We start from the raw sequence: 57671 nt of genomic DNA, 5'->3' as shown, positions 1-57671 counted from the left end.
ACGCAGTACGGCCGTGCGCTCGACCACATCGGCCAGCTCGGCATCGGTCATGGCGTCGCGCTTGGCAGCCAGCTCGGCAGCTTCGGCGCCCTCCGCACCCTCGGCAGCGTCCACCGGCACCAGCTCGACCAGCGCCATGTGGTCGTTTTCCAGCACCAGCTCGCGCAGCAGGTCCTCAAAATAGCTGCTGTCCAGCTCGTCGCGTAGCTCCTCGTACACCGGGCCATACTTGAGCGCCAGCGTCGCGGCGTCGTCATCGTAGAGCCACGTGCTCAGCGCGTCGCACGCAATGGCTACGCCGTCGGCGATGCCATAGTCGCGCTGGCGCAGGTCGTACTCGTTGCTGCTGATGATGGCTTCCAGGCGCTCGCGCGGAACGCCGTGCTCGCACAGGTCGCGGCAGGCGTCCTGGAACACGCGGCGCAGCTCGCGCGCCACGCCTGGCTGCGCGTTTTGCAGCATGATGAGCTCGTAGGGCTGCAGGCTCTCGGCCGCTGTGTAGCTCACCACGTTGCCGCCCAGGCCGGCGGCCAGGATGGCCTTCTTAACCGGCGCCTCGTTGGAGCCAAGCAGCGCCTCGAACAGGATGTCCGCCGCGATCGTGCGCTTGCGGTCGAGCGCGCTGCCCAGCACAAGGCCCAAGCCTACCAGGGCGTTCTCGGGCGTGGTGGCCATCTCGACGCGCTTATACTCGCAGGTCACGGGCGTCTGCACGCCCAGCGGATTGGGCGCCAGCGCGGACGGGTCCTCGCCGGCGGCAACGGCGGCGTCCATGCGGCGGCTCGCGGCACTCGACTGCGACAGATAGCGCTCGTCCAAAAACGCCAGTGCGCGGTCCACATCCAGGTCGCCATAGAGCGTTATATAAGAGTTGGAAGGATTGTAGTGGCGCGCGTGCGTGTCCAGGAACTGCTCGTAGGTGAGCGCGGGAATCGCGCGCGGGTCGCCGCCGCTCTCGTGCGCATAGGCGGTGTCGGGATAGAGCGCGGCGTTGACGGCGTCGTCCAGCACGCTCATGGGGTCGGACAGTGCGCCCTTCATCTCGTTAAACACTACACCGTTATAGCGCAGCGTGCCCTCGCGTAGATTTTTGGGACATGCCTCAAAATCTACCTCACCGGCGTCGCCCTCGCCCTCGGCGCCCTCCGGCAGGTCCAGCTCGTAGTGCCATCCTTCCTGCTCAAAAATGGTGGGCTTGGTATAGATGGCCGGGTTGAACACCGCGTCCAGGTACACGTCCATCAGGTTGTACAGGTCCTGCTCGTTGGTGGTGGCAACGGGGTAGATAGTCTTGTCGGGGTAGGTCATGGCGTTGAGGAACGTCTGCATGGAGCTCTTGATCAGGTCGACAAACGGCTCCTTGACGGGGAACCTGGCCGATCCGCACAGCACCGAGTGCTCAAGAATATGGAACACGCCGGTGGAATCGGCCGGCGGCGTCTTAAAGCCAATGGCAAAGGCCTTGTTCTCGTCGTCGCACGCCAGGTACAGCAGGCGCGCGCCCGAGGCGGCGTGGCGCAGCACGTAAGCGTCTGCGTCGAGCTCGGGCACGGTCTCGCAGCGCTCGACGGTAAAGCCGTGGCAGGTGGTTCCGGGCACCAGAAGTGCAGCAGCAGCGGCGCGCGGGTCGGTTGAGGTGGTGGGCATATGCAGTCTCCTTTGACGCCCCAGCGGGGGCGAATCGAGTCGAATCCCCGAGAGTATACCCATATGGGGCCTTCGACCAATCTGCCGGATGAGCGTGGATTTTCTGGCACACGAGCGTGGAAATTCGGACGTCTGCCGCATGAGCGTGGATTTTCGGACGAAATCGGCCGCCAAAAGCCCAAAAACCGTCCAAATATCCACGCTCGCGCGTCAAGTACGTATCTCTCACCTCACATTCATCTCTACGACGTGGGATGAATGTGAGACAGGTAGAAGATAAAAATCAATCGGCTTATCGGATGCATATACCGCCATCAGATTGAAGCTGTATGCGGAAATGGATGGACTCTACACCGCTTACGCAAAATAACCCCTCGTTTGCTAAAACATTATAGGAAATGGCGTGGAGTGCTAAAAAGTTCTAATACAATATAAGTCATTTATCTATAGGCTGCTGATTCCTTGTAAAGGTATGGTTGATATGGTTGAGGCAAATAGCGTTATCCCCCTGTACAAACAGATTGTCCGTGCGCTTTCTGATTCGATCGCCAACGGCACGTACCGCCCGGGAGATAAGCTTCCGACCGAGGCGGAGCTTATCGAGCAATTTGGCGTGAGCCGAATAACGGTTCGCTCCGCAATTAAAGAAATGGAAGATGCTGGGCTTGTTGAGAGGGCCCGCGGCAAGGGCACGTTCGTTTCGTCGGACACGCAGATGTATGCCGCGGACGACCGTGAGAGTTTTACCCATTCGTGCCAGCTTGCGGGCAAACAGGCGTCTACCAGGGTTCTCGAAATGGGCTGGGACTTCCCAAGTCTGCGAGACGCGAAGTTCCTGGGCGTAGACGATACCCAAAAGGTATTGCGTAGCCGTCGTCTGCGCCTTGTGGATGGCAAGCCCACGATGCTGGAAACCAATAGCTATTCCGCTGCGCTTTCTTTTTTGGAGCATGAGTCTCTCGATGATTCGCTGATGGCGGTACTCGATCGCCAGGGGATCAAGATGGGTCCCAACACGCGTACGCTCGAGGTCTGCTATGCGAGCGAGCTCGAGGCGGCATACCTTAACGTGGAGCTGGACTCTTCGCTGCTTCTGTTTGTCGATAGACGTTATGCCCCAAGTGGCGAGCCGCTTTTCATCTCCCGTCAGGTGTACTGCACCGAGCGACTGAAGTTCTATTTGTAAATTAGCGATAGATTGGTCGATTTACCGACCAATTGTTACCGTTCGCGGATTTGGAAAATAGACACACCACGTAGGGTAGATTGCTAATATACTTTGTTATGACAATATAGTACGTCCTATTGGTATTGGAGAACTATGAATAAGATATTGCTAGCGAGTCATGGTTATCTCGCCCAAGGCATGAAAAGCTCTCTGGAGATTCTGATGGGCACCAACGACCGAATCGAGTGCCTGTGCGCCTATGTCGATGACGATTCAAGGGACGTCGCGGCGTTGATTGATGCATGGATGGAGACGAGGGACCCTGCCGACTCTTGGTTTGTCGTGACTGACATCTTTGGCGGCTCTGTAAACAACGAATTCATTCAGAGGCAGACCGACGGATCGTTTACGTTAATCGCTGGAATGAACTTGCCGCTGCTGGTGGAAATGGTTACACAGCTGGACTCCCTGGATGCGGACAAGGCCAAAGCCGCGGTCGAGGGATCGCGTTCGTTTATTCAGCTTTGCGAGGCGGCGGACATGCTTGCCGGCGCCGAGGAAGAAGAGTTCTAGTTAGTTCTGGTTCGAGCCCTAGCTGGGGGCCACACCTGTCATTCCCTTTATCACGTGCGGAGATGATAACGATGATTAAGCTTACGAGAGTTGATTACCGACTGATTCACGGCCAAGTTGCCATGTCCTGGACTCACGCTTTGGATGTAGATTGCATCTTGCTTGCCAGCGATGCTGTGGCAAAAGACGACATGAGGAAGGCGGCCTTGAGGCTCGCCCGCCCCAACGGCGTTAAACTCGTCATCAAGGATGTTGACGCTGCTATCGAGGCGCTCAACAGCGGCGTTACCGACAAGTATTCGCTGTTTATCATCACTGAGACGATTGAAGATGTCTATCGTCTCGCTAAGGGTTGCAAAGACATCAAAGAGATCAATCTGGGCGGAACCCGAAAGACCCCTGAGACCACGCTTCATCCGACCCCTGCGATCTTTGCGACCGAGAAAGATGCCGAACATATCCAAGAGCTCCTGGGTGATGGCGTGGCCATCGAAATCCGTCAGGTCCCCAATGACGCTAAGGTGTTTGCCAAGGACGTTTTCTAGCCGGAGACGCGTTGATGCTCGGCATTTATTGAACCAATGCTCTATGCCTATGCCCGTCGATCATTTGATCGGCGGGCTTTTTATTAAAGAAAAATCAAAAAAATCTGAAATAGTTCTTGCATAGTTAGATATATAAAGTATTATAACGTCATGGGATGAATGAAGGGTTCATCCAAGTGAGTTAGGAGTAAGGGATGTTCAATTTCGATGAGCCTCGTTACGAGAAGGTTGTGAGCGATGCCCTCGCTCTCCGTCCTCAGATTGAGGCTGCCGTGGACAAGGTCTGCGAGCAGGGTTATTCCAACATCTTCTTCATCGGCTGCGGCGGCACCTGGGCCCACACGCTCCCGATGAAGTATTGGGTCGAGACCACCACGGCCGACGTCGACGTCCACTGCGAGATCGCCGCTGAGTTCCTCGCATGCCCGCCCAAGACCTTCAACAAGGACTCGGTCTGCGTCTTCTCCACCCGTACCGGCACCACCCCCGAGATCATCGAGGCTGCCAAGTTCTGCCAGGAGCAGGGCGCCCGCACGCTGATGTATGTCTCCAACGACAACACCCCGGCCACCGAGTACGCCGATTACAAGTTCTTCAGCTTCGCCGAGGACGACGTTCTGTGCGAGGCCATCTACACCTACCAGATCACGCTGGTCGCCCGCTTCCTCAAGAACGCCGGCGCCTTCCCCAAGTACGACACCTTCATGGAAGAGTTCGGCAACATTGCTCCGTACCTCATCAAGGCCAAGGACGCTCAGGACGAGCGCTGCGCCGCCATGGCCGAGGACTTCAAGGACACCGATTACCACATGGTGATTGGCTCCGGCATGCTCTGGGGTGAAGCCTACGACTACGCCATGTGCATCCTCGAGGAGATGCAGTGGATCAAGACCAAGTCCATCCACGCCGCCGAGTTCTTCCACGGCACCATCGAGCTGTGCGAGGAGGGCACGAGCCTCATCATGCTCTACGGCGAGGACGACACCCGTAAGCTCATGGACCGCGTGGACAACTTCACTCACATGCTCGCCGACGAGAAGGGCGTCAACGTCCGCGTGAACAAGTTTGACACCGCCGAGGTCGAGCTGCCGTTCAGCGACCCCGAGTTCCGCAAGATCGTCTCCCCGATGGTCACCTACACCATCACCGAGCGTCTGAGCTGCCATCTCGAGCACGTCCGTAACCACCCGCTCACCACGCGTCGTTACTATCACCAGATGAACTACTAATCCTCTCAAATTGCTGCGGTTGTCTGCAGGCGAGCTGCGCAGAATGCCTCGCCTGCAGACCTGTTTCTGGGGTTGATCGAAATGGTTGTCCAGTATCTTCTAGTTGCACTGGTCGCATTTATTGCGTCCATGGACGAGCAATTATTTGGCATTACGATGCTTGGTCGTCCGCTGTTTACGAGCCTGTTTGTCGGCTTGATCCTTGGCGATGTCCAGCAGGGCGTTATCGTCGGCGCTGCTTTGGAGTCCATGTTCATGGGCGCCATCATGGTCGGCGCGGCGGTTCCTCCCGAGGTCTATGCCTCCGGCGTGCTTGGCTGCGCGTTTGCTGTCATTACGGGTACAGGCACGGCAACTGCCGTCGCGCTCGCCCTTCCCGTCTCCGTCTTCCTTCAGGTGTGGCGCAACTTCTGCTACGCCGTTCCGGGTGCCTTTGCCTGCAAGAAGATTGAGACCGCTCTGGCAAATCGCGATCTTGCCAAGGCAAATCTGTACCATCTGACCATCGTGCCGCTGTCGATTGGCATTCCGTCTGCACTGCTGGTGTTTGGCTCGCTGTTCTTTGGTGCCGACCTTATCAACAATGCGCTCAACGCGATTCCGCAGTTTGTGATGGACGGCCTCAACGTTGCGTCCGGCGTCATGGTCTGCATCGGCTTCGCTCTTCTTATCAGGACCATGGGCGATAACAAGCTCCTTCCCTGGCTGTTCCTGGGCTTCATTATGGTCATCTACCTCAAGATGGACGTGGTCGGCGTCGCCGCAGCTGCCATTTGCGTCGCGCTGCTCCTGGCCTTCCGCGAGGGCTCGTCCGGTCCGCAGACGGTTGCTGCAGATGAAGAGGAGGACTTCTAATGGCTATCCAGAACACCGACCTCAAAGAGGCCAAGAAGGACGCGATTATGACTCCCGATATGTATCGGAGCATGTTCCTTCGCCAGTTTACGAGCCAGTGCTCGCAGTCGTACGACAAGATGATGGCAATGGGCTTCATGTACACCATTCAGAAGCCCCTGCGAAAGATCTATCCCAACGACGACGATTACTATGCGGCGCTCGATCGCCATACCGAGTTCTTTAACATCACGCCTCATGTGCTTCCGTTTGTAGCCGGCCTAACGGTTTCGATGGAAGAGCAGGCGGCTGCCGATAAGAACTTCGACACGTCCTCGATTAACGCCATGAAGGTCGGCCTTATGGGACCGCTTTCCGGCATCGGCGATTCGTTCTACTGGGGTACGTTCCGCGTGGTTGCCGCCGGCATTGGTATTGGCATCGCTTCGACGGGCAACCCGCTCGGCCCCATCGTGTACGCGCTTATCTACTCCGTGATTAACTTTGCAACGCGTATCGTCGCCGCCCATCTGGGTTACGACTTGGGAACCAAGTTTTTGCAGCAGTCCGAAGAGAGCAACCTTATGTCTCGCATGACGCATGCTGCCGGTGTTCTCGGAATGACCGTTATCGGCGCCATGATTGCGGCACAGGTCTCGCTGTCCACGGCTTTGACCTTTGACGTGGGTGGTTCGGAGATTGTCCTGCAGGATCTGTTCGATTCGATCTTCCCCGGTCTGCTGCCCTTGCTGGCAACGTTCGCTTGCGTTGCCCTCTATAAAAAGGGCGTCAAGACCATTTGGATCATCTTGGGCATCTTCGCAATCTGCATCATCGGAACGGGCTTGGGAGTGTTCGCGGCGGCGTAATGTTGACTGCTATGCTCGCGCGTTGGATAACTAACTGACCGTTTGAAAACGGGGCTCGGCGTAAGGCCGGCCCCGTTTTTTATTTGAGGGATTTTCCGACCGTCCAAAAAATCACACTCGTCCATCACTCACGCATCTCTCATCTCTCATTCGTCACTAACACGAGAGATAGCTGAAAGACGAGAGATAAATATGAGAGATAACTGAGCAGCAAAGAGACAGGCAATCATGGTATTATCTCAATACCGATTGTTCTACCGGCAAAAACATGTTTAAATGGAACAGATGACAGACATCTTATCTTTCATCTCTCACTCATCTCTAATATGAGAGATAACAGAAAGATGAGAGATAATTACGAGAGATAACTGAGAGACGAGGGAAATCTATCCGCGGCATTCTTCGCAGAACCGAGCGAAAGGACGTGCAGATGAACGAAAACGAACTGACCGGTCTGCTCGAGTCTTTAAGGCGCATGGGCTCGGACGATCTTAACGTCGAGGTCAAGGAGAGCGCCACGACACTTTCCCGCGACGTATGGGAAACGGTCAGCGCTTTCGCAAACACCGCCGGCGGCATCATCGTACTCGGAGTGAGCGAGCACGCGGGTTTTGTCCCAGTTACAAACTTTGAGACCGAGAAAGTGCTCAACCAATTCGTGGCGGGCATGGGCGATGCCGGCGGTCGTGGAAAGCTGGCCAATCCGCCCAAATACACCATTGAGCGCGTGGAGCTCCAGGGCACCGTGGTTCTGGTCATCACGATTGAGGAGCTCGACCCGTCGAGCAAGCCTTGCTATGTCATAGAGCGGGGCGCTCAAGGTGGCAGCTACAAACGCATCGATGACAAAGATGTCCCGCTTTCGTCGACCGAGGTTTTGGCACTGTCGTCATATGAACGGACGAGTCCTAGCGATCGCGATGCGGTGCCCGGTACGAGTGTGGGCGATCTCGACGAGTCGATGGTCGACCGCACGATAGAGCGTGCCTATTCGCTGACGCCTCGAGCGATGCGCGGTGCGGCGGACAAGAAGACAAAGATGGAGCGTCTGAATTTCCTCGACTTCCAGGGCAATGTTACCAAGGCCGGCCTCCTTGCCGCGGGCGTTTACCCTCAGCAGTTCTATCCCAAGCTCTTCATTGATGTGGCTGTCCACGTGGGAACTCAAAAGGGAGCTGCGGGGCCACTAAGGTTTATGGACCGCACAGTCTGCGAGGGCACCCTAGGCGAGATGATTTCGGATGCCGTCGCAGCTGTCGCCAAAAACCTGCGCCGCATCTCGACCGTCCAAGGCGTCTCGCGTATCGACTCGCTGGAGATCCCCGAGGAGGTCCTGCGCGAGGCAGTCGCCAACGCGGTTATCCACAGGGAATACGGGGATCGGTTCTGTGGGCAATCGATCGCCGTCGACGTCTTTGACGATCGTGTCGAGGTGACGAATCCTGGCGGCCTTTACGGGGGAAAGACTCGAGAGAACTTGTTTGACGGCAGCTCCCGATGCCGTAACGCGACGCTCGTGAAACTCATGTCGATTGTCCCGCTTCCGGATGGCGCAGGTTCGCCGGCTGAGGGCAATGGCTCGGGCATCCCGATGATGATCGATGCCATGCGCGCGCATGGTCTGGCCGAGCCCCTGTTCTGCCCGGGGTTCGATCGGTTCAAGGTCGTACTTTACCGTTCAAAGATCGAGCCGGTCGATCATGGCGGAGGCTTAATTGTGACGGCACTCAAACACTACGGCGAGCTGGGGACGCGTGAGCTGGCAAAACGCACGGGGCTTACAATTTCCCAGGTTAGGTCGCGCGTCAACGCGCTCATTGCTCAAGGCGAGCTTGAGCCCACGGCGCCGTCGACAAGCCGCAACCGCAAATATCGACTGTCAGAGCGCGTGGAATAAATGCGTTAGTGGACGAGGCGACCCAATAATCGACCCTCGATTGGCGCCCACTAAGGTAAAGCGGTTGTTGCCCAGTCGACGGTGATGCTAAAGACTCGGCTTACGCCGGCATGGCCCCGAACCCGTCCATCAGGAACAGCCTGAGAACCAGCTTGATGACATTTCCCGGTTTGACTTCAGCCGTGCCAAAGACGTGGCGCTCGGCGAGCTCGCTGCAGTATGCGTAGATATCGCGGATAAGGTCCGCGCCCGAAAGCGTAAACATGTAGCCTGCGTCCGAAAGCGCATTGGGTGCGGCGGGCAACTTGGTCATGCGACAAAAGGTCAACAGGTCGGGCGCCATAGCGTCTTGGTAGCCAAGATGGCCGCCGTCTTCTTGTGCGGCGAGTTCCAGCTGGCGTACTCGATCCAGCGCCGCTGCCAGCACAAAGCTCGGTGTGGGCGCATTGACGTCTTCCGTGTTCGCCACGAGTTTGCCCGCCGCCTGTGTGACAAGCCAGGCGACCTCGCGCTGGCAACGCACGGCCTTGCGCGTAACCGGCTTGATGGACGAAGAAGAAACGCTCCCCTTAGGCGGATTCGAAGCAGCCATAAGACCCTCCCATGAACAATCCGGCCCAACAAGCCCGGATGAAACACGTGCTACATCAGTATACAGGGGAGTGGGGTAGCGGGGTACAAGCGCGCCAGCGGCAAACCGAGAGCATCAACAATGTGCCTCCGCTCTATTTGGACGATGGTACGTGGGTCATTAAGTACTCGGTTCAAGCGCCGGGTACCGTTGGTTTTCGAGACCAGAATTACAACCGTAAAATGCTCAACTGCATGGAATGTGACGTCCCAGTCGGAGTCATATTTGCAACCGAGGTGGGCTATAAGGTGCTCGGCCTTGCGTTTGTTGAGCGGTTCGAGCCCGAAAACGGATGGTTTGTTCTGCACGGTCCTGTTCATAAAGGCGGACCGGACCCTCGTTTTGCGCCCGACATGAGTTATCTGAAGCACATACCCGTCGATATTGAGTTTGCCGGACAGGGTGCGACCGACGATGAAATTTGGCTTTGGCGGTCTTTTACGATCGTGCTGTTTGATCGGATCGCGTGGCGATGCAATCTCGCACACGCCTGCCGGTGCATGCTCTTCCTGATTTGTATAGCGAGAGGGGAGCGAACGTGAGCTGGCGAGGCGATATTGCGATGGGGAAGTACGGAAAACTGCCGTGCGCCCTTATAGACAACAAAATGTTTCCGAGCGTAGAAGTTGATTGCGGGTCGTTTGTCGTCGCCTGTCCTTGCTGCGGCTCGCAAATACCGTGCCTCGACATTCGGTTCATCGATGCGTGCGACAGACTTAGCGACGAAGTGAGAAAACGGACAGGCGTTCATATGCCGGTGTATCAGGAGAAATGCCCTGTTTGTGGCCTCGATATCGTGTACGACGCCGGCGACGAGGGATAGGTGATGCGGAGGAGCTGGCTGTGAAGGCATCTCTGTCCCTATAAATAAATCCCCTCACCGAGCTGCTTGTGGAACTTGGCGTGATGGTCGCGTGCCCAGGTAAAGAGCGCCTGGTCAAAGTCGGTGCGCGTGGCCGGGACGCCAAAGACGCCGGCAACTTCGACGCGTACAAACTCCAGTGCCGGCAGCTTGTTGATGGCAGTGAGGGCAAACGGGGACGAGGGCTCCTCGAACAGATAGCGGCTGCCTTGCAGCGCGTCGCAAATGGTGCACGTGTTGCCGAGCGACGGGGCTTTGGAGGCTCGCGCGCCTACGGGCTTGTAGCCGCAGCGCTTATGAAGGTAGTCGCGGATCTCGCCCGGCACGCAGCCAAGAGCGGGCACGATGGCGAGTGCGTTGGCGTTGGCCGTGTCGATGGCAATGTGCCCGGCTTCGTTGGGCGCGTGCGCGATGGCGATGTTCTCGTCGTTATCGGTTCGATAGGGAATGCCGAAGGCCGCGACCGAGGTCTCTTTGTGACACTTCCAGCACTCGCGCTTGCCCAGTACTAGATATATATACGGCGCTGAGGGGTCGGATCGGTCAACACCGGGCAGCCACTCGGCAAAGGGCTCGGGGTTGACGCCGCTGGGTACATACCAGATCTTCTTGGTCCGGTCCCATTTGGCGCCCAGCGCTTTGGCTTCTTCTTTGTGCGAAAAGGGGACATCGAGCTCGGTGCGCATGGCGGCTCCTTGGTGCTGCAGGTGCGAGTGGCTCAAGGATACCGCAGGGCGCAGACATCGCGGCGTTTTGTTGAGAAGTTGCGGCGCGGACTGCTTGGTTACGCCGTTAGATAAATTGGCAAGTAGATGGTCGGCTTTTGACCAGTTGGGCGGTTGGAGCAGCTTGCGGCGCAGTTTTGTGCCTGGCTATTGTTGATGTTGGGGTATTGAATATATTTGGCTGCCATTCGTCAGGTGAATTGTTGTTACGTTGCGATGACGGTTGGAACTGCCAGCGGATTTAGCGACAAAAAACAAAACAGCCCAGAGGACATAGCCTCTGAGCTGCGAACATTTGGTGGGCGTTAGAAGATTTGAACTTCTGACCTCTTCCGTGTCAGGGAAGCGCTCTCCCCCTGAGCTAAACGCCCGATCAAGGGTGCGCAAGCGCGCAAGGGATAATATAACGGAGCCTGAACTCGGTGGCAAGAACATTTTTAAAAATCGCTTACATTGTGGAATTCGGGGGCTTTGTCATATCCATTTCAAAAGAGCCTGCTGCCGCGATTTGACTGTCGCATAATGCAAGGCCATTGCGGTATCGAGCTATGGAAAGACGTCTGCGGAATTGTCCTACCGATAAGCGGACAAGCCTCCAGCTGGTGCCTTCGCCGTGGTAAGGTAAGCCGAATTGTTTCCAGGCTGCTTCGAGGGAATGGAATGAGCAAAGAGCGTGTCGAGCAGGTCGAAGGCGCAGGGGCTTCGGTGCCGATGACCGATATATCGAACATTGATGTGCCCGAGGGCACCGATGAGCTCAGCCGTAGCACCCGCCGCGCTTGGCGCGAGCGCCTGAACAGCGCTTCGTCGCGCAAGATGATCACGGGCGTCTTGGCTACGCTGGTGGGCGGTTCGTTTTGGGGCTTCTCGGGCACCAGCGCGAGCTTTCTGTTCGATACCTACCACGTCGACACCTTGTGGCTTATGAGCGTGCGTCAGATTCTCGCCGGTCTACTCTTTATGGCCGTGGTTGTTACGCGTGACCGCGAGCGCCTGATTAAGCTCTGGACCACACCCGCCGATCGCAAGCAGCTGCTGCTCTTTACCGCCTTTGGTCTGCTGTTCAACCAGTTTTGCTATCTTTCGGCCGTGCGCCTGACGAACGCCGGAACCGCGACGGTGCTCCAGTGCCTGCAGCTCATTATCATCATGGGCTACACCTGCGTGACCGATCGCCGCATGCCGCGTACTCGCGAAGTCATCGGCATTGGCCTGGCTCTGGGTGGAACCTTTTTAATCGCCACCGGCGGCGACCCCACCAGCCTTAATATCTCGCCGCTTGGCCTGGCAGCAGGTCTTATGTGTGCGGTCAGCGCCACGTGTATGGCGGTGATTCCCGCCAAGATCCTGCCCGAATACGGCAGCCCCATCGTCACGGGCTCGGCAATGCTCACGGCGGGCGTGGTCTCGTGCGTCTTCGTGCAGCCTTGGGCGCATATGCCGGCACTCGACGCTGCCGGCGTCGAGGCGCTCGCGGTGTTCGTGGTTATCGGCTCGTTTTTTGCTTACATGCTCTATATGCAGGGCCTTAAGGACATCGGCTCGGTGCGTGCGAGTCTCATCGGAACTGTGGAGCCGGTTTCGGCGACCATCACCAGCGCCGTTATGCTGGGCACGGTGTTTTTGCCGACCGACCTTATCGGCTTTGCCATGATCATCGTGATGATGTTCCTCACGGTGTAGCTGGCGTCGCCGCCAAGACAGAAAAGGTGTTGTGCCACATTTTCGCCAATTGATGTCCGTGTCTGGAGTTTAGCTGTCGATGCCCAAAATGCCATAAACTGGTAACGTTATGGACTTTTTCATTGCGACTCAATTGCGAGGATTTCTTTATGGCTGGTAATCACTTTAAGGGCAGCGATAGCGGCCGTCCTGCAGTTCCGCCGCGTCCGAACGGGGCTGGTAAGGCCGGCACGCCGGGCGGCGCTGGACAGGGCGGTTCCGGTAAGCGCGTGTCCCCGGGCGAGACGGCGATGTTTACCGCTCTGTACGAGCAGTCTCAAAAGGCAAAAAAGACCGGCCGTGCAAGAGGGAATGTCTTTGCGGGCGGTGCAACCTCCGCGTCGCAGCCGAGCGGGGCTCCTTCGGTACCCGCGAACAACGCAGGTGCTACCAACGCCGCGAATGCCGCCGGCAACGTTAATGCCGGCAAGGCCGCCAACAATACTCCCTCTGCCGGTGGCGCGGGGCTTACGGGTAACCTTGGCACGATTTACACCGGCGCCTCCGAGACTGGCACGTTCGCCCGCCTGGATGATAGCGGTGCCGAGTTTGCGGGCTCGGGTTCCAAGGAAGATTATTACGATTTTGGCTTGAACTATGGTAGCGACGCTTCGTCGAGTTCGACCTCTGACGGTCTGGTCCGTCATCGCCATCGCAAGGGCGAACGCAAAAAGCGTCACACCGGCGCCATTATTGCCGCTGTAGTCGCGGTGCTTCTCGTTGCGCTTGGCGCAAGCGGCTTTATGCTGCTTAACTCGGCAAAGACCGTAAAGAGTGAAGCGAAGGAGGCCGTCGAGATTGTCGGTGGCCTTAAGGACAAGGTCACGTCGGGCGATTTTTCGACGCTGCCTGACGACGCGAAGAAGATTGATGAGCTTTGCGACAGCATGAAGGCGGAGACCTCGAGCCCGCTGTGGACGGCGGCTTCGTTTATCCCGGTGTATGGCAGCGACATCAATGCGGCCCGCACCATGATCGACGCCCTGTCCGATGTCTCGAGCAATGCGCTGGTTCCCATGGCCGATAACCTTTCGCAGGCCACGCCCGGCAAGCTGTTTCAGGACGGCATGATTAACGTGTCCGCGCTGCAGGCGGTCGCCGATTCGCTTTCCAGCAGCTCGAAGGTGTTCAAGAGCGCCAACGAGAAGATCCAGGGCATTGGCGATACTCATATTTCCCAGGTGACCGAGCTGGTCGATAAGGCCAAGGACGGCTTTGCCACCCTCAACGGCGCGGTTGACGCGGCGGAGAAGGTCGCCCCCGTCCTTCCCCAGATGCTCGGCGCCAACGGCCAGACGCGCAACTACCTTGTGTACGCCATGAACAACGTCGAGATTCGTGCCTGCGGCGGCTTTGGCGGTTCGCAGGGCCTGATTTCGGTCACCGACGGCCAGATGTCGATTGGCGAGTTTGTTCCCTGCATTGCGCGCAGCAAAGACGGGGCGGTTGAGAGCGTCGACGAAGAAGATGAGACGCTGTTTGGTGACCACAGCAACCTATACATCTCGGGCAACACCTATTCGCCCGACTGGCCCCGTAATTCGCAGCGTGTTGCCGCGCTGTGGAAGTCTGAATATGGTCAGGACGTCGATGGCGTCATTGGTATCGATCCGGTATTCCTGCAGTATCTGTTGGGCCTCGTGGGTAATGTTTCACTGCCCGACGGTACAGTCGTTGACGGCACTAACGCGGCGAAGGTGCTTATGCATGATGTGTACTGGAACTATCCGGTCGAGGAGTCGGACGGCATCTTTGCATCCGTCGCCAGCGCTGCCTTCGACAAGATCCTTGGCGGTATCGGCGACGTCGATGTTGCGAACCTTGTCAGCGCCGTTGAGCGCGGTGCCGAAGAGGGCCGCCTGATCGCGTGGATGAAAAACGATGACGAGCAGAACGCTATCAAGGAGATGAACATCGACGCCTCGCTGCCCGATCCGGATGACCCGAGTGAAGATCCCGTTGCCGGCGTTTACTTTAACAACCTGAGCTTCTCTAAGCTCGACTGGTATCTGAACGCCGATACGCAGATTGGTCAGGGCGTGAAGAACGGCGACGGCGCTTGCTCGTATCGCATCACCGTTACCCTGACGAACATCATGACGCAGGAGGAGGCAGGTAAGCTGCCCGACTACGTAGCGGCCAGTGCGCCTGGGACCTCGCGTGACGATGAGCGCTTGTATGTATCGCTGTTTGCGCCGACAGGCGGCAGCATTACCGATCTAACCGTTGAGGGGACTCAGTTTGGACTGTTCGCTGCCACTTGGCACGGAGTTCCCTGCTATTCGGGAACCGTTGACCTGCATGCTGGCGAGACGACGACGATCACGTATACGCTGACCACGTCGGCCGAGGCGGGGGACAAGCCGCTTACGCTGCGTCAGACTCCTACATGCCAGGCGGCTCGCGACAGCGCGTCGGCGTAGGGTTTTTCTGGTAGCGCAGATAATCGAGTACCATTTTGGGGCGGACAGGCAATCTGTTCGCCCCTATTTTGTAAGGAGAGCGCATGAAGTACTTTGGCACCGACGGCTTTCGCGGTGAGGCCAACGTTGGGCTGACGGTAGAGCACGCTTATAAGATTGGCCGTTTTGTGGGCTGGTATTACGGCGCTAACCGCGAGCGCAAGGCGCGCGTCATCGTGGGTAAGGACACACGCCGCTCGAGTTATATGTTCGAGGCGGCGCTGGTGAGTGGCCTGGTCGCGAGCGGTGCGGACGCCTATATGCTGCACGTGATCCCCACGCCGGGCGTAGCGCATCAGACCGTGGAAGGCTGCTTCGATTGCGGCATCATGATCAGCGCGAGCCACAACCCGTTTTGCGATAACGGCATTAAGCTCGTCAACAGCGACGGTTTTAAGATGGACGAGGACGTACTGGAGCTCATCGAGGATTACATCGATGGCAAGAGCGAGGTGCCGCTGGCCACGGGCAACCACATTGGTGCCACGGTGGACTACATGCAGGGTCGCAACCGCTATATTGCCTCGCTCATTGCAAGCGCGAACTTTTCGCTGCAGGGCGTCAAGATCGGTATTGACTGCGCCAACGGCTCGGCTTCCTCGGTGGCCAAGCCGGTGTTTGACGCGCTCGGCGCCGACGTGCGCGTGATCAATGCCGCGCCCGATGGTTTTAACATCAACGTCGACTGTGGTTCCACGCATATGGAGCGCCTGCAGCGCCACGTGGTGGAGCAGGGGCTGGACGTGGGCTTTGCCTACGACGGCGATGCCGACCGCTGCCTGGCCGTGGATGAGCGCGGTCGCGTGGTAGACGGCGACCAGATCTTGTACGTGTGCGGCGTGTATCTGAACAAGCACGGGCGACTCTCGGGCGGTACCGTGGTGCCGACGATTGCCAGCAACTTTGGCCTGGTCAAGTCGCTGGAGCTTGCCGGTCTGAGCTCCGTGACCAGCGGTGTGGGCGACCGTCACGTGTATGCCAAGATGCGCGAGGGCGGCTACAGCCTGGGCGGCGAGCAGACGGGCCATACGATCTTTGGCGATATCGAGCGCACGGGCGACGGCATTATGACCTCGCTGCGCGTGATGGAAGTGATTCGTGCCGAGCGCGAGACGCTCTCGCAGCTCACGGCTCCGTGCAAGCTGCTGCCGCAGGCGCAGGTTGCCGTGCGCGTAGCGGATAAGAACGCCGCACTCGAGAACATGGGCGTGCAGAACGCCATCGCCGAGGCCGAGGCTGCGCTGGCAGGCGAGGGCCGCGTGCTCGTACGCAAGAGCGGAACCGAGTCGGTTATCCGCGTGCTGGCCGAGGCGCCCGACCAAGCATCCGCCGATGCCGCCATGAAGCGCATCGCCAACGCGTTGGAAGCTCTGTAGTTACGCGGTTTTACCAAACCGCGTAACTACTCGACGCTGCAAGCGGCCCCAAGCGGCAATCTGACGTTCAATTTCAAGGGCGCGACCAGAAGGTCAGCGCCCTTTCATTTCACGTCACCTTGCTCGCTTACCCGGCACTTGGGGACGTTCCTAAAGTGCCGGGATAAAAGGAACGTCCCCAAGTGCCGGGTCTCTGGTTTAGATGAAAAAGGGGCGCCGCGGGATAGATCCTGCGGCGCCCCTTTGCGTTGCGTGTTGTCTAAGCTTTACAGCTCGTACAGCGTGGTGAACTTGTCCTGCAGGTAGCTGCAGTAGTAGCGGGCGTCAAAGTCCATGCCGCAGGCACCCTTGATGAGTTCCGGCGCGTCCTTGGCGCGGCCCCACTGCCAAATGTGCTCGCCCAGCCAGGTGCGGACGGGTGCCAGGTCGCCGCTCGCACAGGCGCCATTGAGGTCGACACCGTCGCGGCACATGGCCGGCACAAACATGGCATCGTAGGCGCTACCCAGCGCATATGTGGGGAAGTAGCCAAACGAACCGCCGCTCCAATGCGTATCCTGCAGGCAGCCGTGCGTGTCGTCGGGAACGGGAATGCCCAGGTACTCGTCCATAAAGCGATTCCAAAGCGCGGGGATGTCCTTGGCCGTAGCCTCGCCGGCAAACAACATGCGCTCGATCTGGTAGCGCACCATAATATGCAGCGGATAGGTGAGCTCGTCGGCCTCGGTGCGGATCAACGACGGCTGCGCGATGTTCACGGCGCGGTAGAGCGTGTCTTCGTCGACGTCGCCGTAGACCTCGGGCGCGTGACGACGCAGCACCTCGAGCAGCGGGCCCATAAAGGCGCGGCTGCGACCCACGGTGTTCTCGAAAAAGCGGCTCTGGCTCTCGTGGATGCCCATGGAGGTGCCGCCCTCCAAGCACGTGCGCGCATAGGCGGGATTGACGCCCAGCTCGTACATGGTGTGCCCCGCCTCGTGGATGATGCTGTAGACGTTGGAGATGCAGTCGTCCTCGTAGATGTGCGTCGCGATGCGCGCATCACCCACGGCAAAGCCCTCGCTAAACGGATGCTCGGTAAAGGCAAGCGTGGTGTCGTCCAGGTCCAGGCCGACAAGCTTCATAAGGTCGAAGCTCATGGCGCGCTGGGCAGCCTCGGGCACGTGGGCGTGCAAAAAGTCGGCAGCCGGCTGCTGGCCGCGCTCGCCGATGGCGTGCACGAGCGGCACGACCGTGGCCTTGACCTCATCGCAAAACGCATCGAAGCTCTTGGTGGAAAGGCCGCGCTCGTACTGGTCGAGCCAAACATCGTATGGGTCGCGCTTGGGGTCCATAAGCTCGGCCTGATGCTTAAGTTGGGAGACGATTCTATCCACATAGGGCTCAAAGCTTGCCCAGTCGTTGGCTGCCTTGGCCTTGTGCCACACGGCGTCCGCCTCGCAGGTGAGCCTGGTCCAGGCCTCGGCTTCTTCGATGGGGATGGCACTGGCCTCACGTTGATCGCGGCCGAGCACACGGATCTCGTCGAGCGGCTGCGGGTCGTCGATCTTGCCTCCGGCGACGGTCTCGCGTGCCAGCGAGTGCACAAGTTCGACAGACTTTTTGCTGGTCAGCAGCTTGTGATGCTCGCCAGCAAGGGTGCCCATGGCGTCGGCACGCGCTGCTGCGCCGTTGGCAGGAGCAATCGTCGCTCCATCGAACTCGGCAATCTTGAGCAGGTACTCGCGAGTCCACAGCTTGCCCTCGAGTTTGCGGAACTTTTTGACGGCCTTGTCGACTTTAGCAGCCTTGACGCCCTTGGCAGCCTTTGCCACGGCGGCCTTGGCCTTCTTATCGTACTTCTTTCCCATACCTATATCCTTGATCTCGCAGGCCGAGCGCCGCAGGCGGGTGCACGGCCAGTTTGCACAGCTACCTGCCTTGTACCCAGTGCGAACAAAACGGAACGCGGCGATGTGCTCGCGAAATGTGTTATCCTATAGCCCAATGCGTTGACGGAGAGGGTTTTGCCCGCCGCGTCGCCGGCAAGAGAGGGAAGGTCATGGGCTGCAAGCCTTCCTGCGGTGGCAAGGGCCAAGCGTTCACTCCCGAGCAGCGACCTCAACGGGCGCGCGGCTAGCGGCGGCGAAGCCCCAGTAGGGAAGCCGTGAGCCTCGCGATAAGGGGCGCAGAGTGGGCACGGCGGGCCAGACATCCGCCGGGTCAAACAAGGTGGTACCGCGGAATTCAACCGTCCTTGGGCAATGCACATGCCCGAGGGCGGTTTTTTGTTACCGAACCGGGCCGCGTTTTCGCAACGCTGGGCGGCGGCAGTCGTCCCGGCGAGCGGGGAGCGCGAGAGACGAAAGGGAAGACATGAGTCTGATTGATGATCTGGTCAAACTCGAGGAAGAGGCCAAGGAGCTCGTCGCAGGCGCCGACGACGCCGCCAAGCTCGAGGCTGCGCGCGTTGAGCTGCTCGGCCGCAAGGGTCGCATTACCGGCCTGATGCGCATGATGGGCAAGCTCGCCCCCGAGGATCGTCCCGTGATGGGTAAGCGCGCCAACGAGATGCGCCAGCTGATCGAGGGCATGCTCGACGAGCGCAACACCGAGATGAAGGCCGCCGCCCTCAGGCACGCACTGGAGCACGAGGCCGTCGACATCACGCTGCCGGGTATCCGTCCGCAGATCGGTCACCAGCACCTGATCAAGCAGATCATCGAGGAGGCCGAGGACATCTTCTGCGGCATCGGCTACACCGTCGAGTCCGGCCCCATGGTCGACACCTCCTACTACAACTTCACCGCGCTCAACGCCCCCATGGATCACCCGAGCCGCTCGGCTCGCGACACGTTCTATGTGGTCGACAACAACCCCGGCAGCGTCGCACACCCCGAGGCCCACGCCCATGGCGAGTCCGACGTGCTCCTGCGCACCCAGACCTCGGGCGTGCAGATTCACACCATGGAGTCGCAAAAGCCGCCCATCTACATGATCTGCCCGGGCACCGTCTACCGTCCCGACACGGCCGACGCCTGCCACCTGCCGCAGTTCAACCAGATCGAGGGCCTGGTCGTCGACGAGGGCATCACCTTTGGCGACCTTAAGGGCACGCTCGACTACTTTGTTAAGTGCATGTTTGGCGAGGACCGCAAGACGCGTTACCGCCCGCACTTCTTCCCCTTCACCGAGCCCAGCTGCGAGGTGGACGTAAGCTGCCACGTCTGCGGCGGCAAGGGCTGCAACTTCTGCAAGCACAGCGGCTGGATCGAGATCCTGGGCTGCGGCATGGTCGACCCCAACGTCCTGATCAACTGCGGCATCGACCCCGAGAAGTACACCGGCTTCGCCTTTGGTATTGGCGCCGAGCGCGTCGCGGCACTGCGCTACGACCTGCCGGACCTCAGAACGCTCATGACAGGCGATATGCGTTTCTTGAATCAGTTCTAGGCTGCGGCTTGCCCAAGCACGGCACCTCGGCGCTCATTCGTCGCTTGCGTACCAAAGTACGCGGCACTCCTCTTTCGGGCCGATCTGCCGCACTTGGACAACCCTCGCTTTGTAAGGAATGTTCACAAAGTTGAAGTTTCCACCTGCATCTCTTCGCAGGCTTTCAGTATGAAAGGAGAGCTAGATGCGTGTTTCTTACGACTGGCTCAAGACCATGATCGATATTCCGGAGGATCCCAAGACCCTTTCGGACGAATATATCCGTACCGGCACCGAGGTCGAGGCGATCGACACCGTGGGCGAGTCCTTCGACCACGTGGTGACCGCTCAGGTGCTCACCAAAACCCCGCACCCCGATAGCGACCATATGTATGTGTGCTCGGTCGACGTGGGTGACAAGAACCTTGACGCTGACGGCAATCCCGCTCCGCTGCAGATCGTCTGCGGCGCGCAGAACTTCAAGGCCGGCGACCACATCGTCACGGCCATGATCGGCGCTGTCCTGCCCGGCGACGTCAAGATCAAGAAGAGCAAGCTTCGCGGCGTTGTGTCCATGGGCATGAACTGCTCCGCGCGCGAGCTCGGGCTGGGTGGCGACCACTCCGGCATCATGATTCTGCCCGAGGACACGCCCTGCGGTATGCCGTTTGCCGAGTATGTGGGCTCGAGCGACACCGTGCTCGACTGTGAGATCACGCCCAACCGCCCCGACTGCCTGTCCATGATCGGCATGGCCCGCGAGACCGGTGCCATTTTCGACCGCGATTTCCATGTGGAGCTGCCCGCCATCAAGGCGGAGACCGGCCGTGCGACCGACGACGAGCTTTCGGTCGAGATTGCCGACGAGGGCCTGTGTGACCGCTACGTTGCCCGCATCGTGCGCAACGTCAAGGTCGGCCCGTCGCCCGACTGGATGGTCAAGCGCCTCAACGCCCTGGGCGTGCGCCCGCACAACAACATCGTCGACATCACCAACTACGTGATGATGCTCACCGGCCAGCCGCTGCACGCCTTTGACCTCGACACCTTTGCCGAGCGCGATGGCCACCGTCGCGTGGTGGTTCGCGCCGCCCAGCAGGACGAGAAGTTCACGACGCTCGATGGCGAGGAGCGTGTGCTCGACGCCGGCATGGGCCTCATCACCGACGGCGAGCGTCCCGTGGCGCTGGCCGGCGTTATGGGTGGCATGGATTCCGAGATCGAGGACGATACCGTTGACGTGATGGTCGAGAGCGCCTGCTTCAACGCCGGCCGCACCTCGCACACCAGCCGTGACCTGTCGCTGATCTCCGACGCCTCCATTCGCTTTGAGCGCCAGGTTGACGAGACCGGCTGCGTGGATGTCGCCAACGTTACCTGCGCGCTCATCGAAGAGATCGCCGGCGGCGAGGTTGCTCCCGGCTATGTCGACGTTTTCCCCGCGCCCAAGACCATCGACAGCATTAAGCTGCGCCTGGCCCGTGTGCACGCCATCTGCGGTGCCGACATCGAGCCCGACTTTATCGAGCGTTCGCTCACCCGTCTGGGCTGCACCGTCGAGCGCGACGGTGAGGACTTCATGGTCACGCCGCCGAGCTTCCGTCCCGACCTGCCGCGTGAGATCGACCTGATCGAGGAGGTCCTGCGCCTATGGGGCATGGGCCGCGTCACGGCGACCATTCCGGCTGCCAAGAACCACATCGGCGGCCTGACGCGCGAGCAGAAGCTTACCCGCAAGGTCGGCGAGATCCTGCGCGCCTGTGGCCTCAACGAGACCACGACCTTTGGCTTTGCCGCCCCGGGCGACCTGGAGAAGATTGGCATGTCCACCGAAGGCCGCGGCTGCCCCGTGGTGCTCATGAACCCGCTGGTGGCCGAGCAGACCGAGATGCGTCGTTCGCTGCTGCCGGGCCTGCTGCAGTCCGTGGCCTACAACGAGGCGCACGGTACGCCCAACGTGCACCTGTACGAGGTCGGCAACCTGTTCCACGGTCGCGAGAACGCCAGCCTGCCCAAGGAGACCAAGTCCGTGGCGGGCGTGCTCTCGGGCCAGTGGAGCGAGCAGTCCTGGAACATGAAGTACCGCAAGCTGCGCTTCTTCTTTGGCAAGGGCATTGTCGAGGAGCTGCTCGCCCAGCTGCGCATCGAGAAGGTTCGCTTCCGTCCCGTCGAGGGCGAGGGCTACGCTTTCTTGCAGCCGGGTCGTGCGGCCGAGGTTCTGTCCGGCGGAACCGTGCTGGGCTGGGTCGGCGAGATTCACCCCGAGGCGCGCGAAGCGATGGGCATCGATGAGGTCGTCGTTGCCTTTGAGCTCGACTTGGACAAGCTGATCAAGGGCGCCCGCAACCAGGAGAACTATCGCGAGTTCTCGCAGTACCCGGCTGTTGAGCATGACCTTGCCATTGTGGTCGACAACTCCGTGACCTGTGAGGATCTTGAGCGCCGCATTACGAGCGCCGGCGGTAAGTTGCTCGAGGGCGTGCGCCTGTTCGACGTCTACCGCGATCCCATCCGCATCGGAGCGGGCAAAAAGTCCATGGCCTTTGCGCTTACGTATCGCTCCGACGACCACACGCTCACCAGCGAAGAGGTCGAGAAAGCGCACCAGAAGATCGTCACCAAGGTGTGCAAGGGCGTAAACGGCGAAGTCCGCTCGTAATCTTTGCTGTTCGGAACCCGCCCCCTGCGGGGTTTTCACGGCAACGTCCTCGCCACTTCGCGGCTGCGGGATGTTGCCTTAGAAAACCCCTCTCGGGGGCGGGTTCCTGCGTTAACCTTGTTGCGAGCGGATCGCACCTTCTTCCGGGTGACCGGAAAGTTGGGAGTGCATGGGCCCTTTATTGGGCGGTGCGTGGACCTGGGCTAATAACGTACGTATTGCAAGGGCGTGCTGCGTTGTGGGCGGTGCGCCTTTTTGTTAGTATGCAGAGTCGGTGTTACGGATTGTTGGAAACGTAACACACAACGTTCTGATTGAGAGGGCTCATGCATATTCCCGATAATTATCTGTCCCCGCAGACCGATGCCGTTATGGCGGTGGCGATGGTGCCCGTATGGGTTCACTGCATCAAAAAGGTGCGCGCCACGCTCGATCGCGAGCATATGGCGTTCCTGGGCATCTGCGCCGCATTCTCCTTCTTGCTCATGATGTTCAACGTTCCGCTGCCCGGCGGTACCACTGGTCACGCCGTCGGCGGCGCACTCATCGCGCTGCTGCTGGGCCCCGAGGCCGCGGCTATCGCTGTCTCGGTCGCTCTGGCGCTGCAGGCGCTGCTGTTTGGCGACGGCGGCGTTCTGTCGTTTGGCGCCAACTGCTTTAACATGGCCTTTGTGCTGCCGTTTGTCGCTGCTATCGTGTTCCGTGCGCTCAACAGCCGTCTGCACGACAAGAGCTGGGGCACCTCGGTTTCTGCCATCGTGAGCGGTTGGGTCGGCCTGTGCCTGGCGGCCCTGTGCGCGGCAATCGAGTTTGGTATTCAGCCGATGCTCTTCACCAACGCTTCGGGCGCCCCTCTGTACTGCCCCTTCCCGCTGTCCGTGGCTATTCCGGCCATGTTGATCCCGCATATGCTGGTTGCCGGCGTGATCGAGGGCGTGGCGACGGCCGCCATCTACGGCTTCATTAAGAAGACGGCGCCGAGCATTATCGTCGGCCCCGAAGCCGCCGATGGCCAGCTTGCCGCCGATGGTACCGCCAAGAAGACTTCCCTGATTCCCACGCTCATTCTGGTCGCCGTGCTTGTCGTGGCTACGCCGCTCGGCTTGCTCGCCACCGGTGACGCCTGGGGTGAGTGGGACGCCGAGGGCGCCGCGACCGCCGTTCAGGAGGCTGGCGACGACAGCCTGCAGGCTTCGGTCGGCCTCGATACCCCGACCTTTGCCGACGCCCTGCCCACGGGCGATTATCTGCAGGCCTATTCCGAGGAGCAGGGTCTTGGCTTTGCCGGCCAGGCTGCCATGTATATCCTCTCGGGCGTGATTGGCGTGGCGGTGCTGACCATCGCATTCCGCCTGGTCTCGCTGACGGTCAAGGAAAGCGGTGCTCATGGCAATAGCCGAGCTGCCTAGCTGGCTTACGGTCGAGCAGCGATACGAGCCCGCGGGGGCTCGGCATCGTGTGATGCAAAAGAATGTCCTACACCTGGCGAGTCTGCTTGAGCGGGTTCGCCTGGGTGGAGGCGCGCACGAGGGCGGGTCGATGGTCGACCGCGCCCTTTCTTGCGTTTCGGCTCCGGTGCGCCTGGTGGGGATGTTCGTCTGCGTTCTGTGCGTGTGCCTGACGCAAAGCCCGCTGTATCTGATGTTGATGGCGGCTATCGCGCTGGTGCTCGTTGCCGTGCGCCCCGTACGCGGGCTGCGGGCAACCTTTGTGCCGGCACTTGGCGCTGCGGGGCTCGCGGTGGTTTTGGCACTACCTGCCCTGCTGCTGGGCGCGTCTGCCACGGGCGCCATGCTCAAGATTGCGCTCAAGACGTTCATTAATGTGTCGCTTGTGCTGGGCGTTTCATGGACGCTTACCTGGAGCCGCATGTCGGCGGCGCTCAAAATGTTGCACCTGCCCGACGAGGGCATCTTTACTTTCGATATGGCGCTCAAGCATATCGAGGTGCTGGGACGCACGGCGCACGATCTGTGCGAATCGGTCATGCTGCGCAGCGTGGGTCGTGCGCCTGCGGGTTTTTCGCGCACCGACTCGCTGGCGGGTATCATGGGCATGACGTTTATCAAGGCGATGGAATGTAGCCACGCGATGGACGAGGCTATGCTTTGCCGCGGCTTTGCCGGTGCGTATCCGGCGCCCGCGCGCGCCGGGTTTGGCTGGCGCGATGCGGTCTATGCGGCCGGCGTGGCACTGCTGGCAGTGTTGTGCGCCGTGCTGTAGGCGCTGCTGGTTCTTGCTGGGGATGCAAATAGGGAAGGGCGACGTTTTGACGATCGATATGAATAGTGCGGTGGGCACGAACGGTGCGGGCGGCGAGGCCGCGCCGCTCATCGAGCTGCGCAACGTGGTGTTCTCATATACGGGGCATACGGTGGTCGACGGCGTTTCGCTGCAGGTCGATCGTGGTGAACTCGTTGCCCTGCTTGGTCCTAACGGTTGTGGCAAGACGACGATCATGCGCCTTATTAACGGCCTTGAGCTCACGGACGCGGGTGCGTACCTGTTCGATGGGCGCGTGGTCGATGCGGCATATCTCAAGGATTCCGCAGCCGCTCAGCGTTTTCATCAGCGCGTGGGCTTTGTGTTCCAGAATGCCGACGCCCAGCTGTTCTGTGCCACGGTGGGCGAGGAAGTTGCTTTTGGTCCCGCGCAGATGGGGCTGCCGACAGACGAGATCGAGCGCCGCGTCCGCGATGCCATGGAGCTGTTCCAGGTTGCCGATCTGGTCGATGCCTCGCCCTATCAGCTTTCGGGCGGGCAAAAGAAGCGCGTTGCGCTGGCGGCAGTCGTATCGATGAACCCCGATATCCTAGTGCTCGATGAGCCCACCAACGGGCTCGATGAGGACTCGTGCGACATCGTAGTCAACTTTTTGCTGGCCTACGTTGCTGCCGGTAAGACGGTTTTGATGAGTACGCACCATCAAGATTTGGTGCGCCGCTTGGGGGCCCGTGCCATCTATATCGATCGATATCACCATGTGGTCGAGGCGCCTTCGCCGTCGTATGGAACCGAGAGCGGTGCTGCGGAATAGTTGCTGCGTAGAGGATGCGTAGCCGCCCGCGCGGCTTTGCCGTGATGGTATAGTTATCCAGGTTTTTTATGGGGGTGGCTATGCCAAGCTGGAACATTCATATCGCTCAAACGGAGCGCTTGCTGACACGTGCTAGCGTGCTTGCCGATAGCGTGCGCGACCGCAATGCCTTTTTGTTTGGCTGCGTGGTTCCGGACATCTTTGTGGGCTACATGGTTCCCGGCATTGCCGATCCCATCCCGTACCGCATCACGCACTTTGCTAAGCCCGAGCCTATCCCCAAACCACGCGAGCACGAGTTCTGGGATACCTATGTGACGCCGCTGCTTAAAAGTTCGCCCACCGGTGCGCCAGCCGCGGCGACCTCGATTATCGAGGAGCGCGAGCGACTGAACCGCGTGCACTATCCCCAGCGCTACAAGGATGCCGAGCCGGTTGCCGGTCCCGGCGCCTGTGAGTTCTCGCTTGCGTCCGAAGATGTGGCGCAGTCGCTGCTCGATTTAACGCTGGGCGTCTGGTCGCATCTGGTGGCCGATACCGTATGGAATACGCGCGTGAATCAGTACCTGGAGGCGCACGGCGGCAAGCCGTGCGAGGAATTCCGCATTAAAAAGCAGGGCGATTTTGACTGGTTTGGTAAGACGCTCGGCATTGTTTCCATCCCGCGTGCGACCGATCGTCTGTATACCGCTGCGGCACGTTTTGGGCAGTATCCCATCCATAAGGAGTATGTGCTCAAGACCATTGGCGTTATGCACGAGATTGTACGCGAAAACCCCGGCGAGCCCGATCATCCGCCGTATCGCCTGCTAACCGAGGAGTTTTTCGATGCAACGTTTACCGAGGTCATCGAGCTAACCGAGGCGGGATTTGCCGCCCGCGTCGCATCACCCGGTGTTCCTGCTCTGCCCCTGATCGCTAGCTGCTAGCTGGCCGGCCCGGCAGTGAACAGCTCATCCCAATCGACCAACAGCTCCCGTCGCAGGGCGTAAACACGGCAAACGAGCTGCACATTTCATAGCATGCCATAAGTAGCTGGTTGCGTGTCATGCCGTGCGGGAGGCATCGACGCACAGAAAAAGGGCCCGGAAGGCAAAGCCTTCCGGGCCCTTTGCAATGCAAATCTGCTTGCAAGTGCGATTTAGCGCACCTGAGCGACGTAAGCGACGTTGGTCGAGGAGACCTTGTCCTCGAGCTGGACGCTCATGCGGGGATCGCCGGCGGTAGCGACGGTCAAATCGCCAGCCTCGACGTAGCCGAGCTCCTTAGCGGTCTCGATCGCCTTGACGATCGTGCCGTTGACGGTGCCCTGGGTAATCTCGGCCTGGTGCGGGATAACGCCCCAGTACATGATCATCTGCTGGACGGCCCACTCGTGGCGGGAGAACGCGCAAATCGGCATGTTGGGACGGAAGTGCGAGATCAGGCGAGCGGTACGACCGGTGGTCGTCGGCACGGTGATGCACTTGGCGCCAACGGTGGTGGCCATGTTCACAGCGGACATACCCACAACGTTGTTGACGACGCGGGTGCCGTGAGCGTCAGCCGGAACCTCGAGCGGAGCGTGGGCCGGGAGGTACTTCTCGGTCTCGAGAGCAATGCTGGCCTGCATCTTGACGGCCTCGACTGGGTACTTACCGGCAGCGGACTCGCCAGAGAGCATAACGGCGTCGGTGCCGTCGTAGATGGCGTTAGCAACGTCGGCAACCTCGGCGCGCGTCGGGCGCGGGTTCTGCTGCATGGAGTCGAGCATCTGCGTAGCGGTGATGACGGGCTTGTAGGCCGCGTTGCACTTGGCGATGATCTCCTTCTGGATGTGGGGAACGAGCTCGGGCTTGATCTCGATGCCCAGGTCGCCACGGGCGACCATGATGCCGTCGGAAGCCTCGAGGATCTCGTCGAAGTTCTCGACGCCCAGGGCGCACTCGATCTTCGGGAAGATCGTAACGTGCTCGCCACCGTTCTCGCGGCAAAGCTCGCGGATGCCGCGGACGGACTCGCCGTCACGGATGAAGGAAGCGGCGATGTAGTCGATGTTCTCGGTCAGGCCAAAGAGGATGTCCTGACGATCGCGCTCGGTGATAGCGGGCAGCGAGATGTTGACGTTGGGCATGTTGACGCCCTTACGCTCGCCAATCAGGCCGTCGTTCTTAACGACGCAGGTCATGTCCTGGCCGCTGACGGACTCGACCTCGAGGGCAACCAGGCCGTCATCGATCAGGATGAGGGAGCCCTTCTCGACCTCAGAGGGCAGAGCCAGGTAGTCGAGGGAGATGTGTTCAGCGGTGCCGTGGAAATCCTCGGACGTGGGTTGAGCGGTGACGACAATCTTATCGCCGGTCTTGACGGCAACCTTCTTGCCGTCGACCAGAAGGCCGGTGCGGACCTCGGGGCCCTTGGTGTCGAGCAGGATGCCGACAGGCAGACCGAGCTCCTTGGAAATACGGCGGACGCGCTCGATGCGACCGTGGTGCTCGTCGTAGGAGCCGTGCGAGAAGTTAAAACGGGCGACGTTCATGCCCGCCTTGATCATCTCGCGGATGGTCTCGTCGCTATCGCAGGCGGGACCCATGGTGCATACAATCTTAGTGCGCTTGTACATTCAGACCTCCATCTGACATCGTCTTGCGCTGATAGATAAACCATAAGAAATAAAACCGAGATGATTATAACGAAATGCCGACCGAATACCCCAAAAAATCGACCGTATGCCGAAATGGAAGTTCATTTTTTGCGGGAAAAACGGTATATGAAAAATCTTTACCAACCACTCCAACCGCTGCTATCTGGGAGATATGTCAGTTTGGCGATGTGCCGAAGAAAAAACGTTTTACCAATGTTGAGCATCACACGGTCTGCACCGTTGCGTGCGGACCATATTTCCAAACCGATTGTTTTGGCTAGACGCGTCGCTTTGGGGTACCATAGCTCCACTATCAACTGCCGCTCAGCACGGCAGCCTTGATGAGCCCTTGCCCTTCTCCTGGGAATTATGATCGGGCATCAATCTGCTGAGTGGCCCGAATCCCAGGAGGGGACTCTATATGCAAAAGGAATACCTGTCCGCCGCGGCGGAGGTGCTCAGCGACCAAGGTGTCGATGAGAACCTCGGCCTGAGCAACGACGAGGCGTCTTCGCGCCTCGCCAAGACAGGCCCTAACAAGCTCGAGGAAGCCGAGAAGACACCGCTGTGGAAGCGTTTCTTTGAGCAGATGGCCGACCCCATGGTCATCATGCTGATCGTTGCCGCCGTCATCAGCGCGCTCACGGGCATGGTCAAGGGCGAGCCCGACTTTGCCGATGTTGCCATCATCATGTTCGTCGTTATCGTCAACTCGGTGCTGGGCGTGGTCCAGGAAGCCAAGAGCGAGGAGGCCCTCGAGGCCCTGCAGGAGATGAGTGCGGCGCAGTCCAAGGTGCTGCGCGACGGCAAGCTCGTGCACCTGCCGAGCGCCGAGCTCGTGCCCGGCGACGTGATCATGCTCGAGGCGGGCGACTCCGTCCCGGCCGACTGCCGCGTGCTCGAGAGCGCCACGATGAAGATCGAAGAGGCCGCGCTCACCGGCGAGTCCGTGCCCGTAGAGAAGCACGCCAACGTGATCGAGCTCGCTGCGGGCACCGATGACGTGCCGCTCGGCGACCGTAAGAACATGTGCTATATGGGCTCCACCGTCGTGTACGGCCGTGGTCGCGCCGTCGTGGTCGGCACCGGCATGAACACCGAGATGGGCAAGATCGCCGGCGCCCTGGCCGAGGCCAAGGAAGAGCTCACGCCGTTGCAAGTGAAGCTCGCCGAGCTCAGCCGCATCCTTACCATTATGGTTATCGTCATCTGCGTCGTCATCTTTGGCGTTGATATCATCCGCCACGGCGTGGGCAACGTTCTTACCGACCCGACCGCCCTGCTCGATACCTTTATGGTCGCCGTCTCGCTCGCCGTCGCTGCCATCCCCGAGGGCCTGGTCGCCGTCGTGACCATCGTGCTATCGCTTGGCGTGACCAAGATGGCTAAGCGCCAGGCAATCATCCGCAAGCTCTCTGCCGTCGAGACTCTCGGCTGCACGCAGACCATCTGCTCCGACAAGACCGGTACCCTTACCCAAAACAAGATGACCGTCGTCAAGCACGAGCTCGCTGCGCCCAAGGAGAAGTTCCTGGCCGGCATGGCGCTGTGCTCCGATGCTCAGTGGGACGAGGAGCTGGGCGAGGCCGTGGGTGAGCCGACTGAGTGTGCGCTCGTCAACGACGCCGGCAAGGCGGGCCTCACTGGCCTGACTGCCGAGCATCCGCGCGTGGGCGAGGCCCCGTTTGACTCGGGCCGCAAGATGATGTCCGTGGTCGTCGAGACCCTGGATGGCGAGTACGAGCAGTACACCAAGGGTGCGCCCGACGTGGTGATCGGCCTGTGCACCCATATCTACGAGGGCGATAAGGTCGTCCCCCTGACCGAGGAGCGCCGCGCCGAGCTCGTGGCGGCCAACAAGGCCATGGCCGACGAGGCCCTGCGCGTACTGGCGCTGGCAAGCCGCACCTACACCGAGGTTCCCGACGACTGCAGCCCCGCTGCGCTCGAGCATGACCTGGTCTTCTGTGGCCTGTCCGGCATGATCGACCCGGTCCGTCCCGAGGTGGCCGACGCTATCCACGAGGCGCACGACGCCGGTATCCGCACCGTCATGATCACGGGCGACCACATCGACACCGCCGTGGCCATCGCCAAGCAGCTGGGCATCGTCGCCGATCGCAGCCAGGCCATCACCGGTGCCGACCTCGATCGCATGAGCGACGAGGAACTCGACGCGCACATCGAGGACTACGGCGTGTACGCCCGCGTCCAGCCCGAGCACAAGACACGCATCGTCGAGGCTTGGAAGTCGCGCGACCAGATCGTGGCCATGACGGGCGATGGCGTCAACGACGCCCCGTCCATCAAGCGCGCCGACATTGGCGTTGGTATGGGCATCACCGGTACCGACGTCACCAAGAACGTCGCCGACATGGTACTTGCCGATGACAACTTCGCTACCATCATCGGCGCCTGCGAAGAGGGTCGTCGCATCTACGACAACATCCGCAAGGTCATCCAGTTCCTGCTTTCGGCCAACCTTGCCGAGGTGTTCTCGGTGTTTATCGCCACGCTCATCGGCTTTACCATCTTCCAGCCGGTGCAGCTGCTGTGGGTGAACCTGGTCACCGACTGCTTCCCCGCGCTTGCGCTGGGCATGGAGGATGCCGAGGGCGACATCATGAAGCGCAAGCCGCGCAACGCCAAGGACGGTGTCTTTGCCGGACATATGGGTCTGGACTGCGTGGTCCAGGGCCTAATCATCACCGCGCTGGTGCTGGCGAGCTTCTTTGTGGGCGTGTACTTTGACATGGGCTACATCCACATCGCCGATATGATCGCCGGCAATGCCGACGAGGAAGGCGTGATGATGGCGTTCATCACGCTCAACATGGTCGAGATTTTCCACTGCTTCAATATGCGCAGCCGTCGTGCGTCGCTGTTCACCATGAAGAAGCAGAACAAGTGGCTGTGGGCTTCCGCCGCGCTGGCACTGGTGCTGACGGTGATCGTGACCGTGCAGCCGACGCTTGCCGAGATGTTCTTTGGCCCCGTGACGCTTGAGCTCAAGGGCGTTCTTGCCGCGCTGGGCCTTGCCTTCCTGATCATCCCGCTGATGGAGATCTACAAGGCGATCATGCGCGCTGTGGAGAAGGAGTAGATTAACCTGTCCGGGCCCGCCCCACGCCCTTTCTCCCTCACTGGTCCTCGCGCTTTGCGCTGCGGGATCGTTCGGGAGAAAGGGCTTCCGGGGCGGGCCCTGCGGTGACTCTGCTGGCTTTCCTCGCGCGGATGATAAAGGCTGGGGGAAAGTGTGTGAGCCGGTCGAGCGTTTGCTCGACCGGCTCTTTTTGTGGGAAAATACCTGCTCAGTTTTGATTTTTGGTGCTGGGAGGCGCTTGTGGGCAAGGCTAGGGCTAAGGCGAAGAAAAAGACGACGGGGGCGCGGGCTAAGCGCGATCGTCGTCGGAAGCTCGCGACCGAGGCTCCCGCACCTGCTGAGGAGCTGCTGGCAAGCGTGCCGGGACTCGACGCGCTGCAGGACGTTCCGGCGTTCGATGACCTGCCGGTCGATGAAGCTCAGCAGGCTGCCTTTGATGATTTCTGCGCACATGCCGAGGAGCCCGAGCAGATGCAGCTTGGCGCCGTGGTGCGCTTGGATCGCGGGTTTCCACTGGTGGCGACTGCCGATGACACGTTTCGTGCCGAGCATGCTGTGGGGTTTGCCAAGTCACGCGGCGAGGACGAGGTCCTGCTGCCTGCCGTGGGCGATCGTGTGGCGGTGCGCCGCGCTCCCGGGCACGATATGGGCGTGATTGAGTGCGTGCTGCCGCGCCGTACGAGCTTTGAGCGTTGGCGCGGCCGTGCCCGCGGAGAGCGCCAGGTGCTCTGCTCCAACGTGGATAGCGTGCTAATCGTGCAGGCGCTCGGTGCCGGCGAGGTGCTGCTCGACCGCGTGGCGCGCTCGCTGGTGTTGGCGCTCGACTGCGATGCCGAACCGGTGGTGGTACTCACCAAAGCTGACCGTTGCGATGCTGAGGAGCTCGAGCGCGATCTGGACCGTGTGCGCCGCCTGGTGGGTCCGGACGTGCGCGTGATCGTGACGTCCTCTGCCGAGGGCCGCGGCCTGGACGAGGTCCGTGCCTGCGTGCCTGCCGGGAGCTGCGCCATGATTCTGGGCGAGTCGGGTGCCGGCAAGTCGACGCTGCTCAATGCACTGCTGGGCCACGATACGTTGGCGACCGGCGGTGTGCGCGAACGCGACGACCAGGGCCGTCACACTACCGTCGCGCGCGTGATGGTGGCGCTGCCGGGCGACGCCGGCGTGATCGCCGATGCCCCGGGCCTGCGCAGCTTACCGCTCGTGGGTCACGAGCGGGGTCTGGCGCGCGCCTTCCCCGAGATTGTCGAGGCATCGCGTGCGTGCCGGTTTGGCGATTGCACGCATGTCCATGAGCCGGGTTGCGCCGTTCGCGAGGCCGAGGACGCCGGGCAGATTGACAGCCTGCGTCTGGAAACGTTCCAAAACCTGGCGTCATCCATGCGCGTGAGCGCTCAAATGCTCGATCCCGATGTCCATCTGTAATTGATTTTTCCTATGACAGCCGTCTCCCAACTGTTCGGGAGACGGCTTTTTTGCTGCGGAAAAGCCTCGAAACATGCAGTTTGCTGACGTGCTGACCAAAACCTTGCCACGAGCTTGACGGGCTGGTCAGCTTTTGGTCAGCGATTGGTTTGACATCGAAAACCAAGATCGCGATTGCGCCGCTTTGCGCTCTGACCGCCCAGACAATGGTGGTACGGGCATTCGCCCGGCACTGCCATGAGAGGAGCGGCCGTGAACAAGAGCAAGCGCATCGCCATCAGTCTGGTCGCGGGCGTGCTCGCTGCGCTGCTCTGCATGGCTTACGGCTCGTCGATCCGCTCACGAGCCGAACAGGTCCAGGCTGAGACCTTGGCCAAGTACGGTGGCGATCACGTCGAGGTATGCGTCGCGGCGCGCGATATCGATGTGGGCGAGACCCTCGATGAGACCAATGTCATAACCCAGGAATGGCTGACGAGCCTGCTGCCGCGTGACGCGGCGACCGAGCTGCGCCAGGTGCGCGGCGACGTGACGACTTCGCGTATTCCCAAAAACGCCGTGATCTGCAATGTCTACACCAAGGCCGAGAGCCGCAAGCTCGAGGTGCCTAAGGGCAAGGTCGCCGTTTCGGTGGCGGTCGATGCCGAGCACTCGGTCGGCGGTGCTACGGGCGTGGGCAGCTACGTGGATGTGTATGTGCAAAAAGACGGCGTAACCGATCGGCTGTGCGGCGCGTACGTGATCGATACCAGTGAGGATTCCGGTGCCACGCGCGAGGGCAAGATCGAATGGGTGACGCTGGCGGCTGACCCCGAAGACGTCAAGGAACTGCTGGGAGCCTCGGGCAAGGGAACGGTCAGCTTGACGATTCCCGCCACGGCGCGCGGCAAAAAGAGCGGAGGCGACGAGTGATGAAGGCGATCTGGCTTGCGTGCTGCGCGTGCGGCGATTACGGGCTGTTGCAGCGGGAAGTCGAGGGCCGTGATGCGGGTGCACAGGTGCTTCGCGTGGGTGACCTGGACGGGCTGGTTTCCATGGCGCGGGCGTTTCCGTCGCGCCGCGGGGCTGCCATCATCGCGGCGTCTCTGTTTGATACCGAAGATGTTCGCAAGGCTGTTGCGCGCCTGACGGCCGAAGGCCGCGTGAGTCGCGTGGTCGTGTTGATAGAAGCGCTCGATCCGTCGGATATCGAGGGGCTGTTTCGCGCGGGGGCGACCGAGGTCATCGCTGCGCACAGTATATGCGGCAACGGGCGCGCGGGCGAGGGGGCGGTTGATTCCGATCGGCGCATGACGATTGAGCCCGATGCTTTTGTTGATAGGGAACCCGGGGCGCCTCGCGCTACAAGAGGCCCGCGTGTTGATGATTATGGAAAAGCGGAAGCCGAGCATGGTCGGCGCCCCCGGAACCCCCTTGTATACGATGACGCTGGAGGGCCGGCGCAGCATGCTGGCGACTCCCCGGCTGTAGATATGGGATACGTGCACGGCGTGAATCTGGCAGATGAACTGGACGAAGTTGAGGGCTTTGCCGGGTGCGGCGAGTTGTCGCCGATGCAGCATGAGCAGATTGCACAGAACGAGCCTGCCTCGCAGACCGAACAAGCTGCCATGCCGGCTTGGACGCAGCGTGTGGTTGCGGCGGGGGAGACGGGGACGCTGTCACCGACGCCCGCCCCGCCGCTTCAGATGCCGCCGGCAGACGCCGCTGCTCCGCCGCATCGAGCTCCGGTCATCTGCGCCATTTCGGGTTCGGGCGGTTGCGGCAAGTCGACGATTGTTGCCACCATGGCACACACATCGTCGCTGTTGGGCTTGCGTGCCGCCGTGCTCGACCTGGACCTGATGTTTGGAAACCTTTACGACTTGTTAGGCGTTGATGCTCCGCGCGATATGGCGGCACTTATCGAGCCGTCGGCGGCGGGCGCGCTCGCCGAGCCGGATATCGTAGCCGCTTCGATGCGCGTGGCGCCGGGCGTTACGCTCTGGGGTCCCGTCGCGGCGCCCGAGCAAGCCGAGCTCATGGCACGTCCGGTGGAGCTACTGCTTGATGTCCTGCGTCGCGAATCCGACGTGGTCTTTATCGATACCTCGGTCTTTTGGGGCGACGCCGTGGCGGCTGCGGTGGCAGCGAGCGACCGTTGCCTGGTCGTTGGCGATGCGGCGGTGTCATCCGCGACATCGGCGTCGCGCGTCATTGAACTGGCAAGTCGGGTAGGTGTGCCGCGCACGCGCATGAGCGCCGTGTTCAACCGGTTCGGTGCGCGCGGGGCAGACGAGGACGTCGCCATGCGCTTTGAGATTGCCTGTGCGTTGAGCTCCAAGATTCGTATCGCCGATGGCGGGCAGGATCTCGCCGCGCTCATGGCGTTTGGGCGCGCTGACGAGGCAGTGGGGCAGACCAGCGCTTTTGCGACCAGCGTGCGCGAGGCCACGCGCGAGATGCTCGTGGAACTGGGGTGCGCCGTCGGCCCTTGGAGCGATATGGTCGCCGACCGTGCAACACGCACCGAACGCCCGCGTATTCGCCTTCCCTGGTCGCGCGAGGGTGATCAGCGATGAGCCTGCAAACGAGGATTAAGGCTGCCGGCGCTGCAGCGACGGCAGCGCCTGTAGATGCGGGGCGTCGCCGCGCCGTGAAACGACGCACCAAGCGCGCCGTGATGGACCGCATGGGTTACGACGAAGTGGCGCGTATCAGCGCCTATATCGACCCGGCACTTGCCCGCTCGGAATTGCGTCCCGCGGTGGAGGCGGCGCTCAATGTTGAGGAGCCGACCGATCTCGCGACGCCCGAGCGCGAAACCATCATCGACGAGATTTTGGATGATGTGGTGGGCTTGGGGCCGTTGCAGCCGCTCATTGAGGACGACACCGTTACCGAGATCATGATCAACGGCTGCCGCTCGGCTTTCTTTGAACGCGGCGGCGTTTTGTATCCCATCGAGCACGCGTTTGAGGACGACGAGCAGATCCGTGTGCTCATCGACCGCATCATCTCGCCACTTGGCCGCCGTATCGACGAGCGTAGCCCCATTGTCAACGCCCGCCTCAAAACGGGCTATCGCGTCAACGCGGTGATTCCGCCTGTGGCGATTGACGGACCGATTCTCACTATCCGAAAGTTCTCGGACCGTATCTGCTCTCTGGACGAGCTCGTGGGGTTGGGATCGCTGCCGCTTTGGTATGCGCAGCTGCTGTCGTGCGCGGTGTCGCTGCGACAGGACCTGGCGGTTGCGGGAGGCACGGGATCTGGTAAGACCACCCTGCTCAACGCGTTGTCATGCGAGATTTCCACCGGCGAGCGCATCGTGACGATCGAGGACTCTGCCGAGCTCAAGTTTGCGCATCATCCGCACGTGGTGCGCCTAGAGGCGCGCGAGGCTTCAATTGAGGGTGAGGGCGCGGTGACGATCCGCGACCTGGTAACTAATGCCCTGCGCATGCGCCCCGACCGCATCGTGGTGGGCGAGGTGCGCGGTGCCGAGTGCTGCGACATGTTGCAGGCCATGAACACGGGCCACGATGGGTCGCTCACCACACTTCATGCGGGTTCAGAACAGGAGACCGTGGTACGTCTGACGTTGCTTGCACGTTATGGCATCGATCTGCCGAGTGAGCTCATCGAGGAGCAGATCGCCATGGCGCTCGACGGCATCGTGATGTCCGAGCGCCACGCCGATGGCAGGCGCTTTGTGGCCTCATATTCGGGGGTTCACCGCGGCGTGTCGGGCGGTGTTGAGCTCGAACGCTATGTGACTTTCGATGCTGCCGAGCGCATCTGGACGCTCGACCGCGAGCCGCCGTTTATCGCAGAAGGCCTGCGGTCGGGGACGCTTACACAAGAGGAGGTGGACGAATGGAGATCGCTATGCCCCTCGTCGTAGGGGGCTTGGCAGGGCTTTCTGTCGCGACGGTGTGTGGGGCAGAGCCTCGTGTGCCGCGGGTGCCGCCGGCGGAGCTGGCACGTCAGGCGCTCGAGACGGTGGCAGAGAAGCTGCCGCGTGGGCTGGTGGAAAACGATTTGCTGAAAAAGATCGCCCGTTCGTGGGCATCGCTGGCTCCGGCGCATCGCCTTGGCCTCGTGATCGAAGATGCTTCGGGACGTTTGGCGTTTCTGCTGCTATCGAGCGGTGTCTGCTGCGTTTTACTAACGATGGTGTCGTTATCGCCCCTCGGATTTGCCTTGGGACTTGTTGCTCCGTTTGCCGTTGGTGCCGCTTGGGATGGCTTTGAGAGCCGGCGCGAGCAACACGATGCAGAAGAGGCAATGCCCGAGGCGTTTACCGCACTTTCCATGTCGCTTGCCTCGGGACATTCGCTGGCCCAGGGCATGCGCTTTGTGGGCGCTCATGCGCAAGAGCCAGTGCATACCGAGTTTTTGCGGGTGGCGGCGGCGATCGATTGCGACATCTCGGCGACCGACGCGCTCGATGACTTGCTCGTGCGTATCGACGCCCCCGGTCTTTCGCTTGTGACCTTGGCGCTTAAGGTGTCTCAGCGCACCGGCGCTCCGCTTGCCGACTTACTGTCCGAGGCGTCGAGCATGGTGGGGGAGCGCATTGAGCTCAAGCGCCGCCTGGATGTTAAGACGTCGCAGGCTCGCATGTCTGCGCATATGGTCGCGGCGATGCCGGCGGGCATGTGCGCGGTGTTGGCGCTGCTTTCGGCAGATTTTCGTCGCGGTCTTGCGACGCCCGCCGGCGCGGGCGCTGTGGTGCTGGGTCTTGCCCTCAACGCCGTTGCCCTGGTGGTTATCCGGCGCATTATGCGGGTGGAGCTATGAGCGCCCCGGTTGCAGTTGCGGCTTGCCTGTGCGCCCTGAGTGTATTTGTCGCGACGGGTTTGGATCGGGCGGATGCACGCAAGATCGCAGGGGCCTGCAAGCGCGAGGCGGTGCTGGTCGCTGCCGCGGGTCGCTCGGTGGTCGATGCTCTGACCGCGCGAGTGAAGGGCGCGGTTGGAGCGGGCGGCCCGGCGCGAGTGTCGCTCGGCGAAGTGTCCGAGATGATCGATGTTGTGCGCTTGGGTCTTTCGGCCGGTCTTTCGTTTGATGCGGCGCTTGAGATTTTCTGCGCCAACCGCCGGTCAGTGCTGGCTCTTCGCCTTGAGCGCGCCTGCATGGCGTGGCAGGTGGGCGTGGGCACGCGTGAGGACGAGTTGTTGGCCGCCGCGCGCGACCTGGACGTGCGAGCGCTCGAGACCTTTGCCATCACGGTGGGGCAGGCGCTCGCCCTGGGTGCCCCACTTGCCGAGACGCTGGCCGCTCAAAGTCGCGAGATCCGTGCGGCTCATCGCGCCGCGGTCGAGCGCGAGATCGAGCGTGCGCCCGTCAAGCTGCTGATTCCCACCGGCACGCTCATCTTGCCGGCGTTGCTTCTGTCCATATTGGGCCCGCTGCTGGGAGCAGGCGGGATGATGTAGGGAGGAATACATGAACACGATGACTGACACTGCTGGCAAGGTGCAGGGCTGGGCGTTTTGCCGGGCGGCACATGTTCGTCAGCGCGCCAAGGAACTATTGCAGGAGGAGAGTGCGCAGGGTACCACCGAGTATGCCGTCTTGGTCGGCGTGCTCGTGGTGATCGCGATTATCGCCATCGTCGCATTTAAGGGCAAGGTCCAAGATCTATGGAACGCTATCAGCGAGGGCATCAACAGCCTGTAGAGGGCGAGCGCCCCGTCGGGGTGCTGCTGGTGTTTGCTTGCCTGACCGTGGCGATAGCGGCGGTGCTTTGGGGGCTTAACGCCGCGCGGCAGCAGCGTCCTGGGACCGCCTCCGATTTGGGCTCAGATTCGGCGGTGGCGTCTCAAAAAGATGAGATGCGAGATGCGGACGATTCGGATGTCGCTGTCACGGCGCAAACCTTTCTGCGGACGCTCGACAAGCGGTCTGGCACTGCGACGGATTCGCCTGGGGGCAACGCGATTGTGGTCCGGCTTGCATGGTCCGAGGACCGACCGATGACCGAAGCGGCGGCGGATATGCTGCGTTCCTATCGCGAGGTACCCACGGCGCAACTTGCTCTGAGCGGCTATCTCGACATCAAGGGAAACGTGTGGGGCGCCATCGTGCGTGACGGACGCGGCTGGGTCGATATGGTGACGGTTGCTGCGGATACTGGCGATGCTTCGTGTCGTCTGCGCGCCGTGCGCCTGGTTCCGCAAACAATAAGCTCAAAGGAGGGGTCGTGAAATGCATGGCGTTCTGCGTGAGGAGGTTGCCCAAGCGACTGTGGAATACGCCATCGTCACGGTGGCGCTGTTATCGATCGTGCTGGCGATTGCGGGACTTTGGCGTGCTGGCACCGATGGGCGCTTGGCGGCGCTGGTTGAGCGGGCGGCATCCCATGGCGTTGCCTCGATGTCGGTTATCGACGCCGCTGCGGGCGCTAAGGACATCGCGTTGTATTGATATCGCGTGCGAGGACCGGGCGCAGTCTACGGTCGAGGCCGCTTTTTTGCTGCCGACGTTTCTGACGCTCATCCTTCTCGCACTGCAACCGGTGTGCCTGCTCTATACGCGCGCGGTCATGGAGTCTGCCGCCGCCGAGACCGCGCGGCTCATGACCACGACGACGGCGGAGGACGACGATCTTAAGGAGTTCACCCGCCGCCGGCTTGCCGCAGTGCCCAACGTTTCGATTTTTCATGCCGGCGGGCCGCTGTCGTGGGATATCGAGCTTGGCCGGGCCGGTGCGGGTGGCGTCTCGTCCGTGTCCGTTTCCGGCGAGGTCAAGCCGTTGCCCGTGATCGGTGCGTTTGCGCAGGCTATGGGTGGTACCGCCGAGGGCGGCTACGTTGAGCTCAAGGTCGATGTCTCGTATCAATCGCGTCCCGAATGGCTGGAGGGAGATTATGATTCGTGGATTGCTACATGGGATTAAGCGTTTCTGGTCTAGACGCGTTTTGACGCGCCGTCCGAGTTGCCATTGCAAGCGAGGTGGCTTTATGGGTCGAGCCGGTGTCGATCTGTTTATCGAAGACGGTGCCTATACCACGCTTTCTTCTGCCGTGGTCATCCTAGTGGTGCTCACATTGTTGTTTTCGTCGACCGCGGCGATATGGAGCATGTCGCGTGCCGGGGACACCCAGGTGGCGGCTGATAGCGGCGCGCTGGCGGGTGCCAACGTGGTGTCGTCCTATCACACGGCTGCCACGGTGGTTGATGCGAGTATCTTGAGTCTGGGGCTGGCGGGGTTTGCCACGATCGGGACGGGCCTGGTCGCCATCCTCATCCCGGGTGCCGAGCCGGTTGCCGGCAATATGGTCGACACCGGGATCGAGATCATTAAAACGCGCAACAAGTTTGCCAAAAGCGCATCGGAAGGCTTACAGAAAATCGAGACGGCTCTGCCGTATCTGATCGCCGCGCGTGCCACGCAGGCGGTGTCGGCGCAGGATACCGATAGTGTGACCTATACCGGTACGGCGCTTGCCGTGCCCAGGACATCCGAGTCGGACTTCGCTGCGATCAAAGGGTCAGAGATCTCGACCGATACCATTAAAGACACATCAGATGATTTAGAGCGTGCGGCCGAGGAGCTGCGGAAGGCCTCGGAGGAGACGGCGAAGGCAAAGGAGCGCGCTTGGCTGGCGGATTGTGGTGGGTCTGACAAGGGCTCGGTCGGCAGCTGTTCTTGCATGTGGGAGCGCGCGAAAAGCCTAACGGATCTCTCCGGTGTTCAAAATCCGCATTACTCATCGAGCGTTACGTGGGAGCCTCAAGTTGCCCTTGATCGCGCGAAGGACTACTACCATTGGCGTCTGACAAATGAGAAGCCCCAGGGCTCGAGTGTCGAGATGAAGGCAGAGTCTGCGGCGCGTAAGGCGTTTTATACCTATGCGAACGCGGAGGTCGATCGGGCATATATAACCGAGAACGGAGACAGGGTTTCCTCCTATATTCCGCTGCTGCCGCGCAACTCTGATGAGGTTCGGGCGACGGAACTCTATACCGATGCGGTGTGGCCGACTAGCGTGAACGATGACAAGGCGTATCTGCATTACGGGACGACCTGCCCTAACTATAAGAAAGGGACGCCGAGCGGATTTGCTTCGGTTGCCGATTACGATGGACAGGATAAATGCAGCAAATGCCATTTTGGCGTTTTGTCGCTTGGTGCTGTTGCGGCGCCTTCAACCTCTATCGAAAACGGCTTCGAGTATCACTTTGACAAGTTTAAAGACGCCCTGGAGGACTACGTCGACTGTCGCAACAAGGAGCTCGAGCTCGAGCGTCAGACCGAGGACGAAGCCGACCGTGCGGGCAATGCGTTCGATACCGCCATCAAAGAACTTTCCGGTGAGCGCCCGCGTATCGCTCCGCCCGGTCGCAACGGCGTGGTTGCCTTTGCGGTTTCGGGTGCCATCTCGAGCTCCGATGAACTCAACTCTTCGTTTAACACGGCAGTCAGACTTGGCGATCGCGGTGCCATCTCTGCCGCGGTGCTGGCGCCCGATGGGGCGACGGCGCAAAACAACGTGCTTTCGCGATTTTTCTCGACATTGAAGGAACGCTCGGGCGGCGTTGCCGGCGTGCTCGACGGCGTCATGGATGTCTGGGGACGGCTGCTTGTGGGATACGGAGACATCCAAGGTTCGGCCGACGAACTTATGGACGAGATGATTAAAGGCCTAGGAGGGGGCAGCGGCGCGTTGGGCTCCATTGCATCGTGGCTCGGCGATACCGTTTCGGCGTCCGTGGCGGCGCTGGGTTTGGAACCGTGCGACTTGCGCCTGCGAAAGCCGGTGCTGACTGATTCCGCCAACGTCATTAAGAGCCCGGGGTCTGACATTGCTGGCCTCTCTCAAGCGCAAGACAAACTGCGAAGTATTCCGTTGGGCGTGACCGATCCCAAGGCGCTTTGCGAGGCGTTGGAATATCAAGTCGAACGCACCATTAGCGGTACGGTGTTCACGCTTGCGGAGATTCCTCTGCCCGGCGGCGGCTCCATCCCGCTCACCGTCGATGTCGCCACGCTGGTTGGCGCTTTGGGCGGTGGGTCGTAATGAGTATCCGCATGCGTCTGCGCGAGGAGCGCGCCCAAGCGACGGTGGAGATGGCAGTGGTTACGCCCGTTTTGCTGGTGCTGGCACTCATCGTGTACAACGTCATGATCTTTGCCAGCGCTGTCGCGCGCTTCGACCGCGTGGTGCCCGACATCGTGTTGGCGCACGCCGTGGCGTCGGAGGGGGAGGGCGACGAAAGCTCTGCCGATGCCTCGGCGACGGTTCAGACTCAAATTCTGAATGCCATGGAAGGCTATGGCTTGCAGATCGAAGTGTCGAGCGAGCAAGGCGCGGAGGCATCGGATGGTGGCCTGCTCTCCCTATCCGGTACGTTTAGGACCTACACCTGCACCATGCACTATGAGCCGTGGCCGACTTCTCTCAGCATCGCTGGCGTTTCGCTGGGGGCGCCGACAACGTTGTCGCACGAGCGCGCGGTGACGGTCGATCCATGGCGTCCGGGGGTGGTCATGTGACCGCGGTCTCGTCCTACATCGCGTACGCGCGGGCGCTCAACAGGCTGGGTTGGACGCCGGCCGAGTTTGTGGTGGCGGAGTCGTTTGCCGTGCGCCTGCGCGGCATGCTGGGACGGTGTCCGGTTGCCGCCAACGGTCTGCCGCTCGTCATGGCGTTTCCACGCTGCTCTTCGGTCCATACGTGTTTTATGGCCTATCCCATCGACATCGCCTTCATCGATCGCGACGGCAATATCCTCGCGCGCTACGAAAGCGTTCGTCCTTGGCGCACGTGCTCCTGCCCCGGCGCCTGGGCCGCACTAGAGCGTCCTTCAATCATTGTTTCGATCCCTGCTCTCCAACGCGTGCCGGCTTAAGAATTGGCGACAGCGGACTTTCGTCATACGAAATTGGGTAAGATGGAGGAGAAGATGCATGGATGTTGAGATCCATCCCAACGCTAAAAAGCACCTGACGGAAAAGCAGGTGCTTAGCGCTTGGCTTGCGGTTACTGAGTGCATTCGTCGCGAGTCGAAGGACGAGCCGCCGAGATGGCTTGCGATTGGATGGCTCCCAGGCGGACGAAGCGTGGAGCTTGTCGCGGTCTAGCTTGTCCGTGGGTGGCTTATCATTCATGCCTTGTCTCCAGTCCAGAAGAAATTTTGGCAGGAGATTGAACAGGCTCGGCAAAGGGGTCGATGATGGGCAAGACGTATACGGCCGCTAATGGTCAGGTTGTAACGGATGAAATGATTGACGCGTGGTGCGAGTCGTACGAGCGCGGAGAGTTTCCGGATGGCGAACACACCGTTGGTGGGATCGTGCATGGACGGCCCCCACTCTCAGGTGAGGGGACGGCAACGCTGTCGGTCAAGATTCCTCTGGGAATGAAGGAGGCCATTCGTCGACGGGCGGCTGCCGAGGGGATGACGCCAAGTGAGTTTGCCCGTGCGGCTCTGAGCGAAAAACTTCTTGCTGCCGGCTGATGCCTCTGACGTGCCGATTTATAGAACCGAGGCTGTGCTCAAAAACTTTTTTAAAATTCTCGGTTGACCGGAACGCGTCCTTGGTTATACTAATCAAGCCTTGAAACAAGGCACACCTCAAATGGCTGGGTAGCTCAGTTGGTAGAGCAGAGGACTGAAAATCCTCGTGTCAGGGGTTCGATTCCCTTCCCCGCCACCTTGAATTGACTAGGACCTCTGCAAAGGGGTCCTTTTCTTTTATGTAGGGTTCTGCGGAAACTGCGTCCCGGAATTTGGCTTCAGAGTGGGATGCGTTTTCCGCTTTGAGGCCGCTTGGGAAAGCGCGACCCGGAATCCGGCGTCAGAATGGGACGTGCTTTCCTTTTGCGGCCTTTGGCGGAAACTGCGTCCCAGATCCCGCGCTCAGAACGGGATGCATTTTCCGGTTGGGCCTGCTAACGGAAAATGCGCCCCATTATTGAGCGATAGAACGGGACATGCTTTCCGGTGCCTGCCTCTGGCGCGCGTACACACCTCGTCGCACCATTCCGAGCCCGCCCGCCCCAGACATTCCTCCCACTTTCGCGTCACTTTGCAGACCGTTCGGTCGCCTGTCCGCACACGCGGGTATACTCAAAACGATACTTATCCTACGCAATACGATGCGGGTTCGACCTGCATGATCCGAAGGGGGCAGTGATGGAGAGGATACTCGGCGTTAATCTCTCTGGCTGGTTTATTCCCGAGCCTTGGGTGACCCCGTCGCTGTACGCGGCGACCGGTGCATCCAACGCGGCTGAGCTACAGGAGGCCATGGGTACCGCCGCCTATAACGAGCGCATGCGCCGCCATTACGAGACGTTTGTGAGCGAGGACGATTTTCGCCGCATGGCGCAGATCGGTCTCAATGCCGTGCGTCTGCCGGTGCCCTGGTATGCCTTTGGCTCACAGGAGTCCGATGCCTCCTACATATCGGTTGTCGATTACATCGACCGCGCAATTGAGTGGGCTGCCAAGTACGACATCCGCGTGCTGCTCGATCTGGCAACCGTGCCCGGTGGCCAGGGCGATTCCAACGATTCGCCCACCACGCCGGAGGCTGTTGCCGAGTGGCATTCGTCCACCAACGGCCGCCATGTCGCACTCGACGTGCTCGAGCGCTTGGCCGATCGCTATGGCGAGGCCGAGAGCCTGCTGGGCATTGAGCTGCTGGACACGCCGCAGATGAGCGTTCGCAAGAGCCTCTTCACCATGACGGATGGCATTCCTGCTCACTACCTGCGCAATTTCTATCGCGATGCCTACGAGCTCGTCCGTTCGTATATGCCCGAGGATAAGATCGTCGTCTTCTCGTCGTCGGGGCATCCCAGCGAGTGGAAGCATTTTATGCGCGGCGCCAAGTACAAGAACGTCTACATGGACCTTCACCTGTACCATTACCGCGACGAGTATGCGCTCGACATCACGAGCCCTCGCGGGCTGACGACGGCGATTTCGCGTAACAAGCGCGAGCTTAAAGAAGCGATTTCGACTGGGTTCCCCGTGCTGGTGGGCGAATGGTCGGGCGCGGCGATCTTTGCCAACTCGTCGGTTACGCCCGAGGGCTGCAATGCCTACGAGCGCGTGTTTATCGCCAACCAGCTGGCTTCGTTTGCGCCGGCTGCCGGTTGGTTCTTCCAAACGTGGAAGACCGAGAAGCGCATTGCAGCATGGGACGCCCGCGCGGCGCTCGGTACGCTCGAGCGCGGCATGATTGAATAGGTTGATATGACGCAAAACAGCGCCCATACGGGCAAACTCTATGTGGTCGGCACGCCCATCGGCAACCTGGGTGACCTGTCCCCGCGCGTTGGCGAGGCCTTTGCCGCTGCCGATGTCATCTGCTGCGAAGACACGCGTGTGACGTCAAAGCTGCTGATGCACCTGGGCATTTCCAAGCCGCTTGTCCGTTGCGACGAGAATGTGATCGCTAGCCGCGCTGCCGGCCTGGTCGACCGTCTGCTGGCGGGGGAGACCCTCGCCTTTGCCTCGGACGCCGGCATGCCGAGCGTGTCCGATCCCGGCCAGGCGCTGGTCGAGGCGGCGCGTGAGGCCGATGTGCCCGTCGAAGTTATTCCCGGGCCCTCTGCTTGCGTCACGGCGCTTGTTTCGTCCGGCATTCCCTGCGAGCATTTTTTCTTCGAGGGCTTTTTGGGCCGAAAGCACGGCGACCGTGTGCGCCGTTTGCAGCGCCTTGCCGTGGTGCCCGGCGCACTCATCTTCTACGAGTCTCCACATCGCATCGTGGCGACGCTCGAGGCCGTGGCGGAGGTCTTTCCCCAGCGTGAGGTTGCCGTCTGCCGCGAACTCACCAAGCTGCACGAGGAGGTCTTGCGCGGGCCCGCTGACCAGCTTGCCGAGGAGCTGCGTGCTCGCGGCGAGGTAAAGGGCGAGATTGCGCTGGTCATCGCGCCACCGAGCGAGGATGAGGAGGCCGGTATCGTGCCGGTCGGCGCCACGGCAGCGGATCCCGACGAGGCCCTGCGCGAGGATATCCGCGCCGCGCTCGAGGAGGGGGAGCCCGCGTCTGCGGTGGCCAAGCGCCTGTCTCAGAAGTATTCGCGCCGCAAGCGCGATGTCTATGCCATGGTGCTCGATATGCAATAGATGGAGGATATCCAGCCCTTGCGCTAGAATCATCCTCTGTATGCAACGTTTTTCTGGAGGACAAACCCCATGGATCAAAGCAAGCCTTCGTTCTTTATCACGACGCCCATCTACTACGTCAACGCCGATCCGCACCTGGGCACGGCTTATTCCACCATCATCGCCGACGTTCAGGCTCGCTATCGCCGTTCCGCCGGCTATAACGTCAAGTTCCTGACCGGCATGGACGAGCACGGCGAGAAGGTCGCCGAGGCCGCAGCCAAGCATGGCATGACGCCGCAGGAGTGGACCGATAGCCAGGCCCCGCACTTCAAGGAGCTTTGGAGCAAGCTCGAGATTTCCAACGACGACTTCATCCGCACCACCGAGCCGCGCCAGCATCATGCCGTGCAGTACCTGTGGGAGCGCATGAAGGAGTCCGGTTACCTGTATAAGGGCAGCTACGACGGTTGGTATTGCGTGCCTGACGAGACCTACTTCACCGATACGCAGGTCCAGAAGGGCGACGAGGAGTACGGCAGCGTCGGCCAGCATCTATGCCCCGACTGCCACCGTCCGCTTGAGCGCGTCCAGGAGGAGTCCTACTTCTTTAAGCTTTCCGCCTTCCAGGACAAGCTTCTCAAGCTCTATGACGAGCACCCCGACTTTGTCGAGCCTGCGTTCCGCATGAACGAGGTTCGCAGCTTTGTCGAGGGCGGCCTCAACGACCTTTCCGTGAGTCGCACGAGCTTTGACTGGGGCATCCAGGTTCCGTTTGACGAGGGCCATGTGACCTATGTATGGTTTGACGCGCTGCTCAACTATATGACGGCCGTCGGCTACGGTGTCGACACCGACGAGGCGCGTGCCGAGCTGGCCTATCGCTGGCCCGCGCAGTTCCACATCGTGGGTAAGGACATCATCCGCTTCCACTGCGTCATTTGGCCCGCCATGCTCATGGCCATCGGCGAGGCCCTGCCCGAGCACGTCTTTGCCCACGGCTTCCTGACCGTGCGCAATGCCGAGACCGGCAAGGCCGAGAAGATGTCCAAGAGCCGCGGTAACGCCATCGCTCCGCAGGACGTTATCGACATGCTGGGCGTCGAGGGCTATCGCTACTACTTCATGACCGACGTGGTCCCCGGCACCGACGGCGCCATCAGCTTCGATCGCATGGAGCAGGTCTACAACGCCGATCTGGCCAACAGCTGGGGCAACCTCATTTCGCGCTCGCTCAACATGAGCGCAAAGTACTTTGACGGCTGCGCCCCGGCTAAACCGGCGTCTGCCGACGCGTTCGATAACCCGCTGGCAAAGATTGCCGACGGTTTGGTCGAGCGCTACATGGCCAATATGGACGTGCTCGATTACGGCGGGGCCAAGGATGAGGTCATGGAGCTCATCCATGCCGCCAACCACTACATCGAGGACTCCGAGCCCTGGGCGCTTGCCAAGGACGAGGCCAAGGCTGACGAGCTGGCATTTGTGATCTACAACCTGCTCGAGGCCATCCGCATTGCCGCCCACCTGCTGATGCCGCTCATGCCCCAGACTTCTGTTGAGGCTCTGCGCCGCCTGTCCTGTGAGGACGAGGCCGCGAGCGACGACCTCAAGGGCATTTGCACTTGGGGCCTGCTTGCCGGCGGTCAGCCCGTCGAGAAGGGCGATCCGCTGTTCCCGCGTCTGGCGTAGAGACCGCGCGAGCGCCATATCGGCAATTTGCTGTTTAGCTGTAAGGGCATGGCCGCCACGGTCCATGCCCTTTTGTTTCAAGACGCCGCCATCTTGCTAAGGAGGCAACTATGACAACTTCGCCTTTGGCAAACCCCACGGCCACCAGGGAGCTGCTGGAGGAGTTTGGCCTTGCGACCAAGCATCGCCTGGGCCAGAACTTCCTGATCGACAACCATGTGATTGAGCGCATCTGCGAGCTTTCCGAGCTCACGGGCGATGAGCGCGTGCTCGAGGTTGGCCCGGGCGTTGGTACGCTCACGCTTGCGCTTCTGCAGGAGGCGGCGTGCGTTACGTCCATTGAGGCCGATCCTGAGCTCGAACCGGTGCTCGACGCCCACGCCGCCGACTATGCCAACTTCCGCTTTATCATGGGCGACGCGCTTAAGGTGGGCCCGGAGCAGATTGAGCAGGCTGCGGGCGGTGAGCCGACGGTATTTGTCGCGAACTTGCCCTATAACGTGGCGGCGACGATCATTTTGCAATTTTTCCAGACGATGCCGGCGCTCAAGCGCGCCGTCGTCATGGTGCAAAAGGAGGTTGCCGATCGCATTGCCGCAGTGCCGGGCAACAAGACCTATGGCGGCTATACGGCAAAGCTTGGCCTGTATGCGCAGGTAACGGGTCGCTTTGAGGTGCCGCCGCGTTGCTTTATGCCGGCGCCACACGTGGACTCGGCCGTCGTGCGCATCGACCGTGTTGACGGTGTGGTGCCCGAAGGACTCGATCGCGAATTTGTGGCCCGCGTGATTGACGCTGCATTTGCTCAGCGTCGCAAGACTATCCGCAATTCCATGAGCGCCAACGGCTTTGCCAAGGACGTGCTCGATGCCGCCTTTGAGGCTTGCGGTATCGCATCCACCACGCGCGCCGAGACGCTCGGCGTCGCCGACTTTGTGTGCCTGGCTCGGGAGCTTTCCCATGACGCTTAATGCCGAACGCGTGACGTTTACCAAGAAAAAGAAGACGGTTGCTTGTCCCGTACCCTTGGCACCGCTTGCCGACACGCATGCGCATCTGCTTTCGTTCTGGGGCAAGGATGTGCCCGAGACACTCGTGCGTGCCAAGGCGGCAGGCATCGACCTGTTGGTGACGGTCTTCGACCCCATCGCCGACAAGCGCAGCGTGACGGACTATAGCGACTGGCTCGTGCGCGAAATTCTGCCGATGCAGGATATCCCGCAGATCAAGTATCTTGCCGGCGTGCATCCGTATGGCGCGCCGGACTATACCGACGACATTCACGCGCAGGTTGTTGCTGCGCTTGATGACCCTTTGTGCGCCGGTATTGGCGAGATCGGTCTGGACTACCACATGGATTACGACGACGACATCGCGCCGGCGCCCCACAGCGTGCAGATTGACTGCATGGCACGCCAGCTCGAGCTTGCCGTGTGCCGTAACGTGCCGGTGGAGCTGCATCTGCGTCACGAAGACATGGACCAGGAGCGTACCTCGCACGTGGACGCCTACAACGTGCTTCGTGAGGTGGGCGTGCCCCAGGCCGGTTGTGTGCTGCACTGTTTTGGCGAGGACCGCGCCACGATGGAGCGCTTTGTGGAGCTGGGCTGCTATATCGCCTATGGTGGTGCGGCCACCTTTAAGCACAACGACGACGTGCGCGAGGCATTTGCGGCAACCCCACTCGATCGAATTTTGTTCGAGACGGATTGCCCGTATATGGCTCCGGAGCCCATCCGCGGTCTTGAATGCGAGCCCGCAATGATCTCCATTACGGCAAACGCGCTGGTTAACGACCGTGTCGATCGCACTGGTGAGGACGCCGAAACAATCGCGCATGCCGCTTGGGAAAATGCCTGCAAACTTTTTCAAAAATAGTTCTTGCGTTCGCGGTGGCGCTCCGTTATTCTAATTCCTGCACGCGGGCGTGGCGGAATTGGCAGACGCGTACGGTTCAGGTCCGTATGGGGGCAACCCCATGAAGGTTCAAGTCCTTTCGCCCGCACCATTGATTGAAAGAGCTCCCAGCAATGGGAGCTTTTTTGTTATGGGCCCATCGCAGGGACTTGAACCTGTGAAGGAGCGAGCGTCAAGAAAACGCGGAGCGTTTTTAGCGAGCTGGCGAGTCCGCCGGCAGGCGGGCGAAGCCGGTGCGGATCCGCGAAGCGGATACGCGGACGTCCTTTCGCTCGCACCATGGATTGAAAGAGCTCCCAGCAATGGGAGCTTTTTTGTTATGCACGATCTCCTTGGACGGGTATCCTAATGGCAACGTGTGCCTATCAGAGGAGAGACCATGCTGTTTTCCGGTATCATCGCTGCCCTTACGAGCCTTTTGATTCCCATCATCATCCTGCTGCTGTTGTTTCCCAACGCCTGCTACGTCGTTGAGCAGCAGCACGCTGTGATCATCGAGCGCTTGGGTAAGTTCAATCGTATCGTCAACGCGGGCTTCCACGTGAAGGTGCCCGTGATCGACCGCAAGGCCGCCACGGTGAGCCTGCGCACCATGAAAAACGGTTTTGGCATCGACGTTAAGACCCAGGACAACGTGACCATCGGCCTTGAGGTCTCCGCTCAGTACCACGTGAGCTACGACATGGGCGCCGGCCCGGCAGATTCGGGCATCTACAAGAGCTACTACATGCTGCAGGAGCCCGTCGACCAGATGCGTGACTTCATCACCGACGCCCTGCGCTCTTCGATTCCTGTCTACACACTCGATGAGGTCTTTGCCAAGAAGGATGACATCGCCAAGGATGTCAACGCTACCGTTTCCGAGCAGATGGCCGCCTACGGCTTCACCCTCGTGTCGACGCTCATCACCAAAATCGCACTGCCGACCGAGGTTGAGAACTCCATGAACGACATCAACGCCGCCCAGCGCAAGCGCGCTGCGGCACAGGAGCTCGCCGAGGCAGACCGCATCAAGCGCGTCACCGAGGCGACCGCCGAGGCCGAGGCAATGGAAAAGGCGGGCGAGGGCATCGCCAACCAGCGCAAGGCCATCGCACTGGGTATCAAAGATTCGCTCGAGATCATCCAGGAGACGGGTGTCGGCAATGACGAGGCCAACCAACTGTTCATGTTTACGCAGTGGTCTGAGATGATGACGGAGTTCGCTCGCACGGGTAAAACCTCGACGGTCGTGCTGCCGAGCGACTTTTCGCAGTCGGCCTCGATGTTCGAGCAGATGCTGGCCGCCGGCAAAGTTCAAAACGATTCGAAGGAGTAGGCGCGCGTGAAATACACCGTCGTTTGCGTCGGTAAGCTCAAGGAACGCTTTTGGAAGGACGCGTGCGCTGAGTACACCAAGCGCCTAGGTGCCTATGCCAAGGTGGATATCCGCGAGGTGGCCGATATCGACCCGGCTAAGGCGGGCGGCGTGGATGTCGCGCGCGACAAGGAGGGGGCGGCGATTCTTACAGCCCTGCCGCCTCGAGCACATGTGATCTTGCTGGCCATTGAGGGCAAAGAGCGCTCGAGCGAGGAACTTTCGGCGCGGCTCGATGATCTTATGCTACGTGGTAACAGCGACATCGCCTTTGTAATTGGCGGATCGGACGGCGTGAGCGATGACGTGCGCGCACGAGCCGACGAGATGCTTAGCTTTGGACGTATTACCTTGCCGCATAACTTGGCGCGCGTGGTGCTGCTGGAGCAGATCTACCGCGCCTGCAAGATCAGCCGCGGCGAGCCGTATCACAAATAGGTCAGCAATACGAAACAATGGCGTGGGACAATAGCTTTCGTTTTGAGGAATGTGTCTGAAAGGACTATGTGATATGAAGATTGGATTTGTCGGTTTTGGCAATATGGCGAGCGCTATGGCCGATGGCTGGATCGCTGCCGGTGTAGCTGCGAGCGACATGTGCGCCTGTGCGGGTCGCTACGACGCACTGGTTGAGCGCTGTGAGGCGCGCGGGATGGCCGCTTGCCACGATGCCGCCGAGGTTGTCGCCGCATCCGATATCGTGGTCGCTGCGGTCAAGCCGTACATGATCGAGAAGGTATTCGCCCCGCTCAAGGATGCTCTTGCCAAAAAGGTCGTTCTGTCGGTTGCCTGGACCTGGGACAGTGCCAAGTGGGAGCAGGTCCTGCCGGGCGTCGCGCATATCTCGACGGTGCCCAACACGCCGGTTTCGGTGGGCGAGGGCGTCATCGCCTGCGAGAAGGCTTCGACGCTTAACGACGAGCAGCGTGCTGTGGTGCTCGACCTGCTCGGTAAGCTTGGCGCTGTCGTCGAGCTCGACACAAGCCTGCTGTTTGTGGGCGGCACGGTGGGTGGTTGCGCTCCGGCGTTTGTCGCCATGGCAATCGAGGCCCTGGGCGATGCGGCGGTCAAGCACGGTATCCCGCGTGCGGATGCTTATCGCATTGTGAGCCAGATGGTGCTGGGTACGGCAAAGCTGCAGCTTGCAACTGGCCAGCATCCTGCGGCGATGAAGGATGCCGTATGCTCGCCCGGTGGTGCCACCATCAAGGGCGTCGTTGCGCTCGAGGACGCCGGCATGCGCAGCGCCCTGGTCAAGGCAATCGACGCAACCCTCCAGTAAAACCGACCAAAAAAGGGACAGGTTTATGTTGGCAGGTTTTTCCTGCGGTTTTGTCCTTTTAGCGAAAAGTGCCCCGCAACTGGCTCAATTCCAGTTGCGGGGCACTTGCGTTTGCCCAGATAAAACCGACCAAAATAAACCTGTCCCTTTTTGGCAGGTTAGTCCCAGAAGCTGTCTTCTTCGTCCTCGGACTTGGGGCCGCGGTCGACATACATCTTATGGGTGCGCTTCTCCATTACAAAGGCAATAATCGCAAACAGCAGGATGCCGCCGGCGAAAAGGATGGCAAAACCGGTGCGGGTGCCAAACAAAAAGGAAAAAACTGCGTCCATTGGGTGCCTTCTTGCGTAGTTGAGTTGGGTCGTAAACGCTCATAAGTATATACTTGCCCATACATGTACAAGGTTGCAACCTAAATGGAATGTATATCGCCGGAGGATCTAATGCTTGATATCAAGTTTGTTCGCGAGAACCCCGATGCCATCGATGTCGCCATGGCTAACCGCCAGACGTCTTGGGATCGCGAGAAGTTCTTTGAGCTCGACGACGAGCGTCGTGCCGTCATCACTGAGGTTGAGGAACTTCAAGCCACGCGCAATGCCGAGTCCAAGAAGATCGGCGCCCTGATGAAGGAGGGCAAGAAGGACGAGGCCGAGGCCGCCAAAGAGGCCGTGCGCGCCGTCAACGAGAAAATTGACGGTCTGGCCGAGCGCCGCACCGCCCTCGAGCAGGAGCAGTACGACTTCATGGCTCACCTGCCCAACATTCCTTGCGAGGCCACGCCGTACGGCAAGGACGAGGACGAGAACATCGAACGCCGTCGTTGGGGCACCCCGCGCGAGTTCGACTTCGACTTTAAGCCGCACTGGGATCTGGGCACCGACCTCGACATCCTTGACTTCGAGCGCGGCAACAAGCTCTCCGGCAGCCGCTTCACCGTTCTCGGTGGCGCCGGCGCCCGTCTTGAGCGCGCCCTCATCAACTTCTTCCTCGATACGCACACCAGCCGTGGTTTTAAGGAGTGGTGGCCGCCCATCGTCGTCAAGCGTCAGACCATGTTCGGCACGGGCCAGCTGCCCAAGTTCGAGGACGACGCCTATCACGTCTCGGGCGACAACTTCCTGATCCCCACCGCCGAGGTCGTGCTCACCAACCTGCACGCCGGTGAGGTCCTCGACGCCGATACCCTGCCGCGCCGCTACACCGCCTTCACCCCCTGCTTCCGCGAGGAGGCCGGCTCCGCTGGTCGCGATACCCGCGGCATCATTCGCCAGCACGAGTTCGACAAGGTCGAGATGGTCAAGTTTGCCAAGCCGGAGGAGTCCGACAAGGAGCTCGAGAGCATGACCGCCGAGGCCGAGTTCCTGCTGCAGCAGCTGGGTCTTCCGTATCGCGTGATTAGCCTGTGCACCGGCGACCTGGGCTTCTCTGCCCGTCAGACCTACGACGTCGAGGTCTGGCTGCCGAGCTACAACGCCTACAAGGAGATCAGCTCCTGCTCCAACTGCGGTGACTTCCAGGCCCGTCGCGCCAACATCAAGTATCGCGACCCCGAGAACTTCAAGGGTTCGCGCTATCTGCACACCCTCAACGGTTCCGGTCTGCCGGCTGGCCGTACCATGGCAGCCATTCTGGAGAACTACCAGAACGCTGACGGCACCATCACGATCCCCGAGGTTCTGCGTCCCTACATGGGCGGCCTCGAGAAGATCGAGCCGGTCGCGTAACTTGGCTGCATAGGGGATTTGCGAGGGCGCTCCTTTTAGGGGCGCCCTTTTTGTGTACGGCTATACCATGCCGTGTGGACAGCTCGATAGAAAACACACGAACAAGTGTTCTGTGTACGTGCATCTACCTGCTATGCTTTTGCTAACTAAGAGCAAGAGAAAGGGGATGTGATGGAGCTGTTCGACGAGCGGGTTGTTTTGTTCCAGCGCGATGAGGGCGAGGAGTACCTGCTGGTAACGTGCGAGCCGTCGGGTATGGGTGGCTTGGTGGTTCGGCAGACGAGTGAGGGACCATTGACGCAATGGTGCTATGAAGAGTCGCCGCATGTGGTCGAGACCTTTGTGACGCACGAGGGGCTTGTGGCGCTTGAGCGGTTTTATGAGGTGGGAACTTCTAACCAGGTGGCGCGCATGCTGAGTATCTCGTTTGCCGACTACGACTGCGCCCAACGGGTGCGTTCGCTTTTGGGGGAGCTTGGCGCCGGGTTCGATGTGATTGAGAAGCCAATCGATCGCACAAGAAGCGCTGATGCTTGTGGTGCAGCGTGACAAATTGCGGCCCGCGCAAAAAAAGTTTGAGATTTTGCTTGACTCTAACGAACTAAAGTGGTTTTATATGTCTTGCGCTGCGGCGTTACCTCAGCTGGATAGAGGGTCTGACTACGAATCAGAACGTCATAGGTTCGAATCCTATACGCCGCACCAATTGAAATTGAAAGCCTCCGGCAACGGGGGCTTTTCTTTTATGGCAACACCGCATGGATTCGAACCTCGGTCGAGGCACGAACAACTTAATTATCACTCCGTAAAATTTTTTCTAATTGTCGCTTGACCCATCGGGGGCTCGCGTGCATAATAATCCGTGCGTTGCGGCGTTACCTCAGCTGGATAGAGGGTCTGACTACGAATCAGAACGTCATAGGTTCGAATCCTATACGCCGCACCAACTGAACTTTAAAGCCTCCGGTAATGGAGGCTTTTCTTATATGTCGACATACTTGAGGAGTTGCTTTCGCCGTGTTTGAAAGTATCGAGTCGATCGACTGCATCAAATGATTAAAAATCAAATTCGATAACTTTTTTTGAAAAAATGCTTGACCATTATTCAGTCCCTGTGCATAATAATCAACAAGTTGCGGCGTTACCTCAGCTGGATAGAGGGTCTGACTACGAATCAGAACGTCATAGGTTCGAATCCTATACGCCGCACCATTTGAGATTAAAGCTCCCGGCAACGGGGGCTTTTCTTTTACGTAAACACCGCATGGATTCGAACCTCGGTCGAGGCGCGGGCGTAAAGCGGACGATTTCCTGTCGACTCGTGTAAGATTCCGAGTAGATGTCGCGACTAATTCGCGACCACTCCTTCTTCAAGCGACCGATCAGGGTGATACTTCGTGGCAGAGCGTCCGACATACAAGCTCAGGTTTCTCGATCCCAAGAAACGCTTTCCGGCGATGCCCGAGCAGCCAGCGGGACGCTCGTATGGCGTGGTCTGGAAACTCTTTGGCGAGGATCAGCATGAATCTTGTTATGTCGTCGAATTCGTTGGCAAAAGTCGTGTGTCGCTTTTGGGCTACGTAAGCGTTTCGGGTGAGGTGTACAAGGTGGACCGTCCCGTTAGCGAGGCTCCGCTGCCCAACGATCCCGACATGGAACTGGTCCTTGACGAGTCGGATTCCAGTATTGGTGAGATTATGGTAAGGGAAGCCAACGGTGCAATGCACGCGTGCGCACAAACTTCCGGCTCTCCCGAAGGCCCCATGCGCGAGCAGTCCGACCGCGCGACATGGAATTCGACCCGCGCCCTTCCTTACGGCGAGTTCATGGCCTCGATGTTCTTGCGCTACGTGATATTTGCCAACTCCGAAAGCGCTATTGCGAACACGGCGGGCGTCGACGGTCTCGATGCGGACATGCAAAACGTTGTCGACAAGATCAAGCTCGTAAAGTTACCCGAGCCGGTCGAGGTGTTTTTGGGCTTTAACACGGCACCGCTCCCCGATGCTATCGAGACGCTGCTTTACCGCGTTGACCATGCCGAGAATCCGAGCGGTATCGAGCGTTATGCCGCCGCCCTTATGAGCGAGGTCGACTTGCCCCATCTACGCACCATTGCCGCCAAGTCCGAAATGAGCCTAGCGCGCATCGACCGGTCAAAGCTGTTCTATCTCAATTTTGATCGCAGCTTGCTGGACCAGGACGAGATCGACATGCTGCTTGCCATCGAGTGCCGTCTCAACCGCCTCTCCGGCATCCTTGAGCGCATCGGGGCCGGATTGGTCCCCGCGGCATCCTCGCCGAGCCTTGAAGGCTGTGCGCTCTTTGATTCGTGGCATATCGCCAAGACGACCAACGATGTTCCCCGACTGCTCGATACAACCTCGAGCGACAACCCGTGGTCCAAACCGGGAACGGTGGCTTGTCAGCCGGGCGGTGAGTGGGATGTGCGTACCCGCTTCGCACGTATTGTCGAGGCACTTAACGTGGTCACGCGGCTCGACTATACCTATCGGGCAAACGTTGCCGAGGGGATCATGCTCGTTCGGTTTGGGCAGTCTGTCGTTGATGCCATGCCGCAACGTGAATACGACGCTCAAGATGACGCCTGGCGCGAGTTGGACGAGGACGCGCGTGCGATCTGGGCCGCGGAGCACGATGCGCGCGTGGCGCTCACGCTTGCAGCAGCGTGTTTTGCCGCGGGCACCTGCATCACGCGCTGCTATGTGCAGATTGCTGCTCCCGACAGTGAGCAGGGCGAGCGCGTTGTTGCAACGTATTTCTTTGGGCGCGCGGCCTATCTGGCCGATTGCGTGCCTGTCGCCAAGGATCTTGAGAGCATGGACATGGACGATATGCCGTGCAAGCGTGTGCTTGAGGCATATGAGGCAACCGCTCCGGAGACGATTGAGCCGGCGGAGGTTCATGCTCGTCCGCGTGATGACCATCGCATGCTGCCGCCGGCGCTGCGCGATCTGCTGCTTGCCGATACGGCTGACGAGCTGGAGGTCATGGAAGAGGACGACGACCCATACGTGGCCCGTGTTGTTGAATTGCGCGAGCAGGCAAAAGTCGACCGTACAGGTGCTTTTGAAGGCTTTTCCCGTCTTGTCGAGGAGTTGGAGGCCAAGTGCGCCGTCGCCGAGCTTTTGGCGACAGGTCCGGTTCAAACGCAGTTTTGCGATAACCAGCTGGTGCGCATGGTGCTACCGGTGTTGGAAGAAGACCGCTCTGTGCGAATCCTTCGTGCGCCCGATGCGCTGTACTTTGCCCAGCACGAGATCTGCAGCTTTTACGCCGAGCAAGAGGACTTTGAACGAGCACTGCCCGAGGTGCGCCATCTTTACGATCTGGCGCGCTCGTCCATGCAGTCGCACTTTGCGCTCATCAACGTGCTTGCGCGTCTGGAGCGCTTTGACGAGATTATCGAGGTGGCGCGCCACGGCCTACGTATTGCCAGCGATCGTTCTGCAATCGGCTACCTGTTCTATCGCTTGGCGTTTGCCTATTGGAATTGCGATCAGCTCGACCTGGCGCTGGCTTGTTACCGTCTGGTGCCGCGCGGCGAGGAGTCGGGCAGCAGCGCGCTGGAAGAAATGCAGGGCCTTATGAACGAGATGGGCGTCAGCGAGCCTCCGACGTTCGAGGAAGCGGTCGAGACCATCCACAGGGCTGGACTAGAGCTGCCGCCAGTGTCCGCCGTGACGAATCAGCTGGCAGATGCCGCTGTGCAACTGGTCGACAACGGTTTCTTTTTCCTGGCGCGCGGTTGTATCTTCCAAATGTGGCGCACCATGGGCAACGACGAGCTCGGCTCCCTCAACCGCTCGCTGGGGTAGGCG

Annotated in this window: 50 protein-coding genes and 6 tRNA genes (1 of these 56 only partly in view); 49 read left to right on the top strand and 7 right to left on the bottom strand. The window is 60.3% G+C overall.

Annotation, left to right across the window (positions count from 1 at the left end):
• On the bottom strand, nt 1-1647 hold the 5' portion of the coding sequence (locus DWV43_RS01275) for an insulinase family protein (RefSeq protein ID WP_117816993.1). It extends 1419 nt beyond the left edge of the window; 1647 of the gene's 3066 nt are visible here — the first part of the coding sequence; the start codon lies at nt 1645-1647; the stop codon falls past the left edge of the window.
• 481 nt (nt 1648-2128) lie between these two features.
• Here DWV43_RS01275 and DWV43_RS01270 point away from each other — a divergent pair, with 481 nt between their 5' ends.
• The 7 genes from DWV43_RS01270 to DWV43_RS01240 all read left to right on the top strand — a co-directional run bounded on the left by DWV43_RS01270 (nt 2129) and on the right by DWV43_RS01240 (nt 8762).
• Nucleotides 2129-2833 carry a GntR family transcriptional regulator gene (locus tag DWV43_RS01270; protein ID WP_117563729.1) on the top strand — a complete coding sequence of 235 codons (705 nt, stop codon included), beginning with the start codon at nt 2129-2131 and terminating at the stop codon, nt 2831-2833.
• Between the two features lie 135 nt (nt 2834-2968).
• Complete coding sequence (locus DWV43_RS01265) at nt 2969-3388, top strand: PTS sugar transporter subunit IIA (protein WP_117629024.1); 420 nt, start codon at nt 2969-2971, stop codon at nt 3386-3388.
• Between the two features lie 71 nt (nt 3389-3459).
• Nucleotides 3460-3933 (top strand): PTS sugar transporter subunit IIB, encoded by a 474-nt coding sequence (locus DWV43_RS01260; RefSeq protein WP_117634363.1) that lies wholly within the window; start codon nt 3460-3462, stop codon nt 3931-3933.
• Between the two features lie 194 nt (nt 3934-4127).
• Complete coding sequence (locus DWV43_RS01255) at nt 4128-5162, top strand: SIS domain-containing protein (protein ID WP_117629022.1); 1035 nt, start codon at nt 4128-4130, stop codon at nt 5160-5162.
• Between the two features lie 81 nt (nt 5163-5243).
• A complete protein-coding gene (locus tag DWV43_RS01250; RefSeq protein ID WP_117563725.1) occupies nt 5244-6017 on the top strand; it encodes a PTS sugar transporter subunit IIC in 774 nt (257 codons plus the stop codon).
• Nucleotides 6017-6865, top strand: coding sequence for a PTS system mannose/fructose/sorbose family transporter subunit IID (locus tag DWV43_RS01245; protein ID WP_192924133.1), 849 nt, complete (start codon nt 6017-6019; stop codon nt 6863-6865). The genes DWV43_RS01250 and DWV43_RS01245 overlap by 1 nt, the downstream gene beginning before the upstream one ends.
• A 430-nt stretch (nt 6866-7295) precedes the next feature.
• Nucleotides 7296-8762 (top strand): ATP-binding protein, encoded by a 1467-nt coding sequence (locus tag DWV43_RS01240; RefSeq protein WP_117816992.1) that lies wholly within the window; start codon nt 7296-7298, stop codon nt 8760-8762.
• A 100-nt stretch (nt 8763-8862) separates the two neighbouring features.
• Here DWV43_RS01240 and DWV43_RS01235 read toward each other — a convergent pair whose 3' ends face one another.
• Nucleotides 8863-9354, bottom strand: a complete 492-nt coding sequence (locus DWV43_RS01235) for a hypothetical protein (protein ID WP_117816991.1) — start codon at nt 9352-9354, stop codon at nt 8863-8865.
• A gap of 11 nt (nt 9355-9365) precedes the next feature.
• Between DWV43_RS01235 and DWV43_RS01230 the strand changes: the two genes are divergently transcribed.
• On the top strand, nt 9366-9935 hold the full coding sequence (locus DWV43_RS01230) for a hypothetical protein (RefSeq protein ID WP_117797210.1): 570 nt from the start codon (nt 9366-9368) through the stop codon (nt 9933-9935).
• Between the two features lie 319 nt (nt 9936-10254).
• Here DWV43_RS01230 and DWV43_RS01220 read toward each other — a convergent pair whose 3' ends face one another.
• Complete coding sequence (locus DWV43_RS01220; RefSeq protein ID WP_117816990.1) at nt 10255-10941, bottom strand: DUF5710 domain-containing protein; 687 nt, start codon at nt 10939-10941, stop codon at nt 10255-10257.
• A 335-nt stretch (nt 10942-11276) separates the two neighbouring features.
• Nucleotides 11277-11351, bottom strand: a tRNA-Val gene (locus DWV43_RS01215).
• Between the two features lie 289 nt (nt 11352-11640).
• Here DWV43_RS01215 and DWV43_RS01210 point away from each other — a divergent pair.
• The 3 genes from DWV43_RS01210 (at nt 11641) to glmM (ending at nt 16540) form a co-directional block, all read left to right on the top strand.
• Nucleotides 11641-12663 carry a DMT family transporter gene (locus DWV43_RS01210; protein WP_199569330.1) on the top strand — a complete coding sequence of 341 codons (1023 nt, stop codon included), beginning with the start codon at nt 11641-11643 and terminating at the stop codon, nt 12661-12663.
• 149 nt (nt 12664-12812) lie between these two features.
• Nucleotides 12813-15125 (top strand): DUF4012 domain-containing protein, encoded by a 2313-nt coding sequence (locus DWV43_RS01205; RefSeq protein ID WP_117816989.1) that lies wholly within the window; start codon nt 12813-12815, stop codon nt 15123-15125.
• An 83-nt stretch (nt 15126-15208) separates the two neighbouring features.
• Nucleotides 15209-16540, top strand: a complete 1332-nt coding sequence (gene glmM / locus DWV43_RS01200; RefSeq protein ID WP_117816988.1) for a phosphoglucosamine mutase — start codon at nt 15209-15211, stop codon at nt 16538-16540.
• 266 nt (nt 16541-16806) lie between these two features.
• Here the strand turns inward: glmM and DWV43_RS01195 are convergent, their stop codons facing one another.
• Entirely contained in the window at nt 16807-18390 is a 1584-nt protein-coding gene (locus DWV43_RS01195; RefSeq protein WP_117816987.1) for a carboxypeptidase M32, read from the bottom strand.
• A gap of 505 nt (nt 18391-18895) precedes the next feature.
• Between DWV43_RS01195 and pheS the strand changes: the two genes are divergently transcribed.
• The 6 genes from pheS to DWV43_RS01165 all read left to right on the top strand — a co-directional run bounded on the left by pheS (nt 18896) and on the right by DWV43_RS01165 (nt 26576).
• Complete coding sequence (gene pheS, locus DWV43_RS01190; RefSeq protein ID WP_117816986.1) at nt 18896-19972, top strand: phenylalanine--tRNA ligase subunit alpha; 1077 nt, start codon at nt 18896-18898, stop codon at nt 19970-19972.
• A gap of 184 nt (nt 19973-20156) precedes the next feature.
• The gene (pheT, locus tag DWV43_RS01185) at nt 20157-22610 is read left to right on the top strand and encodes a phenylalanine--tRNA ligase subunit beta (protein ID WP_117816985.1); all 2454 of its coding nucleotides are present in this window, start codon (nt 20157-20159) and stop codon (nt 22608-22610) included.
• Nucleotides 22611-22936: 326 nt separating this feature from the next.
• On the top strand, nt 22937-24019 hold the full coding sequence (gene cbiM / locus DWV43_RS01180; RefSeq protein WP_117757543.1) for a cobalt transporter CbiM: 1083 nt from the start codon (nt 22937-22939) through the stop codon (nt 24017-24019).
• Nucleotides 23997-24833: an energy-coupling factor transporter transmembrane protein EcfT gene (locus tag DWV43_RS01175; protein WP_117816984.1), complete on the top strand. Its 837-nt coding sequence runs from the start codon at nt 23997-23999 to the stop codon at nt 24831-24833. Before cbiM ends, DWV43_RS01175 begins: the two co-directional genes overlap by 23 nt.
• A gap of 46 nt (nt 24834-24879) precedes the next feature.
• Nucleotides 24880-25647: an energy-coupling factor ABC transporter ATP-binding protein gene (locus DWV43_RS01170; RefSeq protein WP_233539189.1), complete on the top strand. Its 768-nt coding sequence runs from the start codon at nt 24880-24882 to the stop codon at nt 25645-25647.
• Nucleotides 25648-25727: 80 nt separating this feature from the next.
• Nucleotides 25728-26576: a hypothetical protein gene (locus DWV43_RS01165; protein ID WP_117816982.1), complete on the top strand. Its 849-nt coding sequence runs from the start codon at nt 25728-25730 to the stop codon at nt 26574-26576.
• Between the two features lie 212 nt (nt 26577-26788).
• Here DWV43_RS01165 and pyk read toward each other — a convergent pair whose 3' ends face one another.
• Nucleotides 26789-28249, bottom strand: coding sequence for a pyruvate kinase (gene pyk, locus DWV43_RS01160; RefSeq protein WP_117634311.1), 1461 nt, complete (start codon nt 28247-28249; stop codon nt 26789-26791).
• Nucleotides 28250-28691: 442 nt separating this feature from the next.
• On the opposite strand from pyk, the gene DWV43_RS01155 reads away from it, so the two are divergent.
• From DWV43_RS01155 to proC, 26 genes are all read left to right on the top strand, one after another.
• Nucleotides 28692-31373, top strand: a complete 2682-nt coding sequence (locus DWV43_RS01155; RefSeq protein WP_117816981.1) for a cation-translocating P-type ATPase — start codon at nt 28692-28694, stop codon at nt 31371-31373.
• Nucleotides 31374-31844: 471 nt separating this feature from the next.
• Nucleotides 31845-32798, top strand: a complete 954-nt coding sequence (rsgA, locus tag DWV43_RS01150) for a ribosome small subunit-dependent GTPase A (protein ID WP_197032776.1) — start codon at nt 31845-31847, stop codon at nt 32796-32798.
• Between the two features lie 252 nt (nt 32799-33050).
• On the top strand, nt 33051-33710 hold the full coding sequence (cpaB, locus tag DWV43_RS01145; protein WP_233539188.1) for a Flp pilus assembly protein CpaB: 660 nt from the start codon (nt 33051-33053) through the stop codon (nt 33708-33710).
• Nucleotides 33710-35359, top strand: coding sequence for a P-loop NTPase (locus DWV43_RS01140; protein WP_117816979.1), 1650 nt, complete (start codon nt 33710-33712; stop codon nt 35357-35359). Before cpaB ends, DWV43_RS01140 begins: the two co-directional genes overlap by 1 nt.
• Nucleotides 35356-36684, top strand: a complete 1329-nt coding sequence (locus tag DWV43_RS01135) for a CpaF family protein (protein ID WP_117816978.1) — start codon at nt 35356-35358, stop codon at nt 36682-36684. The genes DWV43_RS01140 and DWV43_RS01135 overlap by 4 nt, the downstream gene beginning before the upstream one ends.
• A complete protein-coding gene (locus tag DWV43_RS01130; protein WP_117816977.1) occupies nt 36657-37583 on the top strand; it encodes a type II secretion system F family protein in 927 nt (308 codons plus the stop codon). Before DWV43_RS01135 ends, DWV43_RS01130 begins: the two co-directional genes overlap by 28 nt.
• Complete coding sequence (locus tag DWV43_RS01125) at nt 37580-38221, top strand: type II secretion system F family protein (RefSeq protein WP_055250542.1); 642 nt, start codon at nt 37580-37582, stop codon at nt 38219-38221. The genes DWV43_RS01130 and DWV43_RS01125 overlap by 4 nt, the downstream gene beginning before the upstream one ends.
• A 10-nt stretch (nt 38222-38231) precedes the next feature.
• Nucleotides 38232-38465 carry a hypothetical protein gene (locus tag DWV43_RS01120; protein WP_117816976.1) on the top strand — a complete coding sequence of 78 codons (234 nt, stop codon included), beginning with the start codon at nt 38232-38234 and terminating at the stop codon, nt 38463-38465.
• Nucleotides 38429-38992: a hypothetical protein gene (locus DWV43_RS10035; RefSeq protein ID WP_147326459.1), complete on the top strand. Its 564-nt coding sequence runs from the start codon at nt 38429-38431 to the stop codon at nt 38990-38992. The genes DWV43_RS01120 and DWV43_RS10035 overlap by 37 nt, the downstream gene beginning before the upstream one ends.
• A 1-nt stretch (nt 38993) precedes the next feature.
• Nucleotides 38994-39212 (top strand): hypothetical protein, encoded by a 219-nt coding sequence (locus DWV43_RS01110; protein WP_006235089.1) that lies wholly within the window; start codon nt 38994-38996, stop codon nt 39210-39212.
• Nucleotides 39148-39684 carry a TadE/TadG family type IV pilus assembly protein gene (locus DWV43_RS01105; protein WP_117816975.1) on the top strand — a complete coding sequence of 179 codons (537 nt, stop codon included), beginning with the start codon at nt 39148-39150 and terminating at the stop codon, nt 39682-39684. The genes DWV43_RS01110 and DWV43_RS01105 overlap by 65 nt, the downstream gene beginning before the upstream one ends.
• 64 nt (nt 39685-39748) lie before the next feature.
• Nucleotides 39749-41809: a hypothetical protein gene (locus tag DWV43_RS01100; RefSeq protein WP_117816974.1), complete on the top strand. Its 2061-nt coding sequence runs from the start codon at nt 39749-39751 to the stop codon at nt 41807-41809.
• Nucleotides 41809-42285: a TadE/TadG family type IV pilus assembly protein gene (locus DWV43_RS01095; protein ID WP_117816973.1), complete on the top strand. Its 477-nt coding sequence runs from the start codon at nt 41809-41811 to the stop codon at nt 42283-42285. Before DWV43_RS01100 ends, DWV43_RS01095 begins: the two co-directional genes overlap by 1 nt.
• Nucleotides 42282-42641 carry a DUF192 domain-containing protein gene (locus tag DWV43_RS01090; RefSeq protein WP_233539187.1) on the top strand — a complete coding sequence of 120 codons (360 nt, stop codon included), beginning with the start codon at nt 42282-42284 and terminating at the stop codon, nt 42639-42641. The genes DWV43_RS01095 and DWV43_RS01090 overlap by 4 nt, the downstream gene beginning before the upstream one ends.
• Before the next feature lie 58 nt (nt 42642-42699).
• Entirely contained in the window at nt 42700-42873 is a 174-nt protein-coding gene (locus DWV43_RS10130; RefSeq protein ID WP_158569802.1) for a hypothetical protein, read from the top strand.
• Between the two features lie 92 nt (nt 42874-42965).
• Entirely contained in the window at nt 42966-43250 is a 285-nt protein-coding gene (locus tag DWV43_RS01085) for a ribbon-helix-helix domain-containing protein (protein ID WP_035137167.1), read from the top strand.
• A gap of 123 nt (nt 43251-43373) precedes the next feature.
• Nucleotides 43374-43446, top strand: a tRNA-Phe gene (locus DWV43_RS01080).
• Nucleotides 43447-43928: 482 nt separating this feature from the next.
• Entirely contained in the window at nt 43929-44990 is a 1062-nt protein-coding gene (locus DWV43_RS01075; protein WP_117816972.1) for a glycoside hydrolase family 5 protein, read from the top strand.
• 6 nt (nt 44991-44996) lie between these two features.
• Nucleotides 44997-45875, top strand: a complete 879-nt coding sequence (gene rsmI / locus DWV43_RS01070) for a 16S rRNA (cytidine(1402)-2'-O)-methyltransferase (protein ID WP_117640792.1) — start codon at nt 44997-44999, stop codon at nt 45873-45875.
• Nucleotides 45876-45944: 69 nt separating this feature from the next.
• The gene (gene metG / locus DWV43_RS01065; RefSeq protein WP_117816971.1) at nt 45945-47546 is read left to right on the top strand and encodes a methionine--tRNA ligase; all 1602 of its coding nucleotides are present in this window, start codon (nt 45945-45947) and stop codon (nt 47544-47546) included.
• 110 nt (nt 47547-47656) lie between these two features.
• Nucleotides 47657-48517, top strand: coding sequence for a 16S rRNA (adenine(1518)-N(6)/adenine(1519)-N(6))-dimethyltransferase RsmA (gene rsmA, locus DWV43_RS01060; RefSeq protein WP_117816970.1), 861 nt, complete (start codon nt 47657-47659; stop codon nt 48515-48517).
• Nucleotides 48507-49424 carry a TatD family hydrolase gene (locus DWV43_RS01055; RefSeq protein ID WP_117816969.1) on the top strand — a complete coding sequence of 306 codons (918 nt, stop codon included), beginning with the start codon at nt 48507-48509 and terminating at the stop codon, nt 49422-49424. Before rsmA ends, DWV43_RS01055 begins: the two co-directional genes overlap by 11 nt.
• A gap of 43 nt (nt 49425-49467) precedes the next feature.
• A tRNA-Leu gene (locus DWV43_RS01050) sits at nt 49468-49554 on the top strand.
• 288 nt (nt 49555-49842) lie between these two features.
• Nucleotides 49843-50781 carry an SPFH domain-containing protein gene (locus tag DWV43_RS01045; protein WP_117628983.1) on the top strand — a complete coding sequence of 313 codons (939 nt, stop codon included), beginning with the start codon at nt 49843-49845 and terminating at the stop codon, nt 50779-50781.
• A 6-nt stretch (nt 50782-50787) separates the two neighbouring features.
• Nucleotides 50788-51258 carry a 23S rRNA (pseudouridine(1915)-N(3))-methyltransferase RlmH gene (rlmH, locus tag DWV43_RS01040; RefSeq protein WP_089572673.1) on the top strand — a complete coding sequence of 157 codons (471 nt, stop codon included), beginning with the start codon at nt 50788-50790 and terminating at the stop codon, nt 51256-51258.
• 73 nt (nt 51259-51331) lie between these two features.
• Nucleotides 51332-52102, top strand: coding sequence for a pyrroline-5-carboxylate reductase (proC, locus tag DWV43_RS01035; protein WP_117736220.1), 771 nt, complete (start codon nt 51332-51334; stop codon nt 52100-52102).
• A 158-nt stretch (nt 52103-52260) separates the two neighbouring features.
• Here proC and DWV43_RS10240 read toward each other — a convergent pair whose 3' ends face one another.
• On the bottom strand, nt 52261-52434 hold the full coding sequence (locus DWV43_RS10240; protein ID WP_168170424.1) for a DUF6724 family protein: 174 nt from the start codon (nt 52432-52434) through the stop codon (nt 52261-52263).
• Between the two features lie 111 nt (nt 52435-52545).
• Between DWV43_RS10240 and serS the strand changes: the two genes are divergently transcribed.
• The 6 genes from serS to DWV43_RS01005 all read left to right on the top strand — a co-directional run bounded on the left by serS (nt 52546) and on the right by DWV43_RS01005 (nt 57668).
• On the top strand, nt 52546-53829 hold the full coding sequence (gene serS / locus DWV43_RS01030) for a serine--tRNA ligase (protein WP_117563693.1): 1284 nt from the start codon (nt 52546-52548) through the stop codon (nt 53827-53829).
• Between the two features lie 171 nt (nt 53830-54000).
• The gene (locus tag DWV43_RS01025) at nt 54001-54378 is read left to right on the top strand and encodes a hypothetical protein (RefSeq protein WP_117816968.1); all 378 of its coding nucleotides are present in this window, start codon (nt 54001-54003) and stop codon (nt 54376-54378) included.
• A 79-nt stretch (nt 54379-54457) separates the two neighbouring features.
• Nucleotides 54458-54534 (top strand) — tRNA-Arg (locus DWV43_RS01020).
• Between the two features lie 164 nt (nt 54535-54698).
• Nucleotides 54699-54775 (top strand) — tRNA-Arg (locus DWV43_RS01015).
• A 189-nt stretch (nt 54776-54964) separates the two neighbouring features.
• Nucleotides 54965-55041: transfer RNA gene (locus tag DWV43_RS01010), tRNA-Arg, on the top strand.
• 185 nt (nt 55042-55226) lie between these two features.
• Entirely contained in the window at nt 55227-57668 is a 2442-nt protein-coding gene (locus DWV43_RS01005) for a lipopolysaccharide assembly protein LapB (RefSeq protein ID WP_117816967.1), read from the top strand.
• The last annotated feature ends 3 nt before the right edge of the window (nt 57669-57671 follow it).

The organism is Collinsella sp. AF05-9, assembly GCF_003465595.1.
GTDB lineage: Bacteria > Actinomycetota > Coriobacteriia > Coriobacteriales > Coriobacteriaceae > Collinsella.
The sequence above is the reverse complement of the archived record's forward strand: the minus strand, read 5'-3'. Positions and strand labels throughout refer to the sequence as shown.

Excerpts from the sequence above, each read along its gene's own strand:
- DWV43_RS10035 (WP_147326459.1), top strand. The coding sequence starts at position 38,429 with ATGGAACGCTATCAGCGAGGGCATCAACAGCCTGTAGAGGGCGAGCGC.
- DWV43_RS01175 (WP_117816984.1), top strand. The coding sequence starts at position 23,997 with ATGGCAATAGCCGAGCTGCCTAGCTGGCTTACGGTCGAGCAGCGATAC.
- DWV43_RS01155 (WP_117816981.1), top strand. The coding sequence starts at position 28,692 with ATGCAAAAGGAATACCTGTCCGCCGCGGCGGAGGTGCTCAGCGACCAA.
- DWV43_RS01230 (WP_117797210.1), top strand. The coding sequence starts at position 9,366 with ATGAACAATCCGGCCCAACAAGCCCGGATGAAACACGTGCTACATCAG.
- DWV43_RS01240 (WP_117816992.1), top strand. The coding sequence starts at position 7,296 with ATGAACGAAAACGAACTGACCGGTCTGCTCGAGTCTTTAAGGCGCATG.
- DWV43_RS01250 (WP_117563725.1), top strand. The coding sequence starts at position 5,244 with ATGGTTGTCCAGTATCTTCTAGTTGCACTGGTCGCATTTATTGCGTCC.
- DWV43_RS01120 (WP_117816976.1), top strand. The coding sequence starts at position 38,232 with ATGAACACGATGACTGACACTGCTGGCAAGGTGCAGGGCTGGGCGTTT.
- DWV43_RS01165 (WP_117816982.1), top strand. The coding sequence starts at position 25,728 with ATGCCAAGCTGGAACATTCATATCGCTCAAACGGAGCGCTTGCTGACA.
- rsmI (WP_117640792.1), top strand. The coding sequence starts at position 44,997 with ATGACGCAAAACAGCGCCCATACGGGCAAACTCTATGTGGTCGGCACG.
- DWV43_RS01235 (WP_117816991.1), bottom strand. The coding sequence starts at position 9,354 with ATGGCTGCTTCGAATCCGCCTAAGGGGAGCGTTTCTTCTTCGTCCATC.
- rsmA (WP_117816970.1), top strand. The coding sequence starts at position 47,657 with ATGACAACTTCGCCTTTGGCAAACCCCACGGCCACCAGGGAGCTGCTG.
- DWV43_RS01095 (WP_117816973.1), top strand. The coding sequence starts at position 41,809 with ATGAGTATCCGCATGCGTCTGCGCGAGGAGCGCGCCCAAGCGACGGTG.
- pheT (WP_117816985.1), top strand. The coding sequence starts at position 20,157 with ATGCGTGTTTCTTACGACTGGCTCAAGACCATGATCGATATTCCGGAG.
- DWV43_RS01075 (WP_117816972.1), top strand. The coding sequence starts at position 43,929 with ATGGAGAGGATACTCGGCGTTAATCTCTCTGGCTGGTTTATTCCCGAG.
- DWV43_RS01105 (WP_117816975.1), top strand. The coding sequence starts at position 39,148 with ATGGCGTTGCCTCGATGTCGGTTATCGACGCCGCTGCGGGCGCTAAGG.
- DWV43_RS01085 (WP_035137167.1), top strand. The coding sequence starts at position 42,966 with ATGGGCAAGACGTATACGGCCGCTAATGGTCAGGTTGTAACGGATGAA.
- DWV43_RS01130 (WP_117816977.1), top strand. The coding sequence starts at position 36,657 with ATGGAGATCGCTATGCCCCTCGTCGTAGGGGGCTTGGCAGGGCTTTCT.
- rsgA (WP_197032776.1), top strand. The coding sequence starts at position 31,845 with ATGCAGCTTGGCGCCGTGGTGCGCTTGGATCGCGGGTTTCCACTGGTG.
- DWV43_RS01195 (WP_117816987.1), bottom strand. The coding sequence starts at position 18,390 with ATGGGAAAGAAGTACGATAAGAAGGCCAAGGCCGCCGTGGCAAAGGCT.
- DWV43_RS01055 (WP_117816969.1), top strand. The coding sequence starts at position 48,507 with ATGACGCTTAATGCCGAACGCGTGACGTTTACCAAGAAAAAGAAGACG.
- DWV43_RS01135 (WP_117816978.1), top strand. The coding sequence starts at position 35,356 with ATGAGCCTGCAAACGAGGATTAAGGCTGCCGGCGCTGCAGCGACGGCA.
- DWV43_RS01045 (WP_117628983.1), top strand. The coding sequence starts at position 49,843 with ATGCTGTTTTCCGGTATCATCGCTGCCCTTACGAGCCTTTTGATTCCC.
- proC (WP_117736220.1), top strand. The coding sequence starts at position 51,332 with ATGAAGATTGGATTTGTCGGTTTTGGCAATATGGCGAGCGCTATGGCC.
- pyk (WP_117634311.1), bottom strand. The coding sequence starts at position 28,249 with ATGTACAAGCGCACTAAGATTGTATGCACCATGGGTCCCGCCTGCGAT.
- serS (WP_117563693.1), top strand. The coding sequence starts at position 52,546 with ATGCTTGATATCAAGTTTGTTCGCGAGAACCCCGATGCCATCGATGTC.
- DWV43_RS01205 (WP_117816989.1), top strand. The coding sequence starts at position 12,813 with ATGGCTGGTAATCACTTTAAGGGCAGCGATAGCGGCCGTCCTGCAGTT.
- DWV43_RS01260 (WP_117634363.1), top strand. The coding sequence starts at position 3,460 with ATGATTAAGCTTACGAGAGTTGATTACCGACTGATTCACGGCCAAGTT.
- glmM (WP_117816988.1), top strand. The coding sequence starts at position 15,209 with ATGAAGTACTTTGGCACCGACGGCTTTCGCGGTGAGGCCAACGTTGGG.
- pheS (WP_117816986.1), top strand. The coding sequence starts at position 18,896 with ATGAGTCTGATTGATGATCTGGTCAAACTCGAGGAAGAGGCCAAGGAG.
- DWV43_RS01140 (WP_117816979.1), top strand. The coding sequence starts at position 33,710 with ATGAAGGCGATCTGGCTTGCGTGCTGCGCGTGCGGCGATTACGGGCTG.
- DWV43_RS01245 (WP_192924133.1), top strand. The coding sequence starts at position 6,017 with ATGGCTATCCAGAACACCGACCTCAAAGAGGCCAAGAAGGACGCGATT.
- DWV43_RS01125 (WP_055250542.1), top strand. The coding sequence starts at position 37,580 with ATGAGCGCCCCGGTTGCAGTTGCGGCTTGCCTGTGCGCCCTGAGTGTA.
- cbiM (WP_117757543.1), top strand. The coding sequence starts at position 22,937 with ATGCATATTCCCGATAATTATCTGTCCCCGCAGACCGATGCCGTTATG.
- DWV43_RS01210 (WP_199569330.1), top strand. The coding sequence starts at position 11,641 with ATGAGCAAAGAGCGTGTCGAGCAGGTCGAAGGCGCAGGGGCTTCGGTG.
- DWV43_RS01255 (WP_117629022.1), top strand. The coding sequence starts at position 4,128 with ATGTTCAATTTCGATGAGCCTCGTTACGAGAAGGTTGTGAGCGATGCC.
- DWV43_RS01220 (WP_117816990.1), bottom strand. The coding sequence starts at position 10,941 with ATGCGCACCGAGCTCGATGTCCCCTTTTCGCACAAAGAAGAAGCCAAA.
- DWV43_RS01100 (WP_117816974.1), top strand. The coding sequence starts at position 39,749 with ATGGGTCGAGCCGGTGTCGATCTGTTTATCGAAGACGGTGCCTATACC.
- DWV43_RS10240 (WP_168170424.1), bottom strand. The coding sequence starts at position 52,434 with ATGGACGCAGTTTTTTCCTTTTTGTTTGGCACCCGCACCGGTTTTGCC.
- DWV43_RS01110 (WP_006235089.1), top strand. The coding sequence starts at position 38,994 with ATGCATGGCGTTCTGCGTGAGGAGGTTGCCCAAGCGACTGTGGAATAC.
- DWV43_RS01270 (WP_117563729.1), top strand. The coding sequence starts at position 2,129 with ATGGTTGAGGCAAATAGCGTTATCCCCCTGTACAAACAGATTGTCCGT.
- DWV43_RS10130 (WP_158569802.1), top strand. The coding sequence starts at position 42,700 with ATGGATGTTGAGATCCATCCCAACGCTAAAAAGCACCTGACGGAAAAG.
- metG (WP_117816971.1), top strand. The coding sequence starts at position 45,945 with ATGGATCAAAGCAAGCCTTCGTTCTTTATCACGACGCCCATCTACTAC.
- DWV43_RS01265 (WP_117629024.1), top strand. The coding sequence starts at position 2,969 with ATGAATAAGATATTGCTAGCGAGTCATGGTTATCTCGCCCAAGGCATG.
- DWV43_RS01025 (WP_117816968.1), top strand. The coding sequence starts at position 54,001 with ATGGAGCTGTTCGACGAGCGGGTTGTTTTGTTCCAGCGCGATGAGGGC.